This window comes from Sphingobacterium sp. JUb20 (assembly GCF_004342035.1).
Lineage (GTDB): Bacteria > Bacteroidota > Bacteroidia > Sphingobacteriales > Sphingobacteriaceae > Sphingobacterium > Sphingobacterium anhuiense.
In genome coordinates, this window is record NZ_SLYV01000012.1 from 173015 (window position 1) to 230685 (window position 57671).

Annotated in this window: 48 protein-coding genes, 1 tRNA gene and 1 riboswitch (1 of these 50 cut by a window edge); of the genes, 22 read left to right on the top strand and 27 right to left on the bottom strand. The window is 35.9% G+C overall.

All coding sequences use genetic code 11. The annotated features are described in order from the left end of the window. Positions 1–14: 14 nt before the first annotated feature. Positions 15–1016, bottom strand: a complete 1002-nt coding sequence (gene tsaD, locus EDF66_RS20050) for a tRNA (adenosine(37)-N6)-threonylcarbamoyltransferase complex transferase subunit TsaD (protein WP_132844619.1) — start codon at positions 1014–1016, stop codon at positions 15–17. Between the two features lie 20 nt (positions 1017–1036). Between tsaD and EDF66_RS20055 the strand changes: the two genes are divergently transcribed. Then, positions 1037–5419, top strand: coding sequence for a translocation/assembly module TamB domain-containing protein (locus tag EDF66_RS20055; RefSeq protein ID WP_132844621.1), 4383 nt, complete (start codon positions 1037–1039; stop codon positions 5417–5419). 220 nt (positions 5420–5639) lie between these two features. Here EDF66_RS20055 and EDF66_RS20060 read toward each other — a convergent pair whose 3' ends face one another. Both EDF66_RS20060 and EDF66_RS20065 read right to left on the bottom strand, forming a co-directional pair. Next, entirely contained in the window at positions 5640–6965 is a 1326-nt protein-coding gene (locus EDF66_RS20060) for a trigger factor (protein WP_132772126.1), read from the bottom strand. 77 nt (positions 6966–7042) lie between these two features. Beyond that, positions 7043–7124 (bottom strand) — tRNA-Leu (locus EDF66_RS20065). A gap of 158 nt (positions 7125–7282) precedes the next feature. Here EDF66_RS20065 and EDF66_RS20070 point away from each other — a divergent pair. From EDF66_RS20070 to creD, 4 genes are read left to right on the top strand one after another with little or no spacing between them, the layout of a single operon-like run. Continuing rightward, the gene (locus tag EDF66_RS20070; protein WP_132844622.1) at positions 7283–7900 is read left to right on the top strand and encodes a hypothetical protein; all 618 of its coding nucleotides are present in this window, start codon (positions 7283–7285) and stop codon (positions 7898–7900) included. Then, positions 7900–8202 (top strand): winged helix-turn-helix domain-containing protein, encoded by a 303-nt coding sequence (locus tag EDF66_RS20075; protein ID WP_021189616.1) that lies wholly within the window; start codon positions 7900–7902, stop codon positions 8200–8202. The genes EDF66_RS20070 and EDF66_RS20075 overlap by 1 nt, the downstream gene beginning before the upstream one ends. A gap of 50 nt (positions 8203–8252) precedes the next feature. Beyond that, complete coding sequence (locus EDF66_RS20080; protein WP_132844624.1) at positions 8253–8756, top strand: Coq4 family protein; 504 nt, start codon at positions 8253–8255, stop codon at positions 8754–8756. Positions 8757–8767: 11 nt separating this feature from the next. Further along, on the top strand, positions 8768–10210 hold the full coding sequence (gene creD, locus EDF66_RS20085; protein ID WP_132844626.1) for a cell envelope integrity protein CreD: 1443 nt from the start codon (positions 8768–8770) through the stop codon (positions 10208–10210). 818 nt (positions 10211–11028) lie between these two features. Here the strand turns inward: creD and EDF66_RS20090 are convergent. Both EDF66_RS20090 and EDF66_RS20095 read right to left on the bottom strand, forming a co-directional pair. Beyond that, positions 11029–11661, bottom strand: coding sequence for a DUF6266 family protein (locus EDF66_RS20090; RefSeq protein WP_132844627.1), 633 nt, complete (start codon positions 11659–11661; stop codon positions 11029–11031). Between the two features lie 382 nt (positions 11662–12043). Continuing rightward, complete coding sequence (locus EDF66_RS20095; protein WP_132844629.1) at positions 12044–12889, bottom strand: hypothetical protein; 846 nt, start codon at positions 12887–12889, stop codon at positions 12044–12046. Between the two features lie 362 nt (positions 12890–13251). Between EDF66_RS20095 and EDF66_RS20100 the strand changes: the two genes are divergently transcribed. From EDF66_RS20100 to EDF66_RS20110, 3 genes are all read left to right on the top strand, one after another. After that, on the top strand, positions 13252–13986 hold the full coding sequence (locus EDF66_RS20100; protein ID WP_132844631.1) for a class I SAM-dependent methyltransferase: 735 nt from the start codon (positions 13252–13254) through the stop codon (positions 13984–13986). A gap of 88 nt (positions 13987–14074) precedes the next feature. Next, positions 14075–14168, top strand: a riboswitch (SAM-I-IV-variant riboswitch). Positions 14169–14203: 35 nt separating this feature from the next. Continuing rightward, complete coding sequence (locus tag EDF66_RS20105) at positions 14204–14467, top strand: hypothetical protein (RefSeq protein WP_021189623.1); 264 nt, start codon at positions 14204–14206, stop codon at positions 14465–14467. Positions 14468–14786: 319 nt separating this feature from the next. Beyond that, positions 14787–16871 carry a S9 family peptidase gene (locus tag EDF66_RS20110; protein WP_132844633.1) on the top strand — a complete coding sequence of 695 codons (2085 nt, stop codon included), beginning with the start codon at positions 14787–14789 and terminating at the stop codon, positions 16869–16871. A gap of 40 nt (positions 16872–16911) precedes the next feature. On the opposite strand, the gene EDF66_RS20115 is transcribed toward EDF66_RS20110, so the two are convergent. Next, positions 16912–17865, bottom strand: coding sequence for an MlaD family protein (locus EDF66_RS20115; RefSeq protein ID WP_132844635.1), 954 nt, complete (start codon positions 17863–17865; stop codon positions 16912–16914). 69 nt (positions 17866–17934) lie between these two features. Continuing rightward, on the bottom strand, positions 17935–18765 hold the full coding sequence (locus EDF66_RS20120; RefSeq protein ID WP_243656098.1) for an N-acetylmuramoyl-L-alanine amidase: 831 nt from the start codon (positions 18763–18765) through the stop codon (positions 17935–17937). 171 nt (positions 18766–18936) lie between these two features. On the opposite strand from EDF66_RS20120, the gene EDF66_RS20125 reads away from it, so the two are divergent. The 3 genes from EDF66_RS20125 to EDF66_RS20135 all read left to right on the top strand — a co-directional run bounded on the left by EDF66_RS20125 (position 18937) and on the right by EDF66_RS20135 (position 24443). Continuing rightward, a complete protein-coding gene (locus EDF66_RS20125; RefSeq protein WP_243656099.1) occupies positions 18937–21579 on the top strand; it encodes a putative LPS assembly protein LptD in 2643 nt (880 codons plus the stop codon). Positions 21580–21681: 102 nt separating this feature from the next. Then, positions 21682–22944 carry a competence/damage-inducible protein A gene (locus EDF66_RS20130; protein WP_132844637.1) on the top strand — a complete coding sequence of 421 codons (1263 nt, stop codon included), beginning with the start codon at positions 21682–21684 and terminating at the stop codon, positions 22942–22944. Positions 22945–23051: 107 nt separating this feature from the next. Then, positions 23052–24443, top strand: a complete 1392-nt coding sequence (locus EDF66_RS20135; protein WP_132844638.1) for a dihydrolipoamide acetyltransferase family protein — start codon at positions 23052–23054, stop codon at positions 24441–24443. Positions 24444–24501: 58 nt separating this feature from the next. Here the strand turns inward: EDF66_RS20135 and EDF66_RS20140 are convergent, their stop codons facing one another. Then, positions 24502–25857, bottom strand: a complete 1356-nt coding sequence (locus EDF66_RS20140) for an MATE family efflux transporter (protein WP_132844640.1) — start codon at positions 25855–25857, stop codon at positions 24502–24504. Positions 25858–26065: 208 nt separating this feature from the next. Between EDF66_RS20140 and EDF66_RS20145 the strand changes: the two genes are divergently transcribed. The 3 genes from EDF66_RS20145 to EDF66_RS20155 all read left to right on the top strand — a co-directional run bounded on the left by EDF66_RS20145 (position 26066) and on the right by EDF66_RS20155 (position 29278). Continuing rightward, positions 26066–26581 (top strand): twin-arginine translocase TatA/TatE family subunit, encoded by a 516-nt coding sequence (locus EDF66_RS20145; protein WP_132844642.1) that lies wholly within the window; start codon positions 26066–26068, stop codon positions 26579–26581. Between the two features lie 96 nt (positions 26582–26677). Next, positions 26678–28924 (top strand): Tex family protein, encoded by a 2247-nt coding sequence (locus tag EDF66_RS20150; protein ID WP_132844644.1) that lies wholly within the window; start codon positions 26678–26680, stop codon positions 28922–28924. A gap of 63 nt (positions 28925–28987) precedes the next feature. Next, the gene (locus tag EDF66_RS20155) at positions 28988–29278 is read left to right on the top strand and encodes a hypothetical protein (protein WP_021189637.1); all 291 of its coding nucleotides are present in this window, start codon (positions 28988–28990) and stop codon (positions 29276–29278) included. A 99-nt stretch (positions 29279–29377) separates the two neighbouring features. Here the strand turns inward: EDF66_RS20155 and EDF66_RS20160 are convergent, their stop codons facing one another. The 6 genes from EDF66_RS20160 to EDF66_RS20185 all read right to left on the bottom strand — a co-directional run bounded on the left by EDF66_RS20160 (position 29378) and on the right by EDF66_RS20185 (position 38155). Then, positions 29378–31264, bottom strand: a complete 1887-nt coding sequence (locus EDF66_RS20160) for a RagB/SusD family nutrient uptake outer membrane protein (RefSeq protein ID WP_132844645.1) — start codon at positions 31262–31264, stop codon at positions 29378–29380. Positions 31265–31276: 12 nt separating this feature from the next. After that, positions 31277–34498 (bottom strand): SusC/RagA family TonB-linked outer membrane protein, encoded by a 3222-nt coding sequence (locus EDF66_RS20165; RefSeq protein ID WP_207898701.1) that lies wholly within the window; start codon positions 34496–34498, stop codon positions 31277–31279. A 749-nt stretch (positions 34499–35247) separates the two neighbouring features. Then, positions 35248–36120: a cysteine synthase CysM gene (gene cysM / locus EDF66_RS20170; protein WP_132772112.1), complete on the bottom strand. Its 873-nt coding sequence runs from the start codon at positions 36118–36120 to the stop codon at positions 35248–35250. A 1-nt stretch (position 36121) separates the two neighbouring features. Continuing rightward, on the bottom strand, positions 36122–36931 hold the full coding sequence (locus tag EDF66_RS20175) for a serine O-acetyltransferase (RefSeq protein ID WP_021189639.1): 810 nt from the start codon (positions 36929–36931) through the stop codon (positions 36122–36124). A gap of 65 nt (positions 36932–36996) precedes the next feature. Beyond that, on the bottom strand, positions 36997–37380 hold the full coding sequence (locus tag EDF66_RS20180) for a DUF3037 domain-containing protein (RefSeq protein WP_132844709.1): 384 nt from the start codon (positions 37378–37380) through the stop codon (positions 36997–36999). Next, the gene (locus EDF66_RS20185; RefSeq protein WP_132844647.1) at positions 37358–38155 is read right to left on the bottom strand and encodes a HipA family kinase; all 798 of its coding nucleotides are present in this window, start codon (positions 38153–38155) and stop codon (positions 37358–37360) included. The genes EDF66_RS20180 and EDF66_RS20185 overlap by 23 nt, the downstream gene beginning before the upstream one ends. 187 nt (positions 38156–38342) lie before the next feature. Between EDF66_RS20185 and EDF66_RS20190 the strand changes: the two genes are divergently transcribed. Genes EDF66_RS20190 through EDF66_RS20205 form a run of 4 tightly spaced genes read left to right on the top strand, consistent with a single transcriptional unit; the run spans position 38343 to position 41550 of the window. Further along, positions 38343–38888, top strand: a complete 546-nt coding sequence (locus EDF66_RS20190) for a DUF1599 domain-containing protein (protein ID WP_132844649.1) — start codon at positions 38343–38345, stop codon at positions 38886–38888. A gap of 1 nt (position 38889) precedes the next feature. Further along, positions 38890–40080, top strand: coding sequence for a BT_3928 family protein (locus EDF66_RS20195; protein WP_409049543.1), 1191 nt, complete (start codon positions 38890–38892; stop codon positions 40078–40080). A gap of 4 nt (positions 40081–40084) precedes the next feature. Further along, positions 40085–40597, top strand: coding sequence for a shikimate kinase (locus tag EDF66_RS20200; RefSeq protein WP_132772109.1), 513 nt, complete (start codon positions 40085–40087; stop codon positions 40595–40597). 11 nt (positions 40598–40608) lie between these two features. Further along, the gene (locus EDF66_RS20205) at positions 40609–41550 is read left to right on the top strand and encodes a glycerophosphodiester phosphodiesterase family protein (protein WP_132772108.1); all 942 of its coding nucleotides are present in this window, start codon (positions 40609–40611) and stop codon (positions 41548–41550) included. Between the two features lie 171 nt (positions 41551–41721). On the opposite strand, the gene EDF66_RS20210 is transcribed toward EDF66_RS20205, so the two are convergent. Then, complete coding sequence (locus EDF66_RS20210) at positions 41722–43212, bottom strand: succinate CoA transferase (protein ID WP_021187814.1); 1491 nt, start codon at positions 43210–43212, stop codon at positions 41722–41724. A gap of 397 nt (positions 43213–43609) precedes the next feature. Between EDF66_RS20210 and EDF66_RS20215 the strand changes: the two genes are divergently transcribed. Both EDF66_RS20215 and EDF66_RS20220 read left to right on the top strand, forming a co-directional pair. After that, positions 43610–44443 carry a helix-turn-helix transcriptional regulator gene (locus EDF66_RS20215; RefSeq protein WP_021187813.1) on the top strand — a complete coding sequence of 278 codons (834 nt, stop codon included), beginning with the start codon at positions 43610–43612 and terminating at the stop codon, positions 44441–44443. A gap of 43 nt (positions 44444–44486) precedes the next feature. Then, positions 44487–45329 (top strand): DUF1080 domain-containing protein, encoded by an 843-nt coding sequence (locus tag EDF66_RS20220; protein WP_132772107.1) that lies wholly within the window; start codon positions 44487–44489, stop codon positions 45327–45329. Positions 45330–45468: 139 nt separating this feature from the next. On the opposite strand, the gene rpsT is transcribed toward EDF66_RS20220, so the two are convergent. Further along, on the bottom strand, positions 45469–45723 hold the full coding sequence (rpsT, locus tag EDF66_RS20225; protein ID WP_132844653.1) for a 30S ribosomal protein S20: 255 nt from the start codon (positions 45721–45723) through the stop codon (positions 45469–45471). 111 nt (positions 45724–45834) lie between these two features. Here rpsT and EDF66_RS20230 point away from each other — a divergent pair, with 111 nt between their 5' ends. Beyond that, positions 45835–46368, top strand: coding sequence for an RNA methyltransferase (locus EDF66_RS20230; protein WP_132844655.1), 534 nt, complete (start codon positions 45835–45837; stop codon positions 46366–46368). Positions 46369–46459: 91 nt separating this feature from the next. Further along, positions 46460–47338, top strand: coding sequence for a succinate--CoA ligase subunit alpha (sucD, locus tag EDF66_RS20235; protein ID WP_132772105.1), 879 nt, complete (start codon positions 46460–46462; stop codon positions 47336–47338). A 67-nt stretch (positions 47339–47405) separates the two neighbouring features. On the opposite strand, the gene EDF66_RS20240 is transcribed toward sucD, so the two are convergent. The 11 genes from EDF66_RS20240 to EDF66_RS20290 all read right to left on the bottom strand — a co-directional run. Further along, entirely contained in the window at positions 47406–47888 is a 483-nt protein-coding gene (locus EDF66_RS20240) for a hypothetical protein (protein ID WP_132844657.1), read from the bottom strand. A gap of 2 nt (positions 47889–47890) precedes the next feature. Next, the gene (locus EDF66_RS20245) at positions 47891–48418 is read right to left on the bottom strand and encodes a DUF4252 domain-containing protein (protein WP_132844659.1); all 528 of its coding nucleotides are present in this window, start codon (positions 48416–48418) and stop codon (positions 47891–47893) included. Between the two features lie 4 nt (positions 48419–48422). Next, entirely contained in the window at positions 48423–48896 is a 474-nt protein-coding gene (locus EDF66_RS20250; RefSeq protein ID WP_021187807.1) for a DUF4252 domain-containing protein, read from the bottom strand. 5 nt (positions 48897–48901) lie between these two features. Further along, on the bottom strand, positions 48902–49552 hold the full coding sequence (locus EDF66_RS20255) for a hypothetical protein (RefSeq protein ID WP_132844661.1): 651 nt from the start codon (positions 49550–49552) through the stop codon (positions 48902–48904). Beyond that, on the bottom strand, positions 49518–50033 hold the full coding sequence (locus EDF66_RS20260) for an RNA polymerase sigma factor (protein ID WP_021187805.1): 516 nt from the start codon (positions 50031–50033) through the stop codon (positions 49518–49520). The genes EDF66_RS20255 and EDF66_RS20260 overlap by 35 nt, the downstream gene beginning before the upstream one ends. Positions 50034–50371: 338 nt before the next feature. Further along, a complete protein-coding gene (locus EDF66_RS20265; RefSeq protein WP_132844663.1) occupies positions 50372–51532 on the bottom strand; it encodes a metallophosphoesterase family protein in 1161 nt (386 codons plus the stop codon). A 206-nt stretch (positions 51533–51738) separates the two neighbouring features. Continuing rightward, on the bottom strand, positions 51739–53556 hold the full coding sequence (locus EDF66_RS20270; RefSeq protein ID WP_132844665.1) for a M60 family metallopeptidase: 1818 nt from the start codon (positions 53554–53556) through the stop codon (positions 51739–51741). 261 nt (positions 53557–53817) lie between these two features. Continuing rightward, positions 53818–54306: a DinB family protein gene (locus EDF66_RS20275; RefSeq protein WP_132844667.1), complete on the bottom strand. Its 489-nt coding sequence runs from the start codon at positions 54304–54306 to the stop codon at positions 53818–53820. A 53-nt stretch (positions 54307–54359) separates the two neighbouring features. Then, a complete protein-coding gene (locus EDF66_RS20280; RefSeq protein ID WP_132844669.1) occupies positions 54360–55307 on the bottom strand; it encodes a polysaccharide deacetylase in 948 nt (315 codons plus the stop codon). 52 nt (positions 55308–55359) lie between these two features. Next, the gene (locus EDF66_RS20285) at positions 55360–56250 is read right to left on the bottom strand and encodes a DUF4886 domain-containing protein (protein WP_132844678.1); all 891 of its coding nucleotides are present in this window, start codon (positions 56248–56250) and stop codon (positions 55360–55362) included. A 102-nt stretch (positions 56251–56352) separates the two neighbouring features. After that, on the bottom strand, positions 56353–57671 hold the 3' portion of the coding sequence (locus EDF66_RS20290; RefSeq protein WP_132844680.1) for an MFS transporter. 19 nt of this gene lie beyond the right edge of the window; the window shows 1319 of its 1338 coding nt (coding positions 20–1338); its start codon lies beyond the right edge, outside the window; it ends in the stop codon at positions 56353–56355.

Sequence of the window (57671 nt, forward strand, 5' to 3'; positions counted from 1 at the left end):
TCGGGATCCGTGTGCTACATAGGCATACGCGCCAATGGGCCGACATCTTGTCCAACAAAATCGTTAATTAAATATTTTTGATATCCTGCAATTGCAATCATAGCTGCATTATCAGTACAGTACTCAAACTTAGGTATAAACACATTCCATTTATACCGTTCACCCATTGCTAGCAACTCTCTTCTTAAACCAGAGTTTGCCGAAACGCCACCAGCAATCGCAATATCTTTCACTCCAGTTTCTTTGGCTGCCTTTTTCAGTTTATTAAGCAATATGGATACAATACGCGATTGAACTGAAGCACACACATCATCCATATGATTTTTCAGAAAATCGGGGTCAGCTTTTTCCTCCTTTTGCACCATATAAAGAATCGCAGTCTTCAGTCCCGAAAAACTAAAATCTAAACCCTGTATTTGAGGTTCAGGAAGTTGATAGGCATCTGGGTTACCGTTTTGTGCATGTTTATCGATTAGCGGTCCTCCCGGGTATGGTAAATTTAGAATTTTTGCTGTTTTGTCAAACGCCTCGCCGGCGGCATCATCTAACGTCTGCCCTAAAATCTCCATTTCGAAATAATCTTTCACCAGCACAATTTGTGTGTGTCCTCCCGATACAGTAAGGCATAAAAATGGGAAAGTAGGTTTAGGATCTTCAATAAAATGCGCTAATATATGAGCTTGCATGTGATTGACATCTATCAAGGGGATATTACGAGCAAGAGCAAAAGACTTTGCAAATGAAGTTCCAACCAACAATGCGCCTAATAATCCAGGACCACGTGTAAAAGCTACTGCATCTATTTGATTTTTATGTATTTTTGCAGTGCGAATGGCTTCTTCTACTGTAGGAATAATATTTTGTTGATGCGCACGCGATGCTAATTCGGGAACAACGCCCCCATACTTAGCATGAATCGCCTGAGTAGCAATAACATTAGAAAATATTTCACCGTCGATACAAATTGAAGCAGATGTTTCATCGCAAGATGATTCAATACCTAAAATAACAGCCATAGCTTTGGGGTAATTAATAATTGTACAAAAGTATCAAAAAAATAATTAAAATAGCACTGATTACACTGGCTAGCATACTCGTTTTGTTAGGGGTATTGCTACTATCGTTACAATTAGAGCCCGTTCAGAATTTTATTGCCAAGCGAGCTGTTTCTTATCTCTCCAAAGAATTAAATACAAAAATCGCTCTTAAAAAAATATATTTTAAACCCTTTCGTTCTTTGGTTCTAGAAGGGTTTGAATTATACAGTCCACATGGTGATACGATTTTGATTGCTGAAAAGCTAAATGCATCGGTAGATTTAAATCAATACTGGGATGACAAAAAGATTGTTATCAATAAACTTACACTAGAAAATACCACAGCTTATTATCAGGCTTATAAAGACAGCTCAAACATTCAGTTTTTATTACAGTACTTTACTCCACCAAAGAAAAAGGAAAAGAAAGTCAGTAAAAATTTAAATTTCGATTTAAAACAACTGGAATTAATAAATAATCAGTTTCGCTATCTTGATCATACCAAGAAACATTATGCGAAAGTTGTGGATTTTGGCGATCTAGACATTAAACAATTAAATGCCGACTTTCGAAATATAAAACTTACGGACAAATCCATACAAGTTGACATTAAGCAATTAAATCTTCGGGAAAAAAAAGGATTGGAGGTTAAAGGATTAGTTGCAAAAGCATTTGTGAGCAACAAGAGAATTCAATTGGATAAGCTTTTATTGATCACGAATAAATCAACGATAAAAGACTTTGTCAAATTAGAATTTAATAGTTTTGATGACTTTTCTGATTTTAACAATCGGGTTAATGTAAGCCTAAGAATCAAAAATTCTATTTTAAATTCAGAAGATATAGCCTTCTTTTCTTCATCAATGCACCGGGTCAAGTTTGATTTAAAAATAAAGCAGGCCACAGCTCAAGGTCGCGTAAATCATATTGATGCAAAGAATATACAAATTGAGACAGAAAAAGCAACTAAATTAAAGGGCAACGTTAAGATCATTGGTCTACCGGATATTGATCAGACAGATTTTAAACTAACAGACCTATCATTACAATCAACCTACGCTGACCTGCAGGTTATTCTTCCAAAACTGAGCAATAACAAGAATTTTAAACTGCCAGAAATTGTAAAAATATTAAATACAGTTTCGTACCAGGGAGATTTACATGGGCTTTATAATAATTTTCATATTGATGGAGAATTAAAAACAGAGTTAGGAGCGCTTAGTACCAAGTCATCTTTAAACTTTCAAAATGAAACACAATTTTCTGGTCTTTACGAATCGAAATCTTTTGATATAGGAAGATTTTTGAACAATAGTCTTTTAAAAACAACAGGGTTTAACCTCAATTTAAAAGGTAAAGGAAGTTCATCAAAAACACTTTCAATAGATCTAGATGGTAATTTAGAAAATTTTAATTTCAGAAATTATACCTATCAACAGATTCCAATATCGGGAATTATAGCTGAAGAAAAATTTAAAGGATCTGGTTCCATTAAAGACCCAAATGCAAGTATAGACTTTCAAACAGATGTGGACTGGTCAGATGTCCCCGTTCTATACAATCTAGTAGCAGGTATTCATGAAACCAATTTATATGCACTTCATCTTTCACAGCAAGATAGTATAATTGTTCACAACACAACGATAGAAACTAATTTAAAAGGATCAAACATCAATAATCTTGTCGGCAATCTGAAAGCAAACAACATCAATTTCAGTACAAAAAAAGGTACATTTGATATCAAAGAAGTTGTATTCCAAGCGTCCGGAGATGAAATCAACCGATTACTGACGGTATCTTCCGATGTTGTTGTCGCCTCGCTTATTGGACAGATTGATCTAAAAACAATTGTTCCTTATTTTAAAATGCTTGCCATGCGCTATGCACCTGCAATTGGTTTTGAAACAGAGCTGTACAATAATCAAAACTTTGAACTGGATCTTCAAATCAAATCATTTGAACCCATCGCGACCTTCTTTAAAAAGGAAATCAGCCTCGATAGCGGAGCAACTATGCACGCTAAATTTTCAAGCGAGGAAAACGCTGCACAATTCAATTTATATAGTCCCATTTTCAAATATAGTGGCATAAAGATTTCTAACCTTATTGTAGATCAGATCTCCAATACAGAATCCATGTCTGTATCAGCTTCAGCAGACCGTATAAATCTCACGGATAGCACCTATATTAAAAATGTAAATATTGCTAACATTCTTTCCAATGATAGTTTACGTTTCAATATAAAACTATCCGAACTAGATGCTAGTAATAACCTTGATCTTAATGGTGTTATTCGTTTTGCTCACCAGAAGCCTGCATTTATCAGTTTTGATCCATCAACTATTATTATTAATAAAAACCAATGGTCACTTACCCAGGGTTCAGAACTTAAAGTTTCCAAAGGGAAATGGTTCTTGCAAGATTTGACGTTACAGCATGACGAACAAAAAGTACTGCTCAATGGGATATTGTCTAATGCTGAAAGCGACCAATTGAATATCTTATTCAAAGATTTTAATCTAAGTTCTTTAAATGGTATTACAAAACCACTTGGCATTACTATGTCAGGCGCAATGAATGGTAATCTTGAAATCAATTCTCTTTTTAAGTCCCCATATTTTATTGCTAACCTACAGACAAATCCGATCCTTTATAATCAACTTCCGATTGGTCAGCTTAGCTTAAAGGCAAATTACGACCAAAATGCCAATATTGTCCATTTAGACAGTAAAATCGATGATGGGAACAAAAGCATTACACTTGCCGGCACCTATAATATCAAAGAGGAGGAGGATAAAATAAATCTCAAGGCTTCCCTAAAGAATACTGATCTTATCCTTTTCCAACCCTTTTTGAAATCATTAGTTTCAAATCTCCAAGGAAGAGTCCATGGTGAGCTTGATATCAAAGGAAATATCGACAAGCCAAAAATAAGTGGAAATGCTAATTTCACCGATGCATCATTTATCATCAATTATTTAAGGACTCCCTACCATCTTACTGATAAAGCCATTATAGTATCAAATGGTATTTTCCTCAACAATTTTAAAATTCTTGATCCTAAAAACAGTGAAGCCCTCGTCAATGGTATGGTCGATCTAAATAAGCTTTCCGATCCGACTATTGATATTAAGGTAAGAGCGAATAATTTTTTAACGCTCAACACTACGCTTAAGGACAACAATCTTTATTATGGAACAGCATATGCCAGTGGTGATTTCAACTTCAAAGGTCTAACTTCAGCTATCAATATCGATATCAAAGCTAAGTCGGAAGACAATACAGTTATTAACATTCCCTTCAATAGTTCGATGACAATCAGTGATAACGATTTTATCTATTTCGTTTCTCCAGATAGCGCAATTACCTCCGAACAGATAAAAAGAAAAAGTTTCAACGGTATCACGATGAATATGGATCTTTCTTTAAGTCCAAATGCAGAAATGAATTTATATACTACTTTAGGTGGTGTTTCTGGACGTGGAACAGGAAATATTACAATGAATATCAGCTCTCTAGGTGACTTTGGAATGTTCGGCGATTACATCATCAGTTCGGGTAAATTCAATTTTAAAGCACAGGATTATCTGAATAAGATCTTCGATCTTAAAGAAGGAGGAACTATTCGCTGGGCTGGTAAACCCGCTGAAGCCAACATTAATTTGACTGCGATCTACCAACAAAGAACTTCCCTGTCCCCTCTTTATAATGCGGCAGGACAAACAGACAATCCGCAACGAATTCTTGCCCAGGCGGATATGAATCTAAAAGGTTTATTGAGTCAGCCCGAAATAAATTTTGATCTCAACTTTCCTCAGGATCCATATGTCAAAGATGAACTTCAAGGTTATCTTTCAGATGTTAACAACATCAATCAGCAAGCCCTCAGTTTAATCGTTCGCAGAAGCTTTACGCCAGGATCACAGACTGACTTCGGTAAAGAAGTCAACAATACCTTATTATCTGCCGGAACTGAAATTGCATTCAATCAATTAAATAATATCATTGCAGAATCTCTAAATATCAATTTTTTCGACATCAATATTAAAAGTTTAAATGATGCTTCAGCATCCCTGAGACTTTTTAATGATCGTTTAATCTTGACGGGTGGAATCACAGATAACAGGAGCAACCAGCTGACGGATTTAAATGTATTCTCGGACCGTGTAACTACGGATGCAGAAGCCCTGTTTTATCTTCGTAAAGATGGTCGTTTACTTCTAAGAGGGTCTAACCGTCTAAATACACGGAATTTCCTGATCAATCCTAATGGTGAGGAATATGTGAGTGCCGTGGGTTTAGTATACCGTCAGGAGTTCAATTCCTTTTCAGAATTTCTATCGCGGATGTTTCCATTTGGAAAAAAGAAAAAAGCGAAATAGCAATAGCCCTTCAACATCTTAATAATTTATTCAATTAAAAACAAATAGACCATTTTGGTGCAAACAACATGAAGGTCATATAAAAGCTCGTGTAATCATACTAAAACTTTCTTGTCAAAGGCTCACTTGATAATATATCAAGCTTAGAAACCATTAATTGCAACTAAAAAAGCCTTTCCAAAATATGGAAAGGCTTTTATATGATTAGAAGTTGAATAGCTTACGCTAATTTTTCGAATGCACTATATTCGATCTCTTCTTTATTGATTTTAATTTGCTCTTTTAAGAATTCGAACACTTTAAGTGCTTTTGCTTCTTCGAACAAACGGTTTCCTTGCTCTCTATCTTGCAACATTTGAATTGCATATTGCGATAATTGCTCATCACTTGGCTCCTCATTGATGTTGTACATTTTGATCTGCGCATAAATACGCTCTTTTGCCAAATTGATTACTTCATCATATTTAACTTCAAGACCATTTTCAGTAACAACACGGTTCTCAATGATCGTCCATTTCAAGTTATTCAAGAAATCAGCAAAACCTTCGTTCAACTCTTCTTCAGAGATACTTGGGTTCGTTGCTTTTAACCATCTTTTCAAAAACTCTTCTGGAAAAGCTACATCAACTTTTTCCATACCGAAAGTATACATATCATTACGTAAACGTTGGTCAGAATTTTGTTTGAATAAGTTTTCAACTTCTTCTTTTACTTTTGTTCTGAATTCAGCTTCTTCAGTAACTTCGCCTTCAGCAAACAATTTATTGAAGAACTCCTGATTTAAATCAGACTCTTCTAAACGGTTGATATTTTTTACCGTTAACTCGAATTTAGTAACGTCCAAAGCTTCAACCTCCTCAGGAGTGATTCCTAAAATACGGGAGATATCTTCAGCATTGAATGCTTTTTTAATATCAATCTTAACCGTATCATCTTGTTTAAGACCTACTAAAGATTTTTTAATTTTTGCATCTTCGATAATATCAGTACGTACCGAAGTTGTTTTCTCAATACCATCTTCTTTATCTTGTTTCAACGTAGCGTATAAAACATCACCTTCTTCAGAAACTTCAGGGTTGGTCATTTTACCATAGCTACGGCGTAAATTTTTAATACGGGACTCTAAAGTTTCATCATCAGCCTTAATGTCATATTCTGTAAATTCAGCTTCTTTTGTGAAAGGATTTACAAATTCTGGAGCTAAACCAATTTCATACTTAAATTGGAAGTTATCTTTATAGTCCCAGTTATATGTAGCCGTTTCTTCAATAGGAAGAGGTTGACCTAAAACTTCTAATTTATTCTCGCCGATGTACGCTGTAATTTTATCATTAACAATTTTGTTTACTGTATCCAACAAAATTGATTTACCATAAGTACGTCTAATATGTGCTGCAGGCACTAAACCAGGGCGGAATCCAGGTAATTTAGCTTTTTTAGCTTGATCCTTGATTTCTTTGTCTACTTGTGGGTTATAATCTTCTGGCGCTAAATCAACTGTAATTACTGCGTTGATCGCGTCAACTTTTTCGTGTGAAATGTTCATACTCTTTCTAAACCGTTACGCATTATTTTGATAAAAAAAAATCCTCCCGATGATTTAATTTCGGGAGGACATTCAAGTGCGGAAGAAGGGACTCGAACCCCCACGTCTTGCGACGCCAGATCCTAAGTCTGGTGCGGCTACCAATTACGCCACTTCCGCATTAGGATTTCTTGTTGGCACAAAGATAGAAACGAAACGTATATGATGCAAGTCTTTTCTCAATAAATTTTCATTATTTTCTAATTTATATTTTATGGTAAAAAATAAATTTGCATAATTCATTCTTATTCATTTACTTTGAAAAACAAAGTACTTTTATGAAACAAGAAGATTTAGTAAAAGAAATAGCAAGTATTCGGAATTTAATGGAAAAATCTAGCAAATTTATTTCCATTAGCGGGATTTCAAGTGTTCTTATTGGTACATATGCACTATTAGGAGCAGCATATGCTTACTATGAAGTTTATGGCTTTGATAGTCAAATGGGTTATCGGGATCATTATGTCAATGAACCATTGATTATCATGAAACTTCTAACGACAGCTATACTCGTTTTGATAGCCTCTATCTTTACAGGAGTCTTCATGGCCATAAAAAAAGCTAAAGCTAACCGCCAAAATATATGGAATACCACAAGCCGGGCTTTGTTGTTTGCAATGGCAGTTCCGCTTTGTACTGGTGGCCTATTTGCGATCATAGCTATCTTTAAAGAAAACTATGCGGTAGTATCCTCTATCCTATTGATTTTTTACGGTCTGGCACTTACAGCCGGTAGTCATTATACATTTAGTGAAATAAAAGGTCTTGGAATTTTAGAAATTGTCCTAGGACTATTAGCTTTGCTTTTTCCAGGCAATGGTATTATTTTTTGGGCATTGGGATTTGGAGTTCTACATATCATATATGGAGTAATCGTTCATAAAAAATACGAATAGTGAATTTAGACTTAACACAGTATAATAAAGTATTTGAAAATAAAGTCCGCTTACAGATCATGAGCGTATTGATGGCTAATGACGAATACGATTTTAATTCATTAAAATCCATACTGGATGTTACTGATGGAAATCTGGCTTCTAATTTGAAAACATTGGAAAAGGAAAAGTACATCGAAGTTTTTAAAACCTTTGTCGATAGAAAGCCAAATACACGATATAGAAGAACAACCGAAGGTGAAAGGGCTTTCGAAGAACATTTAAAGGCTCTTGAAAAATTGATCAAACAACAATACAAATAATTTTTTCATCTATTTACTTTGAATTTCAAAGTACTTTTAAAATAAAAAATATGAAGATACGATTAACCATAATGCTCGCTTTGTACAACTCCAGTCAAAAGATTTACACAGAGCTATTTAAGCAAAATAAATCAGCTTGGAAAATCAGTAAAGAAGATTTCCTAAAATTCCCGAAAGACTCTTTGGGGTATCATATGGGTATATTCTATCAAGAGAAAGGTTTTGATGTTATCCCAAAACTCGAAAATCACGATGTGTTTCATGTCATCACAGAGTCTGGTACAGAAATACAGGACGAAGTTGCTATGCAGTATCTATTACTTGGCAATGGAAAGATAAGTTTATACCAATTTGCCATGATTGGAATAGGGACATGTATATATCCCGAATATCTAAAAATGTATTTCAGAGCATTAGCAAAAGGAAATTCAATGCAAAAATTCTATCACCTGGATTTTGAGGCATTATTGAAAATTCCTTTAGCTGAAATCAAAAACAGCTTATCTTTTAATCTAAAAACACACCTTAACCATCATAATTTAACAGCATTATAAATTTAAAAATCATGGAAACAAATAAAACACCCCTCTTAGAACGTATTGGTTCATCTATTTTCGCCAAACTTAGTACCATTGTTGTACTGATTCTATTACTGCTAATCCCATTATTCTGGGTGAAGGATCTTATTGAAGAAAGAAAAAATAGACAGTCAGAAGTAAGCAGTGAAATTGCATTTAAATGGGCTGGTCAACAGGTGATATCAGGCCCTATTATTGCCATCCCCTATCAGGTTGTAAAAGAAATTGTCACTACGGATAAGAACATCATCTCCACTAAGAATACCTACATAACGCAATACGTTTACCTAATGCCAAAATCATTGGACATTAATAGTATGATTTCACCAGAATCGCTTAAAAGAGGTATTTATAAAAGCGTCGTCTACAATGCTCAACTTGATTTAAAAGGTTCTTTTGATGCGATCGATTTTAACAAAATAGACTTGAGCGGTCAGGAACTAGAATGGAAAAATGCCAAAATACTGATTGGTTTAAGTGATCTTAAAGGTCTTGGAGCATCTCCAAGTCTGGTTTTCAATCAAACGAAAATTGACTTCGAACCTAATATGTCTGCTCTAAGTCCTTTTGAGAATAATATGATTGCGGCCATCGATCTTTCTCAAACAAAAACCACCTTAGGTAATTTTCAGATTAAATTTAATGTAAGAGGTTCACAATCCATTAACTTCCTTCCATTGGCAAAACAGACTAAGATCCATACCCAGGGAAATTGGGCTAATCCAAGTTTCAACGGTGCCGTTTTAGCCGATAACCGAAATATAACAGGGAACAATTTTGAGGCAACCTGGAATATTCCAAGTTTCAACCGTAAATTTTCTCAACAATGGGTCGGTGAAGCAGAGAAACTGTATGAAATTAAAAACAATTATGAAATCAGTAATGCCATCAGTGAAGGATATAGCAGTACTGCCGAACCTACCGCTACTACTGAGAGCAGTATAGCGACAGAAAAAGATATGATTCAAATCAACTTCTTAGAGGAAGTCAATAATTATCAAAAAACTACCCGTGTAGCCAAATATGGAATATTGATTATTATTCTAACATTTGCGGCACTGTTCTTCACTGAAATTATAAAAAAACAACGCATACATCTTATACAGTATATGTTGATTGGTTTTGCTATGGTACTCTTCTACTCCCTGCTTCTTTCTATTAGTGAGCATCTGGGTTTCAACCTCGCTTACCTACTAGCCGCATTAGCTACTATTATTCTTATCGCTTCATTCATTAAGTCCATTACCAATGATAGCAGGTCTGCACTTATCTTTTCTGGAATACTTTCCATTTTCTATAGTTTCATATTTATCTTAATGCAATTACGTGATTATTCACTCATAGTGGGTACAATAGGTATATTTATCATATTGGCAATTTTAATGCGCGTATCCACAAAGATCAATTGGTATCAATACGATAAACGATGAGATTGGCAACAGAAGGTATCAAGATATATTTAACATATATCTTGATACTCCTTAAAAGAAAAGCAATATAATGAAATGGATTATTGTTTCTATTTCCATCTATAGCAGTCGGATAAGCCTAATTGCTCATTTACTGTCTATAACATGTGCATAGCGAGGCCATAGGAAGGCGCATCATTGTGCACATGTAGCATGGAAGTATACTCCACCTTGTGTGATTCTAGGCTCATCCTAGTGTCGTTCTTGTGTGCATGCAGGCTATTTGTTGTGTGCCACTTGGGCGATTGTATAGTCAATGTTATTCGCTTATTGGCTCATCCTTCACTCCATAATAGGTGCTTACAAAATCTGTTTTGGCTTGCTAAGTCACAAAAATATATTGATGCTTGTTATCGAAGAGTAGGTTGCTTCATTTTTGAAATAGATCTCTCTATATATAAAGTGGTTAATGGTCTATTACCTTGACCGTTTCTATGACATAACTTATACTATAAAATGGCTTACAAGATCTAGAATGAGAAAAACCTCGTATTTGGGTAAAACACAATAATGAGCTATTGTATTTTTTGCAAATGAATTTAACCACGATACAAAAATAAAAAAAGGTGTTATGACTCCCGTGAATTGGAGACAACAATAGATGTTTATAAGACCACCATCACATTCAAAGAAAACTATTGGGCCAGATGAGGCAATACGATAGAAGCGTGTAGTAATAACTTTATTAACACTTTCTGTCCATGATATGCTATTGTAGCTAAAAAGTATTGGACAGAAAATGTTAGTTATACTTTGATCAGGCAGCATAAAAAAACTTCTTATACGCATCCTCCATATACAGAATCTGAGAATTTATCATGTAGCATATCGTAAAAACCGACATAGATGTGGACCTGATCTTCTTTAATAGAAAATTGTGTGTGTTCCCACAACATTTTTCCATCCGTAGAGATTGCTGCTCCTTCATTCCAAACGCAGGACTTTTCAATTACATAAGCGAGTACAATGACTGCAGCAGGATAACCCTTACAGGCATCTGTATTCCATTCGACATACAACTTATTGTCCCTACGTTCCACATTAATGAGCTGTGGAGGGACCATATCACCTCGAAATACCAACACTTTCTCCGGATTAACATAGGGCACATTTTCGGTGTCATAATCAATTGCATTGTGGAATAAATAAGATTGGGCCGATTGAAAAGTTCCGATACGACTGCCTTTGGGGGCAACGTTTTTATAGCCAAATGCGATCGGAGCTTTAAGGTGTCTCAGAAACTGGGATACTACCTTCATACGCATCCGATTAATAAGCGTCAATTCGCTAGGAGCCCTTTTCACAACTTGCGGAAGAGAGCGAATAATAGCCTGACCGTTTAATTCATAACCTACAATGCTTCCGACTTTACCAGAAAAGGGTCCATTTATCCCACCTTTTAAAATTGCCATAATGGTTTATTTATTTGAAAATTGGCTACAACAAAATATGCGTTTATATAAGTAACTATCTCGCAATTATAACTTGGTAAAAGAGAGGTTGTATTACCGCGGCTTAAACTCTAAAATACCTCTATAAACTCTTAAATATCATTTATACATTAATATAAGTTATTAACCTACAGAAGTTTTACTACGGTATATTTTACCTTCAGCTTCACTCCATATTAAGGTAAAGCATTTCCACTACATGCCCATATATCAAATGAAAAACTAGTACACTTTAAACTTTGATCCAAAGGACCTCACAAATGCACTGGATTAATATCAGACGCATTGTAATTATAAAAGACACATTTATTAAGGTGGCCTATGCTACATTTCATTGAGCTACTCAGTCCATTGACGACATATAAAAAGGTAATTCGACACTTTCATTAACTAAACGGCCTTCATCAAGTATATCCATAACGATTATACCTTTGTAATACGGTTTATTGTATCTTTCATCCGATACTTTTTGGATACTGGTAAATTTACCCCTCGTTTGAAAACGCTTCCAGTTTTGATCAAGGGATCCATAAGATTCCTCCAACATAAACAGTCCGGTATATTCCCAGTACTTAACACTGTATAATGGATTAGTGTCATCAAAGTCAATCTCCTGGCCTACCAATTTTGAAATATCGCTTTCCAGCTTCAAATTTATAAATTGACCAGAATTGGAGTGAGCAACATATGTATAGTAGTTGTACTGGTCCGATCTACCTGGATTAACAGTTGATTTAGTAGAAGATGAGTACATAGAGAAAAAATTAAAAGCAGGTTTCACTGTCATTACATCAAGGATCAATGCTTCGCACGGTGCATATTCAATGGCGTGCAGATCTACTTTACCAGTCAGTCCTCGTTCTTGCTCATTGTTTTTATAAACTTTTCCACTAAAAGAAAAAGATAATCGACCGCCTGCTTTTTCATATTTAAAATCCGCGATTTGAAAAGATTTCTCTGGCTGAAGATGTGGAGCAAAATAGTTACCATCAGCTGAAGAATTTTGTTTGAAATACTGAACCTTGGCTAATGCTCCATTAGAAAGTAAAGTTAATTTCAATTGTGAATAAGTACCATCAGACTCCTTTACGCTCGTAATAAGATTGATCTGTCCACAATTGTCCAAATTATAGTCGTACTTCACTTTTCCTCTGACAGGATGATTATTGTCAGAGAAGACGATACTCATGTTTGATAGGGGATCAATTTCTTCTGATTTCTTGCAACTAACAATAAGCAGTGCGCAAAAAAATAGCAATAAAAGCAGATATTTCTTCATTAAATCAATATTAGTTTCATTAAAATATTAAAACATTTATGTAAAATATATTTTACAATTTAAAAATAACCAAAAATTAATTCAATATCAAATTTAATTTTCCTAATGAAGAGATAATATATTAATAACAGTGTAACTTACTAAAGGTTTATCCACCCTTTTTGATGGTTGGATCGTCAAGTATGCTTTTATGTCTCGTTCATCCAACTAAGTTTTGATAAAAATAATATTGGCAGTAAATTTGAAATTATCTTGAAACGGCGAATAATAAAATGAAACAAAACAAATATGATGATCCTAGCTTCTTTGAAAGCTATGGAAAGATGCAACGTTCTATAGATGGTTTAAATGCTGCTGGAGAATGGCATGTTTTACAGAAAATGTTACCCGATTTCCAAAATAAGAAAGTGCTTGATCTAGGTTGCGGATATGGATTGCACTGCATTTATGCTAAGCAAAAAGGGGCTAAAAATGTAATTGGAATTGACTTATCTCAAAAAATGATTGATAAAGCAAAAGAGCATTCCAAAAACTTTGAAATTGAATATAAAAAAATGGCCATCGAGGATATTAATTTTGACCATGAAGAATTTGACGTCGTTATTAGTTCACTTGCATTCCATTACCTAAAAGATTTAAGAAGTGTTTTTATGAAAATAAATCAAATTCTTAAAAAAGGAGGAAGTTTTGTCTTTTCAATGGAGCACCCTGCTTTTACTTCAAGAGCTGAACAGGATTGGTTTAAGGATGAAAATGGAAATCGTCTGCATTGGCCGATGGACAATTATCAGGAAGAAGGTCAAAGAAACACTCGATTTCTTGGACACGAGGTAACTAAATACCATCGAAATTTAGAAACTATCATCAACACAGTTATTAAATCTAATTTTGATATTCAACAAATATCGGAACCCAAACCTTCAGAGGAAGTTTTAAAAATTTATCCGGAAATGAAAGACGAGATGAGAAGGCCAATATTTATTATAATTGCTGCCATAAAGAAATAATAATCGGATCGACATCATTCATAAAATTCTCATCATGAATTAATTATTTTAAAATAAATTTTGAAACAAAATAAAATCTACTAACTTTGTAGAGTATTCAGAATTGCACGTTGCAATACCAACCGAGTTACATAACCGCGGTGGTAAATTAATATGGGTTTCGACCAAAAATATCTGGATACAGTTTATGGTTTAATCCTTTAAATTTTTAAATTGTATGTCAACACCAAATCTTTATCAACATTTACTGGAAAAATTCAGTTATTATTCAATCAACGAACTGATACAGCTCAACAATGATACGGTATCGGAAAAAGGTTGGGGTTCTTCCAAATCTACATTCCGCACTGCGCTCATAAGTACTTTTTCTAAAAGAGGGCTAGATCTTTCCAACATCATTTCTAGAGAAGATGGTTTTACTTCCGTAAAGTATGTCGCAGTAAGATTAGAGGAAAATACGCTTATCCCGATTCTCCAATAAGAGCAAAGACAGCTTTAAAATTGCGTATTCACTCAGCGCTAAAAAGGTTAAATAGCCCTTCCTTTTTGAGCACTGAGTGAAGCTTTTTTTATCCAACTAATTCTATATAATTTTCAGTCACTAATATCAATGCTATGCTTTTTTTAATGCGTTAAGATAGTATTTTATAATTTCTCCAATTCCCTTCAATAGTTTAACACAAAGTGATATCGCGTCATTCTGAACAATTGCTTCACCTTGTTTTCTTTCTCCAATACTTTATTTAATATGTTAAATGATCTTAGATTTTGTATCTTGCCTGTTCATATTCGTATTCTTTATGAAAAAAAAATCTTTAATAACGCTTTCCATTTTATTATGCGCTTCGGCATCAATAGCTCAGGAAAACAAAGAAACCAAAATGGTTCTTAATATGGAAAACACCGCAAAAGCACCATTAGATCCGCAGACACTTTGGAAATTAGGCCGTGTTTCTGGAGAAGGAATTTCAACAGATGGAAAAACTTTAGTATATGGTGTCTCTAATTATGCTATAGAAACAAACAGTTCGGAAAAAAACCTTTACACATTATCCCTAGAAACAGGTAACACAGCTCCTCTAACAAGTGAAAAGGGCGGTGAGTCTGTCGTACAGATTACAGAAAATGGCGATATCATTTACTTGTTCAAAGGGCAACTTTGGAAAAAGAATAGATATAAAGGTGAAGCTATACAATTGACACAAAGCGAAACTGATCTAGAAAATGTAATACTATCTCCAAATGGTCAATATATTTTATTTAGCAAAGCAGTTTTAATCAAAAAATATCACAGTACCGACAAATATCCTGATTTACCAAAATCTGACGCTTATGTTTTTGACAATCTTGACTACCGTCATTGGGACACGTTCAATAATGGAAAATTCAATCATCCATTTGTAGCCAGCTATAACAACGGTAAGATTGGCGAAGCAATTGATTTATTGCAGGATGAGCCTTTCTATAGCCCTCAAATGCCATTTGGCGGTTCTGAAGATTTTGAATGGACACCAGATAGTAAAGCTGTGCTATATGTCAGTAAAAAAAGGTTTGGAACAGAGTATGCCGTGAGTACAAATACGGATATCTACCGCTATGATCTTACTTCTAAGCAAACAACAAATCTGACTGAGGGTATGAATGGCTATGATACCAACCCGACTTACAGTCCAGATGGAACTAAGTTAACTTGGCTAAGTATGAAAAAAGATGGTTACGAAGCCGATAAAAATGATATCATTATTTTCGATAAAGCATCATCTCAGCGTTTAAATCTTACTGCACATTGGGACGGCACAGTAAACTCTTTCATATGGAGCAAGGACAATCGCAAGATTTATTTTGTAGCACCATCCAGAGGTACCGTACAACTTTTCGAACTGACTGTTCCTACTAATTTAAAAAACAAATCTTTAGCATCGATTAAACAAATCTCTGAAGGAAATTTTGATATCACAGGAATTGTGGGACAGGTAGCCAATCAGTTGATCGTAACATCAACAAAATTCACAAGAGCTACAGAGATTTACAAATATGACTTAGCGAATAAAACGTTAACGGCATTGACGACTGTCAATGATAAAATGTATGCTCATATCAGTGATAATAAAATTGAATCCAGAATTACAAAAGCTTCTGATGGCCAAGATCTTTTTTCTTGGGTAATTTATCCGCCAGATTTTGACCCAACAAAAAAATACCCAACGATTTTATATTGCGAAGGTGGACCTCAGTCTGCACTGACCCAGTTTTACTCATTCCGTTGGAATCTACAGCTTATCGCTTCTCAAGGTTATATTGTGATCGCTCCAAATCGTCGCGGGATGCCTGGCTGGGGAGTCAAATGGAATGAAGCAATATCCAAAGATTGGGGCGGACAGCCTATAAGGGATTATTTATCTGCCATTGATGATATTTCTAAAGAGAAATATGTAGATACAACACGTCGTGCTGCTATCGGTGCTAGTTATGGTGGTTATTCAGTATATATGCTAGCTGGAGTACATGAAAATAGATTTAAAACATTAATTGCACATAACGGCTTATTCGATATGAGAAGTTGGTATGGTACGACAGAAGAATTGTTTTTCGCGAACCATGAACTAGGCGGTCCTTATTGGGATAAAGCAAATGTAAAATCATATACCGAATTCAACCCTTCTGAATATGTTGACAAGTGGAATACACCAATATTAATCTTTCAAGGAGGTCATGACTACCGCGTGCCGATTGGCCAGGGACTAGGTGCTTTTCAGGCTGCTCAATTGAAGAAAATCAAAAGTAGATTAGTTTATTTACCAGACGAAAATCACTGGGTGTTATCAGGGCATAATGCTCAGGTATGGCAAAGAGAATTTTTCGGATGGCTGAAAGAAACCTTATAAATTAAAAAGGCTTGAAGGTAAACTTCAAGCCTTTTTAATGTTATTTCTCCTGCTCTCCCTTTTTACCAAAGATGGAAAGCTTAATGTATTTTCCCGGCTTCTCTTTAATATCTTTCATAAGGTGATCAAGGCTTTCGGAAGCATTATTCAAATTATCATAAAGCTTATTATCATTGATCAGTAGTCCAATTGAACCCTGCCCTTTGTTGATCTTATCTACTATAGTTTGGAAGTCAGTCATAGCCATATTAGCTTTATCCATAGTTTGTTGGAAATCTAATTTAGCTGCTTTATCTGTTACAGTATTCAAATTGGACATGATAGCCGTGATCTGACCGCTATTATTTTTAAATGTATTGGTAATAACTTCAAGATTAGAGATAATCGTGGTTAATCTTTTACGTTCGGAACCAACCAGGCCTTCTACATCTTTCGTAATTAGCTCCACATTTTTTAAAGATGTTGAAATACTATGAACACTTTGCTTAAAGTCTTCTTGAAATTGATCGTCCAAAACAGAATTGACAACTGTTAGTACAGAATCTAATTTTATGGTGATGGTTTCAACTCTTTTTTGAATAGGCTCTACTTTGTCCATTATATTCGCCTGAATACCTGAAGCTAATATTTCACCATCTTTAGCCATTTCTGTACTGTTGCCCATATCAAATACAATTGCTTTTCCACCCAGGAGATCTGTACTTGCTATACGTGCAACGGTATTTTTCGGAACTTTGTATTCGGCTTTAATTTTAAATTCTGTCAGAATGCTTCCATTTGGTTGCAATGTCATCTTAGAAACACGGCCAATCTGATATCCGTTCACTAATACAGGCTTAGAGGCAGTAAGACCATCCACTGCCTGATAAGATGTATAATAGGTATTATCACTGCTAAATACATCATTGCCTTTTAAAAAGCTATATCCTATAAATAATAATGTTACTGCTATTACAGCTAAAATTCCGACTTTAGTCTCGTTTGATATTTTCAAAATAATATTTCCTTAAGGTGTTTTTATTGAACTCAATTTATCATTTAAACAAGACAATGGCAAATAAGTTTATCTTTCTACGCTTTTTTTGAATGTGCTGATTGCTGAGACTAAGTTTTGTACGATCTCACTTTGTCCTTCATCCGATAGCATATAATCTTCTTCTGCACGATTATTTACAAAACCAATTTCGGTCAAAACCGCTGGCATTCCTGCTTCTGCTAATACTGCCAATCCCTGCTCCAGAATCCCCCGGCTTACTCTTCCTGATTTGACATATTCCTGTTGCATCAGATTTGCTAATTTGACACTTTTCTCGCGGTATTGATTTTTCATCAAAGAGAAGATGATATAACTTTCTGGATCTTTTGGGTCAAATCCCTGATAATTTTCTTTATAATTCTCCTCTAATAACAGGGATGCATTTTCACGAATTGCGGCAGTTTGCTCGCCTAAGCGATGTGAGCCTGACACAATTGTTTCTGTACCTCTTGACGATCTTCCTGGTGCAGAATTACAGTGAATCGATATAAAAATATCAGCCTTCGCAGCATTAGCCATTCGAATACGCTTATATAAATCAATAAATTCATCTGTTCTACGGGTAAACATTACGCGTACTCCAGGCAACTGTCTTTCGATTTCTTTACCTAATTTCAAAGCTACCTCTAAAGCTATATTCTTTTCCAAAGAACGTGATCCTTTTGCTCCAGAATCCCTCCCACCGTGGCCGGCATCAATCACAATTGTTTTAATTTGATAATCCTGGGGAGGAGTAACATGTGCTTTAGAAATAATATTGCTTGGAGGAGTAGCACTCGTCAAAACCATAAATAGAAAAATCGCTGGAGCTAAAAAAAATATAAGTTTTCGCTTTCTAATATTCAAATCTAATTTCATGTATATTTTTTTTGATTTCTGTAATTTAATAACAAAATGTAATGAGTAATATTGTGGTACAAAAATAGGAAATGTTAATCTCGTTAAAAAACATCACTTTCTATTTGTTTTTGACTAATTTTGTCAAGCTTAGTTTAAATATTTTTACAAAAATAACATTTGTCTTTAATTTTGAAGTCGTTAACACACATTTTAACAATATTTCTTATTCTTTCGCTAAGTGTTTCTGCAACATTTTCGCAAGAAAAAACCCCCGTAAAGACAACGTCAAAGAGTCTAAAAGACTCTGTTTCGGTCAAAGGAACAACTGATTCCGTTCGTGTTAAACGAGATTCTACAATTATCGGCAAAGACAGTACCAAAAATAAGGGTGGATTGCAGGCGGAGGTCAGTATCATCGCCAGAGATTCACAACGTACGGAAGTCGATAAAAATATAAGTCACTTATATAGAGGTGCTAAAGTTAAGTATCAAGATTTTGAATTATCTGCCGATTATATTCGATTAGACCGAAATAAAAAACAAATATTTGCGTCAGGTATTATTGACCATAATGGCAAGTATATAGGGCGTCCTATTGTAATGACTGGAGCTGAAAGTCCTAAAACGGTCGACTCCCTTCTATATGATTACGAAAAACAAGAAGGTAATACCTATGGAATCATGACTGATGTAGAAGGAGGTTATATCCAGGCAAAGGTAGTTCGTAAGAATATTTACGATGAAATGTCGTTGTATCATGGGCTGTATAGCACCTGTAATCTTCCAGAACCACACACACACTTCGGGATTTTTCTTAGCAAAGGTATTGTGACTAAAAACCAAATTATTGCAGGTCCATCCTATCTCGTATTACAGAACATCCCTTTAAAATTTATCGGTTTCCCGTTTGCCTTTTTCCCTAAACCGGACAAAAGATCTTCAGGTTTTTTATTTCCATCATTTGGAGAAGATTATACCCGTGGATTTGCTATGCGTGACATCGGTTGGTATTTAGCTTTCAATGATTATTGGGATAGTGAAGTTCGAGGAAGCTTATATTCGAAAGGATCATGGGAAGCATCGATCAATACAAGATATACGGTCAACTATAAATACAATGGTGGATTCAATATCCGTTATGCCTCAACCAAAGCTGGAGTTGAAGGAACAGATAATTATGGGACTAACAAAGATTTTAATGTTACCTGGAACCATACACAGCGACAGGAAGCAAATCCGGGAACATCTTTTTCTGCGAATGTAAATTTTGGAACTGGATCATATTTTCAAAATACGGGTGTTAACGGTACCAATAATTTTAATGATATCACCAAAAACAACATGTCTTCTTCTATTAGCTATGGACGTGTATTTGCCGATGGAAAAGTCAACTTTACTTCGACTTTAAGTCATCGTCAGGACATGAATAAAGGTGATATTCAGTTGCAACTTCCAAATTTCAGTTTAAACGTTTCTTCTTTCAATCCTTTTGATTCAAAAGAACGCGTGGGAGAACAAAAATGGTTTCAACGAATCAATGTCGGCTATAGCTTACAGGGAACCAACACCCTGAACACGAACGAATCTAGAATTTTTAGAAAAGAAACATTAAAAGAGTTTACAAACGGCTTTCAACATAATATCCCGATCAGTTTATCCCTAAATGCTAGTCATTTCCAATTTAATACAAGTGTAAATTACACGGAAAGATGGTATTTACAAAGTACCCGTAAACGAATGGAAAATACCAAGGAAGGTTATGTTGAAGCCCTTGATACAGTCCAAGGTTTCAGAAGAGCTTATGATTATTCTGTATCAACTGGGGTATCAACAAAAATCTATGGTAGCTATCCAAAAATGGGTAAAATACAGGCTATAAGACATGTCATCACTCCATCTGTCAATTTAAATTATAGACCTGATTTCTCTGATGCTATGTATGGTTTTTATAAAAATTACGTGGATCAGTACGGAATAATAAACCGTTATTCCATTTTTGATAAGAATGTATACGGCTCACCTTCAGCGGGAAAATCCATGGGAATAGGTTTCTCTGTTGATAATAATATCGAAGCAAAAATAAAAAGTAAATCGGATACGACAGATGGCGGAATTAAGAAAATTCCGATCCTACAAGGTTTATCATTTAGTGGAAACTATAATTTTGTGGCCGATTCCATGAAATTATCACCCATCTCTTTCTCAGGAAGAACTGCTGTATTTGGTGAAAAAATTAACATTAACTTCAACGGAACACTAGATCCCTATGCAATTGATCAAGCAGGACAACGCTATAACAAATATATGTTCAGTGACGGTAAACTTGCACGTTTGACCAATTTCGGTCTTTCATTTGATTATAGCTTCAACCCTAAAGCGTCAAAAAACAGAAACAATAATATCGATTCTTTGCGTAATCAGATGGGAGCCAATATGACCCCGGAACAGGCACAGGCCTTATCCCGTATCAGTGCGGACCCGAATGCCTTTGTAAACTTCAATATACCATGGAATTTAGCCGGATCATTTAGTTTCCAATATTCAAAGCCAGGTCATGTTTCGACCATCACGAGTACGGTAAATATTCATGGTGATTTTAGTTTAACGCCAAAATGGAAAGTAACCTTTAACTCAGGCTACGATCTAAAAGCAAAAGAGATATCGTTGACACAGTTTAATATCTATAGAGACCTTCACTGTTGGGATATGGCAATTGGATGGACACCTTTTGGAAGATACCAAAGTTATAACATTACGATAAGAGCTAAATCTTCAATCCTGCAAGATTTAAAACTTTCGAAAAGGAATAGTTCAGGTGGCAGTTATTTTTAATAACTGCTTTTTTTTAACATTTTTAATTGACCTAAAAGATTCAACGTTGAAATTTCGTAGCTTTTGCTCCCAACACCAGTACGTTTCTTTTATTATATATCCATGAAAGCACAAATTATAACCATAGGGGATGAAATCCTGATCGGTCAAATTATTGATACCAATTCAGCCTGGATAGCGACTCAGCTTCAAAACAATAATATTTCCGTAATACAGATTCTTTCGATCTCGGACAAAGAGGAAGCTATTTTCAATGCATTATCCAATAGTCAGGATCAGGCGGATGTTGTACTCATTACAGGGGGATTAGGTCCTACGAAAGATGATATAACCAAGCAAACCGCGGCGAAGTATTTTGATACTTTCCTACAACGCGATGAAGAGGTCTTACAGCATGTAACGCAATTTTTTGAAGCTCGTGGAAAAGAGATGCTGGAAATCAACAGACAGCAAGCGGATGTGTTAAAAGGATGTACTATCCTGTTCAATCAATACGGTACTGCTCCGGGTATGCTCATAAAAAAAGGTGCTACCAGCTATATCTTTATGCCTGGTGTTCCTTTTGAAATGAAACATCTCATGAATACACAAGTATTACCCATACTATGCAAACAAGATAACACAACCTATCTGGCACAGGAAAATATTATCGTTGGAGGAATTGGTGAATCTTATCTCGCTGAAAAAATAGCGGATCTAGAATCTGAATTACCTGCACATATTAAACTCGCATACTTGCCCACCCTAGCCTTTGTTAGGTTACGGCTATCGGGAACTGGATCTCATAAAGACGACATTACAAAAGAAACAAAAGAATTCGCACGTAAGCTGATCGACAGACTTGCTGATCATGTCATTGCAAATCATGACACCTCAATAGAAAAGTTTTTAATTCAGAAATTTATTCGTCTCCAGTTAACGTTAACAACAGCAGAAAGCTGTACTGGAGGCAGTCTTGCCGCTATAATCACTGCGGTGCCTGGCTGTAGTGCGATGTATGTGGGTGGTACCGTTCCTTATTCGAATAAGCTAAAGCAACAGCTTTTGGATGTTAAAGAAGAAACACTGAGTCAATACGGAGCAGTAAGTGAACAGACTGTTATTGAAATTGCCCAAGGTGCTAAACATAAATTTGATACAAACTACGCGGTTGCAACCAGTGGAATTGCAGGGCCAACAGGAGGTACTCCCGAAAAGCCGGTAGGTACAGTTTGGATCGCAATTGCCGGTGAAAAAGAAACCATTGCCAGAAAGTTCCAATTTCAAAATGACAGAACAATAAATATCGAACGAACCAGACAATTAGCGCTTTTCATGCTTTGGCAATTACTTGTCAAAGAACATCAGATAGGCATTGATTTGTAAAATATTATTCCGCAAAAATTGATTTATCAAAAATTATATTTTACTTTGTAAAATATAAACCTTAAAATAACTAACTTAGTATTTAAAAGGATTGCAGTTGAATTATTATGGCATTATATAAATTATTACTTCCTAAAATGGGGGAAAGTGTATCTGAAGCTACTGTAACAAAATGGTTAAAACAACCAGGTGATACCATTAGTGAAGATGAAGCAATTTTAGAAATAGCAACTGATAAAGTCGATTCGGATGTACCTTCTCCAGTAAAAGGAATATTAAAAGAACAACTTTTTTCAATTGATCAAGTTGCACAAGTAGGTGATATAATTGCCATTATTGAGATCGAAGGTGACCAAGATGGAATAGAATCTCCAACAGTAGATACACAATCAACATTTGAGAAAAATCAAGACAAAATAGAAGTTACTCCGACTACGATTCAGATTGAAGATAAAAAAATAGAAATACCAGGATTAAATCAGATTCAACCTGCTATTGAAAATCATCAGTCCAGCATTCATAATGGAATTAGATTCTATTCTCCTTTAGTCAAAAATATAGCTTCTCATGAAGGCTTAAGTCAACAAGAGTTAGATCAGGTTGTTGGAACAGGTTCTGAGGGACGTGTAACCAAAGAAGATATTTTAAAATATGTAACACGCAAAAGAGAGCAGACTGGTACTCATTATACTAGCACAAGTGCACCTCAACCAGTAGCAACTGTTGTTCCCGAGAAAAAAGAACAGTATGCTGCCACTCCAGTTGAAACTGCTCATACTATAAATTCAGGAGGTGATGAAATCATCGAGATGGACCGTATGCGCAAGATCATCGCAGATCATATGGTGAAAAGTGTACAGACTTCACCACATGTATGCTCTTTTGTGGAAGCAGATGTTACTAATTTGGTAAACTGGCGCAATAAGGCGAAAGAGGTGTATAAAAAGAGAGATGGCGAAAATATCACCTTCACTCCTATTTTTATTGAAGCAATCGCTAAAGCGCTAAAAGACTTCCCTATGGTCAATATTTCTGTTGATGGGAATCATATTATCAAAAAGAAAAATATCAATATTGGAATGGCCGCCGCACTTCCAAATGGTAATCTAATTGTTCCTGTAATCAAAAATGCAGATCAATTAAGCTTAGTGGGACTTAGCAAATCTGTCAATGATCTGGCTAATCGCTCACGTGCTAACAAGTTAAAACCTGATGATACCCAAGGTGGGACATTTACCTTTACTAATATTGGTGCTTTTGGAAATATCATGGGTACCCCCATTATCAATCAGCCTCAAGCAGCTATTCTGGCCGTTGGTACCATTAAAAAGAAACCTGCTGTTATTGAAACAGAACATGGTGATCTAATTGGTATCAGACAGATGATGTATCTTTCACTATCTTATGATCATCGTGTCATAGATGGAGCATTGGGAGGAACATTTTTGAAAAGAGTGGCCGATTACTTAGAGAACTGGGATATTAATCGCGAAATCTAACGGTTTATATAATATTAAAAAAAGGCTTCTTTTAAATTAAAAGAAGCCTTTTTTTATGCTAAGCATTCAAATGTTTATGAATTACAATACGGTAACGCCAGTATAATAAAACAGACGATGTGAGCAAGCCCAAAGTCAAACCATACCAGATTCCTTCGACGCCCATTCCTAAATGAACTCCCATAAAATATCCACTTGGCAATCCGATGATCCAGTAGGCAATAAAAGTAATTAACGTCGGTATATTGACATCGCCCATACCTCTTAATATGCCCAAACCTACAACCTGAGTTCCATCAAAAAGCTGAAACAATCCAGCTATAATTAATAAGTGGGCTGCAATAGTAACTACTGCCATGTCCTGTGTGAAAATAAAAGGAAGGTAGTTATTAAAGATAGCAAAAAGTGAAGCCGTCAGTGTCATAAATACTAAAACCAATTGATAAGAGGAAACTGCAAAACGTTGTAAACGAAAGAAGTTTTTGTTACCAAAGCTATTCCCTGTTTTAATAGTTGCAGCCGCTGCAATTCCACTTGCCATCATATAAGTCATAGCAGCTAATTGAATAGCAACCTGATGTGAAGCTTGCTCAACAGCACCGATAGTTCCTGCAATCAATGAGGCTCCTGCAAATGCACCGATTTCAAAGACATATTGCATGGCTACAGGTGCTCCTATTTTTAAAATTTTTCGAATCCGGATAAGATCAACAGCCCATAGCTTAAATTTGCTGATGTAGGGCTGAAAATAAGAAGATCTCATAACATAGAACAACATGACGATCATCATCATAATACGGTCGATCAACGTACTGTATCCTACCCCGCTGACGCCCATAGGTTTGATACCAAACATACCTTTAACAAAAATAACTGCTAAAATAATGTTTAAAACATTCCCCCATATGGTGATATTCATGGCTTGTTTAGTAAAACCTAAACCTTCAGCAAATTGCTTAAATGCACTAAAAATCATCAAAGGAAAAATTGATAGACTCAGAATAAGTAAATAAGGTTTCGCCTCTTTTACCACCGCTGGATCTTGGTCAAGATGATCAATAGCCAACATAGAACCAAAATATACGAGGCAAAATAAAAGTATCCCTGCTATGGCATTCATCCAAATACTATTCGATAACAACTTGGCACATTCTTCTTTATTGCCACGTCCGTTTTCCTGAGCAATTAATGGGGTAATTCCGTAAGCAATACCCAAACCGATAACCATAACGACCATAAAGACTGCATTGACCAAGGATACCGCAGCCAAAGGAACTGTACCTGCAAAATGCCCTACAATAACACTGTCTGCCATATGTACCATGGTATGACCAAGTTGAGAGATCACGACTGGTCCCGCCAGTATAAAAGTGCTCCAATAATAAGGCTTGTAAGATTTTAATCGCTTCAACATATTTTCCCGCTACTTAATTTGAAAAGATTCCAAAAGTACGAGATTTTTCCCAATCCTACATTTCTTATCTATCAATAAATCATAATGAAAATGTCAAATTAGCACACTAAATTTTTACAATTGAAATGTTAATATTTCCTTAAACACTATTTCATTTTTAAAATATTGCTGTAACTTAGCATTTATAATTTATTAAAACGATAGTAAAATGTACAGTCAAATATTTGCATTTCTTAACATAGGAACATCAGAAATGATGTTGATTCTGGTTATCGCTCTTTTATTATTTGGGGGTAAAAAACTTCCTGAATTGGCAAGAGGTCTAGGGCGTGGGATCAGAGAGTTTAAAGATGCTTCAGAAGGTATCAAAAGAGAAATTTCCGATCAAATTAATAATTTCGAAAAAGACATTGATTTAAAAATAGAGGAAAATCCTTTGGCAGAAGCCCAAGCAGCAGAACAAAAAGTAAAAGAAGAGGCTGAAGCGGAGAACAAAGAAGAGTCCGAAAAGAAAACGCCTCAGTTTACAGCACCTGAAGGAACTATGCAGTATAGTCGTCAGCCTGAATATGGTGAAGAACCAAACCATTTTCAATATGGTTACAACGATCATTTTGCAGATAACGGACAAACAGCGGCAACTGAAGATAATCCAACTGAATCTGTTGAAAAAACAGCAGTTGATCCAGCTAAAAAAGCAGAAGAGCCTTCTAAAGAAGCATAAGTTTAAGCCTATTATTTTCAATAAGATATCGTCAAATAAAGCTGTTGGATTATTTCCAGCAGCTTTCTATTTTAATAAATATTACATTCCCTATTTATGACACACGAAATTATAGTTTCGAAGGAATTAGCGATTAGCGAAAAACAAGTACAAACAACAATCGGATTATTAGATGAAGGTGCTACAGTACCTTTCATCTCACGTTATAGAAAAGAGATGACGGGCAGTCTAGATGAAGTACAAATTACGACCATCCGTGACCGTATTCAACAATTACGTGACTTAGATAAAAGAAGGGACGCCATCTTAAAATCAATTTCAGATCAAGGAAAATTAACTCCAGAACTAGCGTTAAAAATCCAGCATGTAGAGACGATGGCAAATCTAGAAGACATTTACCTTCCCTACAAGCCTAAACGTAAAACACGTGCAAGTATGGCCAGAGAAAAGGGATTGCAACCGCTTGCTGACCTGCTATTAGCGCAGGAACGTACAGATTTCACCGATTTAGCAGTATCACTTATCGATGAAGAAAAAGGTGTCAACTCGATCGAGGAGGCACTATCGGGTGCCCGCGATATTATTGCAGAGACAATTGCTGAAAATGCTGAAGTAAGAGATAAAGCGCGTAAAATATTTGTGGACAAAGGTCAATTTGTATCTCGAGTAGTCCCAGGAAAAGAAGAAGCTGCATTAAAATATAAAGATTATTACGAATGGTCAGAATCATTAAAAAATGCACCTTCACATCGTGTTTTGGCCATGCGACGTGGTGAGAAAGAGGAACTTCTTTATTTGGATATCGAAGTTGCTGAAGAAGAAGTTATTCCTGCAATTGACCACATTTATATCAAAGCGAATAATGAAGCGGCTGCGCAAGTTCGCTTAGCCTTAACAGATAGCTTTAAAAGACTATTAAAACCTTCTATGGAAACTGAAATTCGAGTTTTGACACGTCAGAAAGCGGATGAAGAAGCAATCAAAGTATTTGCAGATAATGTACGTCAACTACTTTTGGCGGCCCCATTGGGACAGAAAAGAATTTTAGCAATCGATCCTGGATTTAGAACGGGTTGTAAAACTGTCGTGTTGGATCAGCAAGGTGCTTTACTAGAAAATACGGCTATATTTCCACATAGTGGTGCCGGAGGTCTGGCAGAAGCAACGCGTACTATACCTTACTTAGTAAAAAAATATGATATTGAAGCCATTGCTATCGGCAATGGTACAGCAGGTCGGGAAACAGAAGATTTCATTCGTAAACTGAATCTAGATGAAGTTACTATTGTGATGGTTAATGAAAGTGGCGCTTCTATTTATTCTGCATCAGAAACTGCACGAGATGAATTCCCAGATCAGGATATCACGGTGCGTGGCGCTGTCTCTATTGGTCGCAGGTTGATGGATCCGCTAGCAGAGTTGGTGAAAATCGATCCAAAATCGATCGGTGTAGGACAATATCAACATGACGTTGATCAAAACAAATTACAGAGCTCACTAGACGATACAGTTATGAGCTGTGTGAACAATGTAGGTGTTGAATTAAATACCGCATCAAAACAAATTCTAGCTTACGTATCTGGTTTAGGTCCTGCTTTGGCTCAATCAATCATCAATTACAGAAAAGAAAACGGACCTTTCAAATCACGTCGTGAATTGAAGAAAGTACCTAGGTTGGGAGATAAAGCTTTTGAACAGGCCGCCGGATTTTTACGCATCCGCAATGCTGAAAATCCTTTAGATGCATCAGCAGTACATCCTGAACGCTATAAATTAGTCGAGCAAATGGCTAAAGATCTTAAAACAAGTGTTCATGAGCTGTTGAGTAATGCCGAACTAAGGAAAACAATACCATTGAAAAATTATATCTCTGATGAAGTTGGTCTACCGACACTGAATGATATCATCGCCGAATTGGCAAAACCAGGACTGGATCCACGTGAAAAATTCGAAGCTTTCGCTTTTACTGATGGTGTAAATGCAGTATCGGATTTAAGGGTAGGAATGAAATTACCAGGTATCATAACGAATATTACTAATTTTGGTGCTTTCGTTGATATTGGCGTTCACCAAGATGGACTGGTACATTTGAGCCAACTGTCGAACCGTTTTATTTCTGATCCGCACGAAGTCGTAAAAGTACAACAACATGTAGAGGTTACAGTAACCGAAATTGATGAGAAAAGAAATCGTATCGGCCTTTCTATGAAAACAAATGAAGCAACCTCATCACCAAAACAGAAGCGTGAGCCAAAAAGTTTTCACAACAAAGAGCGAAAAGAAAAAGAACCTGAGACTGATATGGCTTCAAAATTAGCCGCATTAGCAAGCAGATTTAAATAACATAAAAGGGTGATTTTAATAAAATCACCCTTTTATGTTGACATTATTCGCTATTTTAGAAGGATGTTAACATTTGAAAAATTTTCATCTTCCACCGTATTGGCAGTTCCTCCGTCTGAACTTTCTATATGGCTCGAATCACTTTGGTGGGATAAAAAAGGTGATTGGCAAAAAGCCCATGATTTAATCGATCATCTACAAGATTCCAAATCGGCACATGTGCATGCTTACCTACACCGCAAAGAAAAAGATCTTTGGAATGCTCGCTACTGGTATAACCGTGCGAAGAAATCGGAATTTATAGGCTCACTTGATGACGAATGGGAACAATTGGTTCGCATTCATTTATTTTAAGACAGAAAAAGGTTATCTCAAATAAGCACGATGAAACTTTTATAATTAAAGTCATGACTTACTCAAGATAACCCCATTTTATTAATTAGGTAATTAAAACTAGTAACCCGGGTTTTGAATCAACTTGGTATTTCTATTCATTTCATCTCGGTGAATGGATATGAAGTACATTTTATCCAACCAATTTCTATTTTCTATCCCAGGTGCAATTGTATTCACTTTATAAGAGTAGCTATAATTGTCTGTATTATATTGGTAAAGACTCACAAGCTTACCCGCTTTTAAAGTCCCAAAAATATTAATTAAAGTAACTTGTCTCCCTATCGTTTCCTTGGCATTCATCCAACGGCGTGTATCAAAGAAGCGGTGTTCCTCATAAGCCAATTCAACACGTCTTTCATTACGGTACCGATCTTTTAATTTTTGTCCAGATTCATCGTTATCAATTGCAGGCATTCCGGATCTGAACCGAATTTTATTGAGCCATGTACGTGCTTCAGCATCCTCTCCCAATTCAAGACAAGCTTCTGCATAATTCAGTACGGCCTCCGTATAACGAAGTACTGGCCACGGCACACGTTGTCTGGTATTTTGATCAACAATCGCAGGATCCGCATCAACAAACTTACGCATATAATATCCCGTATAACTACCATTCCAATCTTCAACCGGAGAATTACGCGTATCCAACCCATACTGGATGACTTTCGTTCCCTTATCATTGATTACCTCATATTGACCTGTTTGGATTTGATTCGCAGGATCTCTCTTCTTAACATCATCTGTTCTTGGTTTCCAAGTAGCACCGTCATATAATATAGAAGCTCCAAGGCGAGGATCACGATTGGTATATATGTTTGTTGCGTGAACAGAATTATTCCAATTAAATTTTTCACCGGACAAAGTTTCATAATCATCAACCAGCAATTGCGTAGGACTATTCCCTGCCCAGTTATGATAGCCATTAGGTCCATTGTTACGCCCTACATAAGCCCCACCTTCATCTTTCAAGTCATTAAAGAATCTTCCTAAAATTAAATCCCGTTTTGCATCAGCATCGGCAATTTTTGAATTACCCCCCATCGCTAACGCGATATAATTTGCTCTCCCTTCTAAAGGGGAAACCGGTTCTGATAAGTTTAGTTTATATGCCAGTTCAGATTTATCCAGCACCGCCTTTGCTGCTGCTTTAGCTTTTTGCCATCTCTCTGTACGATTTCCAGATACATAACCTAGCAGTTCTGGGTTAGCATATGCTGATATAGTTGAAGATTTGGTCTTTGCCGTTGGTACATCATGCAAATCGGAAGCCGCATAAAGTAACACACGAGCTTTTAGAGCTAAAGCTGCAGCCTCATTGGTACGACCATCTACTTTTGCCACCCCACTCAATAAAGTAGCTGCCTGTTCGCAATCTTTAACAATGAAATTGACGCACTCTTCATACGTATTTCGAGCAGCAGTATAATCCGTATCTTCAAGCGTATAAATCTTGGTAATCAATGGAATTGCACCATAGAAACGCAAAAGTTGCTGATAGTAATAGGCTCTTAAGAAATAAGCCTCTCCCAACATCTGTTTCGCTAGCGCTTCATTATTGAATTTTGGCGTAATAAGATTTTCGATCGCAATATTAGTCGCGCGGATACGCTTATACATATTCCCATACTCATATGAATCAACAATCCAGCCCTGATCCGCTGGATTGGACCTACTCTCCGTAATGGTATTGATTCCTCTACCCGGATGGGTAAACATGGACTCGTCTGTCAACGAGGCTAACATCTGTTCGTTAAAACCTCCCTGTCCAAATCCATTATATAGATCATTTACAAATGCCTGAGCGAGTCCTGCATCTGTCCATACAAGCTCCTTTGGAACCTCTGCCAATGGTTTGGTATTGACAAAATCATCATTACAGCTGGCAAATAATCCTGTAAATAATAATGCAGAAATCGGTATATAAAATAATTTTATTGTTTTCATAATGATAGCGAATTAAAAAGATAAAAGTATCCCGGTGTTGATTAATCGAGCTTGAGGATAGTAATGTCCTAAAGTATTAGTCGATTCAGGATCATACATTTTCAATTTGGACCAAGTAACTAAGTTCATACCGCTCGCATAAACTCTAAAACTTGAAATACCTAAGCGTTCCACAAGTTTCGCACTTAGATTATATCCTATTTCCACATTTTTTAGACGCAGGTAATTGTTTGAATGCAACCAATAGGTATTGTCTTTGGAATAATACTGATCAGAACGATCGGTGATACGCGGATGTTCAGAACTAGGATTATCGATCGTCCATCTATTTTCATAAAATTCATGTAAGTAATTACCAATTGCACCAGATTCATCTGTCGCTATCCGAACTTCACCACCCATAGCCCCTTGAAATAAGATGGATAGATCAAAATTCTTATACCGTAATCCCAGATTCAAACCACCTTGAAAAGTTGGATTCGTATTCTTATTTGTCCGCACACGATCATCCGGCGTAATCTTTCCGTCTCCATCATAATCTTTATACTTCATATCACCAGGTCTTAGATTATTCGTAATTGCCGAGTAATCCAAGGTATTAGAGTTGATCTCTTCCTGACTTTTAAATACACCATCATATTGATAATACAACCCGGAATTGATCACTCTACCAGTTGTCTGCTGCCAAGATGGTGCTCCAGCAGCTTCATCCCAGAATACAATTTTATTTTTAGCATACCCGCCATTGATGGAAGCACTATATCCCCAATCGCCTTTCTGATCGCGATAACCTAAATTAAACTCCCATCCTTTGTTATCAACTTTGCCGATGTTCTCAGCAGGTAGCGTCATACCCGTACTTTGAGGAATAGATGCATTACGTCTCCATAGGATTGAGTTTCTTCTATTTTTAAAAACATCAAACTCAAAGTTAATCTTGCCCCCTAAAAGCTGCGCATCAATACCTAAATTATAATTATTAGCAACCTCCCAAGTAATGAAATTATTTGGGACACGGCTTTCGTATAGAGTTTTAATCATTTCATCGCCAAGAATATAAGATCCAAATTTATACGTTGAAAAATATTGATATTCTTGAAGAATATTATCATATTCAACATTATCATTACCCATCTGACCGTAAGAAGCACGAACTTTAAAATAATTGACAACTTTGATATTATCTTTCCAAAACTTTTCTTCTGATGCTACCCATCCCAACATTGCGCCAGGAAAAAATCCATAACGCGTTTTCTGAGGGAACATATAAGAACCATCATAACGCCATAGCAATTCAGCGATATATTTCGATTTATAATTGTAATTTACCCTTCCGAAATAATTCAATCTTGCTCGCTGCCATGCACTACCATCATTATTCTTCTCAGCATCACCACCAGCAAATAAATAATCAATATTATCTGACAAGAAATAACGTCGATAAGCTGAAAAGTTATCATTTTGGATTGTTTCTCTGTTTACCCCAGCTAGTATATTGAACGTGTGATCACCAATGACCTTATCATAAGTCAGCACACCGCCCAGCAATATATTCAACTGATCTTCATCAGATTGGTTTAACCGTGGATCTGCCGGACCTCTTTTGCCCGGTACCAATTGTGGAGTTACTCCATCAGCTTCATAAGCTCCCTGCCAAGTATACAGGTACCACGGCGTCTCCCAACGTTTAATTTTCTTAATGTATTTATCGACAGCTGCATTACCAGAAAACTTCAAACCTTCTATCCAAGGAATTGTGATATCAATCTGTCCATTGGTTTGAAAATAATATCTTTTATCGCGTTCATAACCTGTTTCGTTAGTCGTGATCACCACCGGATTTTCACCATTTTCAATGTCAGGTCCAGGCATTCCATTTGGCCAATAAGCAGGTTGTGTAGGGTTACCTCGCATCAACATTCTAAAGATGGTACCCGCTCCTTTGGTTGGGAAATTTCTATTTTCTTGACGCCCCAAAACTCCAAATTTGGTTGTGATGTATTTACTTATCTTGGCATCCAAGTTAATTCTTAAGTCATACTGCTTATATCCGGTTGCAGATTTTTTATAGTAGGCATCTTGATTCTGATATCCAATTGAAGTTAGATATTTCACCGCATCATTTCCTCCGGTAATCTGGACATTATGCTTCTCTTGAGGAGACCAATTCTTTAAGGTTTCCCCATACCAATCTGTATTAGGATGTCCCCAGGGATCGCTGCCATCTTTAAATAATTGAACATCTTCTGGTGTAAAAGGAGCTGAAACGGTTGTACTGTTTGGACGGATAAAAGTACCGGTCGTTTTGAAGGCATTTTGTGCCGCAGCCCACTCTGCTACCGGTAATTTATAAATCTCGAGTTCATTTCGCAATTCGGAGTATTCAACGGCATCTGTCAATTTTGGAATGACCGTCGGTTGTGAAAATCCCTTATTAAAATTATACGATAATTTAGGTTTTCCGTTTGTTCCCCTTTTTGTCGTTACCAAAATAACTCCATTTGCCGCTCTGGCACCATAAATGGCTGCAGAGGCATCTTTTAAAACTGAAATATTATCAATATCTGCCGGATTTAATCGTTCAAAACCACCTTGGCGCGCGGGAATTCCATCAATAACAATTAATGGACTCGAATTTCCTAACGTATTGGTTCCGCGGATACTTATAGTTGACCCATCATAGCCGGGTTCTGCAGATCCATTCGTCGCAATTACCCCCGGCACCCGGCCTGCTAAAGCATTGGAAACATTGAGAGCTGGTGATTTTGATAGTTCAGAACCTTTTACAGCGACTACAGATCCTGTAACAGTTTCCTTCTTTTGCACCCCATAACCAACCACAACCACTTCTTCTAGGTTGGCGCTGGAACTAATGAGACTCACCATAATGCTGGTTCTTCCTTTAACTTCTTCATCTGTAGAAGTCATTCCGATCATTCGAAAATTCAACTTTCCGTCACTTGGAACATTTGTCAAAACGTACTCCCCTTTTTGATTTGTCTTGGTAGCGATATTTGTCCCTACAACAGATACAGTGACACCCTCAATTGGTGAACCATCATCTGTATTAGTGACAATGCCACTAACTGAAATCTTTTCTTGAGTCGAACTCATAAAAGTTAAACTCTTTGGATTTGCAAGCACGGGTGATTGGCAGATTGTAGATAAAGAGACGATAGCTCCCATCCAAAAGGCTTTCTTCCATTGCTGTTGACCTAAATTAAGATTGCTCATAATTTTTTAGTTTGGTTTAAAATAGTTGATGTTAATTAAATTAGGTAAACAGACTGTTTCTATTGGAAGTATACCAATAGTCTATTAAACAAGACCGTTATTTAATTTAATCGGTTTAAATTGGTAATGTATACAAAACACTAAGGCTGTATTATGTACACCAACTAAGTTATATCAAATTAAAGTTGTCTAAAAAGAAAAATATATCCTTTTATAAAAAAAATAGTTAAATTTCTCATTACCAGGAAAGTAAAAGTTGAAGAGTTTTTTTACCGTGTAACAGATGTTTGGTCGCAATAAGTTATTAACAATTTAATGTTAATAACTAACATAACATGTTAATAATTGTAGTAATCTCAACTTATTAACACTTGGCTATTCACATATATTCTAGTTATTTATGGACAGTATAAATGAGTTTAAAAAGATTATCAAAAGAAGTATAAATGTTTAATACTTTTTTTTGTAAAACTTAAATTTAAAAAATACAGCATTAAATACCATTTAATCAGCCACAAAGCAATAAATCCTGCATAAATAACTTATTCACATTTTTGTTATAAAATGTGGATAATATAAAATAAAAATCATATAGTTATCAACAATATTAATTCACATTGTGGATAACTTCAAGTAGAGAATCATCAAATCTGTTTAAAAAGTAAAGATCTAGAAAATGAAATAACAAGGTAAAAAAAAGAGTCATCCGGAAGGGATGACTCTTTTTTTTAAAATTATAAAAATGCTACTTAGGCAAATAAGTCTGAGCTTAAATAACGGTCACCCCGATCACATGCAATAAATACAATAGTTCCTTCTTCAATTTCATTTGCGACCTTCAATGCGGCCGCAAATGCTCCTCCAGAACTCATACCTGCAAATATACCCTCCCTTTTCACTAACTCACGAGCCATCTCAGTAGATTCTTTCTGCGAGATATCTAGGATACGGTCGACACGAGAAGCGTCAAATATCTTCGGAAGATATTCCTCAGGCCAGCGACGAATCCCCGGAATGGATGACTCCTCAGTTGGTTGACAACCGACGATCTGTATTTCAGGATTTTTCTCCTTCAGATATATCGAGTTCCCCATTATCGTACCGGTAGTACCCATTGCACTAACAAAATGTGTAATCTTTCCTGCGGTATCACGCCAGATCTCCGGACCTGTAGTTTTAATATGTGCTTTATAATTATCGGGATTTGCGAACTGGTTTAAAATAAAATAATCTCCTGTGGCAGCTTTATCTTCCGCATAATCACGACAGATCTCCATGCTCTCTAATAATGTGACCTGTGCACCAAATGCCTGCATCGTTAATGTCCGTTCGCGCGTAGAAGTAACGGGCATTACTAGTTCTAAACTTAGGCCATAAATACCTGCAATCATAGCGAGTGCAATACCCGTATTTCCACTCGTTGCTTCAATCAACTTTGTATCCTTCGTAATTTCACCTCTTTCCATAGCCGATCGAATCATATTCAATGCAGCACGGTCTTTTACACTACCTGCAGGATTATTTCCTTCCATTTTAGCGTAAATCTTCACATTTCGATTACTATGAAATTTTGTGATTTCAACTAAAGGAGTATTGCCAATGGTATCAATGATATTTCCCATATTAAATTAAAGGTTTGGAATCTATAAATTTAGAATTTGCTTGATGATAGACAGTTGTATAAGGCTCTACAGAATTTGTCAACCACACATTTCCCCCGATAACGGAGTGATGGCCTACAACAGTATCGCCACCTAATATGGTTGCTCCCGAATAAATAATGGTATGATCTTCGATTGTAGGATGCCTTTTCACATTGCATAAAATTTTCTCAACACTCAATGCGCCTAGCGTCACCCCCTGATAAAGCTTTACATAATTTCCGATAACACAGGTTTCACCTACGACTAAACCTGTACCATGATCAATATAAAGATGATGGCCGATAGTTGCTGCCGGATGAATATCAATGCCCGTCTTCGAATGCGCGTGCTCTGTTAAAATACGGGGTATCAAAGGAACACCAAGACGGTGAAGTCTATTTGCGATCCGAAAAATACTTATTGCGAAAAAACCGGGATATGTACGAATAACTTCCCGTTGATTCTTTGCCGCCGGATCGCCTGCGATTAAAGCATCAGCGTCTGAACACATCAATTCATATAATTGTGGTAATGATTGAAAAAAATCACGTGCAACAAGCGAGTGATCACATGCTTCACAAGCCTTTGATTTACTTAACAGTTGCTCTAATTCAAGCTCAGCTTGCTGAAAAGCAAGTTGCACTTCTGCGACAGATTTTATCCCACCTGCATTTCGCTCTGGGAATAACAGATCTAAGATCCCTACTGCCCAGCCTGATATTTTTTTATTGGAAGGCATTTCAAATACCTCCAATTGTTTTTGATAAATGTGTTCGTAAAAATCATTCATGGGTGTAATCCCTTTATGTAATAGTACAAATATACTATACTTATATGGTAGATAAAATATACAATTTATAAAACCAGCTTGTTAAAAAGAAGTTGTAAAGTTTCTGCCGGATCTTCACATAATCCGGGGTGTACCGGAGAACACTGGATAATTGTGCTTCGATTGGCGGTCAACCATCTGAAACGTTCTGTCTGATCCAACGCAGCTAATTTGCCACCATCTTTTGCTCCAGTACATATTTTCACAAAAGATTCAAGATGAGCCTTTATCATTTCTATATCCATATCCGGAAATAAAGATCTGGCGCGCACTTCATCGATATCAAACAGAACATTTGCAAATCGGTATTTCTGGCAATATAACGCCACACCAACATTAATAAACTCTTCACGCTCCACACGTGGTACTAAGCGTACCACCGCATACTCATATAATGTTTTTTCGGGCATCTTCAATTTGATTTAAAAAATGATCAGCATGTGCTAAGCGCTTCATCAAAAAGGACACGTAAACTTCTCGCGCCTCAGCTGCAGATAGATCTCTCGATTCATCAACTAACCATTCACTTGGTATGATATCCATTATATTACGGATCACTTCTTCGGTTAATAAAGAACGGTATTGTCGGTCCACCGATTCAACTTGGCTGGCGTTCTTTAATAACACATGATCTTTTATCTGCACAAAGGGTTTTATAGCTTGCTCTTCCCAATTGTCCCAACTATGGTGGAAATATAAGGAAGCTCCATGATCAATCAACCATAATTCTTTATGCCAGATCAGCATGTTTGTATTACGGACCGTACGATCAACATTCATCAACAACGAATCGAGCCAGACAATTCGAGATGCTTCTTCAGGACTTATCTGATCAACATTGGCATCATAAGTAATGGCCCCATTTAAAAAATGAACACCTAGATTTTTGCCAACACTAAATTTTAATAAGTCTTGGATTTCCTCATCTGGTTCGGTCCTGGCAAAAGATTCATCCAAATCTGCAAAAACCATTTCAGGCATTCTGAGATTAAGAACACGGGCAATCTCTCCGCCTATCAACTCTGCAATTAAAGCTTTCTTTCCCTGTCCGGCACCTCTGAACTTAATCACGTAACTAAAGCCATCATCTGCATCGGCCAATGCCGGCAAAGAACCTCCTTCACGAAAAGGCTGTATGTAGCGGGTAATTCTAACTTCTCTTATTTCAGGTTTTTTAATTATCATCTGTCATCCTTTTATAATTTACCGATACTCAAGCGATAAATCCTTAAATCAAATATCAACATTTTTATTTTTTATTAGCGATATTCAGCTAAATTGGACATAATTGTGACGCATAAAAATGGTTAATTCTAATTATATTTGTAACAATAGTTCACTCACTTTCTCGTGAAATACGCAAATAATAGTTATGAATACTACTCAGGAATACAATACAGTTATCGAGCACTGCCAAGATTTATTTATCAAGAAAACGAAAGATTATGGAACAGCCTGGCGTATTATGCGACTTCCTTCTATAACCGATCAAATTTATATTAAAGCACAACGCATTCGTACTTTAGAGATCAAAAAAGTATCTAAAGTTGGGGAAGGTATTTTGGAAGAATATGTGGGTATCATCAATTATTGTATTATGGGTATGATTCAGCTCGAATTAGGTGAAGATGGTGAAGAAAATTTAAGCCCAGAATTTGTAAATGAAAAATACACTGAAAAAGTAAATGAAACACGTGACCTTATGCTTGCTAAAAATCACGATTATGGCGAAGCATGGCGCGATATGCGGATTTCTTCGTTAACAGATCTGATACTCATGAAAATTCACCGTGTGAAACAAATTGAAGACAATAACGGCGCCACCATCGCCTCCGAAGGAATACATGCCAATTATCAAGATATGTTAAATTATGCCGTTTTTGCACTTATAAAAATGGGGTTAGCTCAATCAAACTAAAATTATGTCAGCAGTCATCAATAATAAATCGCAAAAAACAAACTATCTACTTTGCTTTGCGCGCATCTTTACAGGTCTTCTTTTTATTTTCTCCGGTTTTATAAAGGCTAATGACCCTACTGGCTTTGGTTATAAACTCGAAGAATATTTTCATGTTTTTCATACCGACTTTTTAAATGACTATGCTACAGCGATTGCTATCGTTGTCTGTGCACTAGAAATAATATTGGGTATATGGCTTTTGTTAGGTTTTTACAAAAAGCTTGTAGCGTGGGGTTTATTACTGCTGATCATTTTCTTCACTTTCCTTACTTTTTACTCTGCTTTTTTTGAAGTTGTTACTTCATGTGGTTGTTTTGGCGACGCTATTCCGCTGACACCCTGGCAGTCCTTTGGCAAGGATCTCGTATTGCTTGCTTTGATCTTAATCATTTTTGTTTACCGCAATCAAATTACACCACTCATTAAAGATCCGACCAATCGTGGCCTCGTAGCAACATTTACAGCAGTCCTATCTTTTGGCATTGGAATCTATACGTTCATGTATTTACCGTTTATAGATTTTTTACCTTATAAAATCGGTAATAATATCCCATCCCTAATGGTTCTACCTGAAGGAAAAGAAGGCGATGTTTATGAACAGATCTACAGCATGAAAAATGTTAAAACGGGGGAAACAAAAACCATTACCGATAAAATTTACATGTCTGAAAAAGTCTGGGAAGACACAAACTGGGAAATCGTTGGCGAACCGCAAAGTAAATTGGTGAAGAAAGGCTATCAGATTCCGATTACAGATCTTCTGATTACAGATGCTGAAGGAAATGACCATACCCAAGAAATAATCAATAATCCTTATTATAATTTAATTATTGTTGCTAAAGACCTGTCCAAAGCTAATGTAGAGGCTTTAGATAAAATCAATAAAATAGCGACAAAACTAACGGAAGATTACAATCTACGAATAGTGTTATTGACGGCCAGTTCTTCTGAAGATTCAGACTACCTAAGTGATAAATTACACTTAATTTCAGAAATATTCTATGCTGATCTTATTCCGTTGAAAAGCATGATCCGTGCAAATCCTGGGGTACTTTTATTAAAATCAGGAACCGTAATCGACAAATGGCATTACAATGCTATACCCGATGCAAAAGATATAGAAGAGCGATACTTAAGTTTAGATAAATAATAATATGCCAAAACCTATTTTTTTAATTGGCTATATGGGAAGTGGAAAAACCACTTTAGCCAAAAAGTTAGCAAGTAAATTAGAGTTACCTTTTATCGATACTGATGATGAAATTGTCAAAGAGATAGGCATGTCCATCACAGAATATTTTCAGTTGCACGGGGAAGAAAAATTTAGAGAATTAGAACGCAAGCAGTTACTAAAAACTGCGCAACAAAATGCAATCGTTTCTACCGGAGGTGGCTCTCCATGTTTTTTTGATAACATGCAGTGGATGAATGAAAATGGTATTTCGGTGTATTTACAGATGTCACCAAAATCGCTATTTGATAGATTGTCTCAGTCAAAACCGAATAAAAGACCTATTTTAATCGGTAAAACTGAAGAGGAACTATTTAATTTTATTACTGAAAAATTAACTGAAAGAGAACCGTTTTATCAACAAGCTCATCTAATTATTGATCATATCAATACGCCAATAGATGATCTCATCATTTTATTAAAGAAAAACCAATAACAAATCACTGTATGTTTAGAAGAATAAATCTCTTCCCTTTTTTAATTTTTACAACCGCACTTTTAGCATCCTGCTTTCGGACCGGCACATCTTCGGATGTTCTGGCGGGTAGTAAAACACTCAATTTAAAAACAGCAGAGGAGCTTTATCAATTTTTAACATACGATGAAAACCGATATCCGCTCATCAGCTTACATCGAGGAGGCCCTACAACCGGTTATCCTGAAAATGCAGTAGAAACTTTTGCATTTAACGCGAGCTACAGACCAGTCATTGTGGAATGTGATGTTAGGTTAACTAAGGACTCTGCTTTAATATTGATGCATGACAGCAACTTAAACAGAACAACTAATGGCTCGGGATCAGTAGATTCTAAAACTAAAAATGAATTAAAAGGTTTAAGATTAAAAGATCCTAATGGAAAGCTAACCCCTTATCGAATTCCGAGCTTGGAAGAAGCCTTAGCATGGGGCAAAGGTAGAGTCATCTTCACCTTAGATATTAAACAAGGGGTTCCCTATGATTTGGTGATCCGTGCTATTCGCAGTCAAAAAGCTGAAAGTAATGCCATAATCATTACGTATTCCGCAAATCAGGCTGCTGTTGTGCATAATTTAGCCCCTGACCTCATGCTGTCTGCACCTATAAAAAATGAAGCAGATTTAGTGCGGCTCAATGATCGAGATATTCCAGATAATCGCATTATTGCCTTTCTCGGCACCAGAGAAGCGGATAAAAACTTAATAGAGCTACTTCATGAACATGGTATCATGTGTATATTAGGTACACTAGGAAATTTAGATCGCCAGGCCAAACAAAAAGGAGATCAACTATATGCCCGCTTTATTGAAAATGGCGCAGATATTTTGAGCACCGATAGACCCCTAGAAGCGGGACGCGTTTTAGACTTTTACATAAAAAAGAGAAATATTACTTCCAAATTTATTCAATAACGATGTTAAGACAAGAAGCAAGTAAAACTAAAACATGGTTAAAAAATAGCATATTTTAGAGTAAGCGCGCTTTTATCATTGTCTATTACCAATCATTGAATTGGGGACAAAAAAGTAAAGCAGCTATTCTTAAGAATAGCTGCTTTACTTTTTTATTGTATCACTCTTTTTTTATTTCTTCATACTTCCTTGATCGCGCAAATTCACATGCCAGCTAAATGCTTCTTCCAAGATATGTGGTGTATGGCCCCCGCGCTCACAGGCACGGTCATAGTAGTCTTGTAACTGCTCTTTATAATCTGGATGAACACAGTTATCAATGATAACTTGAGCGCGTTCACGAGGAGCTAATCCTCTTAAATCGGCTAGACCGATATCAGTTACTAATATGTCAACATCATGTTCTGTATGATCAACATGTGATACCATGGGTAACACATGCGAAATACGATCTTCTTTTGATGCTGCCTGTGTAACGAATATACTTAAGTAAGCATTTCTTGCAAAATCACCTGAACCACCTATACCATTCATAATATTGGTACCTGAAATATGTGTGGAATTTACATTGCCATAAATATCAAATTCAATAGCCGTATTAATAGCGATAACACCCAAACGACGAATTAATCCTGGAGTATTTGAGATATTTTGCGGTCTCAAGACCATCTTATCACGATACTTATCCAAGTTTCCAAATACACGATCATAGCAGGGCTTTGAAACCGTAATGGAAGAAGCCGATGCAAAATCCATTACTCCCGCATCAATTAAATCAAAGGTACTATCTTGTAAAACTTCTGAGAACATCGTTAAATTGCGGAAATTACTGTCTTTAAAACCCATTAAAACAGCGTTCGCAACTTTACCTATCCCCGCCTGAAGCGGCAATAAACTGGAAGACAGATGTCCCATTTCTACTTCTTTCTCAAAGAAATTTAAGATATGACTGGCAATAGCCGTTGTCTTAGTATCTGGTTCTGCAATATCTGCCGGACTATCTTCGATATCAGTAAATACAATTCCAACGACTTTTGAAGGGTCTAAGGCAATTGTTTTTCGCCCAATTTTATTCTCAGGAGCTACTATAGGTATAACGTTTCTTCTTGGATAATCTTCGGCTTGATAGATATCATGGATGCCACGAATCTCCATCGGAACAGCTGTATTTATTTCTAAGATCACATGCTTGGCTAAAGCAGCAAAAGTTGCTGAGTTACCCACTGAAGTGGTCGGAATAATACTACCATCGGCTTCAATCGCTGCTACTTCAAGTACGGCAATATCAACAGAGGCTAAATTCTTATTGTGCAACAACTCTGCTGTTTCACTCAAATGCTGGTCAATAAATAGGACTTCCCCGCTATTGATCTTTCCTCTGAGTGTTCGGTCCACCTGGAACGGCATACGCTTAGCAAGAACACCAGCTTCAGCCAGCTTACCATCTGTGCCATGACCTAAAGAAGCACCTGTGATCAATGTTATCTTTAAAGGATCTGTTTTCGCCCGGTCTGCCAAAGCTGGCAATACGACTTTGCTGTCTCCGGCTTTCGTAAATCCACTTGAGCCAACGATCATACCATTTTCAAATAGTTGTGCAGCCTGCTCTGCTGTAATTACTTTATCAAGTAAACTTTTAAGTTTAATTCTATCGTATGACATATTCCTTTACTTATTTCCCAATTTACTAATATTTACAAACATATTCTTAGTAATTGTTTGAATATTAGAACAAACAATATTAAGTTATTTTTTCTATGTCAATTTATTGCAATTAGTCACAAAATTATCCAATAAAGACGATATATTTGTAATTATTTATAAATCAGCATTTAATATTTTTTATCAGAAGAAATCGTTTTAATATTAAATATTTGAAAACACATAAAATACTATCAATCAACCTATTAATTATTTAAAAAATTTCAAAAAATTAGTACACACTTACTTACATACCCAAATTAACAATCAATAATGGTGAGTATTAACTTACATTCATAAAGTAATACAAAGCTTTTGTATAAAAACTTTAACTTTGCAACGGAAACGGAAGGAAATCATGAATATAAAAAGCGATATAAAAGATCCCAAATATGTTAATCGTTATTACGTAACAGAAGTGGATTCTTTTGAGGATAGCATCTATTGTCACCATGCTATCATTGGCGAAAATTTTATTACCGAGCATGTGCACAATAAAGATCAATTTCTTTACACAGAAGGTGGTGTTGTTTTTTTAAAAACAGCTGAAAAGTCCTATTTTCTTCCTGCAAGACATTACATCTGGATACCGGCTGGCATACGCCACAGTATCCATCCGAGCACCCCTGATGTGGTTATGCGTAATCTTTATTTTCCAAAGTATGATACTGACCAGGAGTTCTACAAGAAGATAAGCATCTACCCTGTCGACGATCTTCTTAATGAGTTGATCATGTTCACAAACAGATGGAACGGTAATATTTTCCCTGTTGAAGAGCCTAAATATTCGCTTGCAAAAGCATTTAAATTATTATTACCTGAAGTCTCCCAGCACGAGCTACCATTGGCACTCCCCTATCCGAACAATCAAAAGCTAAAAGATATCGTCACCTTTTTAGAAAGCCGCATTGAGGAAAATGTAAGCTTTAAAACACTTTCTCAAAAATTCAACATCAGCGAACGTACATTAGCGCGTCTTTTCCAGAAAGAACTCAACATGTCTTTTATACAGTATTATACAATATTAAGAATGTTAACGGCTCTTAAACTTCTTTTAGATGAAAAACTGAGTGTAAATGAAGTTGCTCTGAAGGTAGGTTATAGTAGTTTGCCGACGTTCAGTAATACCTTTAATAAAGTGATCGGTGTAAGACCAAGCGAATATGTAAAGCAAAAACAATTGTTAATTTAATATTTTTAAGTATTTTAGTTCTCTAATACCTAAAATCTTAATAATGAATTATAAAAAACTATTTTTTAGTTTAGCAGGACTTGCCCTGTGTGTTTCAGTTGGCGCCAGCTCACTGAACAAGAAACCAAAACCATTACAATTGTTCAATGGCAAGGATATAAAAAATTGGACGCCAAAAATTAGCAAGCACGAGGTTGGAGAAAACTATGCGAATACGTTTCGTGTTGAAGATGGTTTATTAAAAGTAAGATATGATGGGTATGATCAATTTGATCAACAATATGGCCATTTATTCTACAACAAAGAATTTTCTGCTTACATCCTACGTGTTCAATATCGTTTCGTTGGCGATCAAGCTAATGGAGGTGAAGGCTGGGCGTGGCGCAACAGTGGTGCTATGTTACATGGTCAAGATCCTAAAACAATGGCAAAAGATCAAGATTTTCCAGTTTCAATTGAAGGCCAGTTATTAGGTGGCGACGGAACAAATGAACGGACAACAAGTAATCTATGTACACCGGGTACAAATGTTGTCATGAACAATAAATTATTTACACCACATTGTGTAAGCTCTACATCGAAAACTTATCATGGAGATCAATGGGTAACAGCAGATTTTCTTGTCTTAGGAGATTCAATTATCCAACACTTCGTAAATGGAGAAAAAGTTCTCGAATATCAGAAGCCGCAATATGGTGGTGGAAATGTATCGCACTCTGACCTTCCAAAAACAAAAGCGGGGCAACTACTCAGTAAAGGAACAATCTCTCTTCAAAGCGAGAGTCATCCTATAGACTTTAAAAAGGTTGAGATTTACGATTTAGAACCTTATATGAAAAACCCAGCGGCTCTGAAAAAGGCAATTGCAGCGGTAATGGAAAAATAAGAAAAATAAAAAAGTGTCGAGAATCTCGACACTTTTATTTACATTCATTCGCTTGGAAAAGAGAAAATCCAGGGTAAAGTAAAAACATAAAGAAAAGGGATACAGAGAACTGTATCCCTTTATATATTATACTGAAAGCTTAAACTAAACCGTTAACAAATTTAGTTAACTTAGATTTGTTGTTAGAAGCTTTTTTCTTGTGGATTACATTTTTCTTAGCCAAACGATCAAGCATAGAAATTACACGAGGCAATAAAGTTTTAGCTTCTTCTGCTGAAGTAGAAGTGCGTAATTTTTTAATTGCGTTACGAGTAGTTTTTGCTTGGTAACGGTTTCTTAAACGCTTTGTAGCGTTTGCTCTAATTCTTTTGATCGCTGATTTATGATTTGCCATTTTTTAGCTAATTTTTATTCGTTCTTTACTTAAAATTCGGAATGCAAAAATAACATCTTATTTCTAATATTCAAAATCTATTTTAAAGTTTTCTATACTTATCTTTGCAACATGCAAAAATTATCCATGGATCAGCTGCAACGTGCTGATGTTGAAACATTCAAAAACCAAGAGAAAACAGCTATCACACTCGTTCTAGACAATGTGAGAAGTATGCATAATGTCGGATCAGCTTTTAGAACGGCTGACGGATTTGCAATAGAAAAAATATTCTTATGTGGTATCACGGCTACACCTCCACATCGCGAAATTGAAAAAACAGCTTTAGGTGCGACACAAACGATTCCATGGGAACATGTCGAGGAAACTACGGAAGCAATTAAAACTTTAAAAGAATTGGGGTATACCATTATTGCGATCGAACAAGCCGAAAACAGTGTACTATTACAAAACTTTATACCTGCAAAAGATGCTAAGTATGCTTTAATATTTGGCAATGAAGTGAATGGTGTCGATGAAGAAGTCATGTCATTAGTGGATTATTGTATCGAAATTCCGCAATTTGGCACAAAACATTCCTTCAATGTATCTGTCACAATTGGTATCGTAACTTGGGATTTTATTCAAAAAAGTAAGTTCTCTTAATTTTTTATCAATTAAGGGGATATAAGTATTTATATTACTTCCTATTTCCAATGCAAAATAGTAGATTTGTGATGCAAAATTTTAAGAAGAAATGAGTGTATTAGTTAATAAAGATTCAAAAGTAGTTGTTCAAGGTTTCACTGGAACAGAAGGTACTTATCATGCTAGTCAAATGATCGAGTACGGAACAAACGTAGTTGGTGGTGTTACACCAGGAAAAGGTGGTCAAACACATTTAGACCGTCCCGTATTCAATACTGTTAAAGATGCTGTAGAAAAAGCTGGTGCTAACGTTTCTATTATTTTCGTACCTCCTGCATTTGCAGCAGATGCGATTATGGAAGCTGCTGAAGCAGGTATCGAAGTAATCGTATGTATCACTGAAGGTATTCCTACTAAAGATATGATTCAAGTAAAATCTTACTTGAGTGACAAAAATTCTCGTTTAATCGGACCAAACTGTCCAGGTATCATCACTGCTGATGAAGCTAAAATTGGTATCATGCCAGGTTTCATCTTTAAAAAAGGTAATGTTGGTATTGTTTCTAAATCAGGAACATTAACTTACGAAGCTGTTGATCAAACTGTAAAAGCTGGTCTAGGTATTACAACTGCTATCGGTATCGGTGGTGACCCAATCATTGGTACTACAACTAAAGAAGCAGTAGAATTATTAATGAATGATCCAGAAACTGAAGCAATCATCATGATCGGTGAAATCGGTGGTGGTATGGAAGCTGAAGCTGCTCTTTGGATTAAAGAAAATGGTACTAAACCAGTAGTAGGTTTCATCGCGGGTCAAACAGCGCCTCCAGGACGTCGTATGGGTCACGCTGGTGCTATTGTTGGTGGTGCTGACGATACTGCAGCTGCTAAGATGAAAATCATGGCTGAGTGTGGCATCCGTGTAGTACAATCTCCTGCTGAAATCGGAAAAGCAATCGCTGAAGAATTAGCTAAGAAAAACTAAGCGTAAGCTTTATATATAAAAAAAGCCTTGCAAAAAATTGCAAGGCTTTTTTTATATATACCCCCTTCTACTTACTGTTACCAGTCAACTCCATTGGAATCTTTCCTTTTAGCATGACAGTTATTCTGGAATCATCTTCCGATTTCACATCAATTAGTAAATCCTGCGCATTATTCTGATCAAAATCTGTTGTCAACATCTGCACTGCCACACCATCTGTTTCTACAGCATACAGCGTTTTTAAATCTGCTTTTTTTATAGCATTTTCAAGAGCTTTAGATTCTTTAGCTTGCTCAGCCCCAATTTGGCAGATGACCAAATCTTGAATATCCTTCAATAAAGAATCGGGAACAAATTGTTTAATATCCATAAACAAATCTCCATCGCTAAGTTTGTTTACATCTTTTATATTAGCACCACTAAATCTAAAGATGTCTATCCCTTTTTGTTTTTTCGGCAATGAATTTACAAATTCATTAACTTTAGAAAGCTGTGCCTGAGCGGTAAACACGCTAAAAACAAGTGCAATTGCGGTTATTAACTTTTCCATAACTAGTTTATTATTTTAGCTTTATTATTTTTCTTTTCGTAATACTCGATCATTTTAGATAACTCATTTAAATCCAGATCAGCCTTAATATCAACAAAAACATAGTCCTCCTCATCTGCGATCCCCAATAGCACACGCTTCACATGATCTTTCTTCATCTCTGTATTAATCGTAATTTTTGATCCTTCACTATACAAACTCATCATTTCTTCAAAATTATTTTTAGCTAGATAAGCATTAAACTTACTCATGAGATTATCTTTTTTATTTCCAGAAATTGTCATGATCTTTAACTTCTTGATTTTCCGCAAGGCCAATGCCGCAATCGCATCCTCTTCATCTAATTCTTTTATTTTACCTTTAATAAATGCTTTTGTTAAAAACATCGGTACCCTTATTGATGCAACTTCCGTATCACTTGAGAGGTCTCTCTTACTCACAAACGACATGTTTGGACTTGTTTTAACAAAACAACTTTGCAAGGTCAGACAAAAGAGTAAAAGGGCTCCTATAATTATTGAATGCTTCATAATCCTATTGTTTAGTATTGACCAATTTATTTACATCATCGTAGCTCACCTTACCATCCAGGATCATAAAAATCGTACTTCCTTCAGATTGAATGCTGAGCAATAGATTTTTAATAACATCAGTTGCTGTATCTTCTGCTAAAAATTTAATTTTATTACCTTCCGAATTAATGGTGATCAATTCTTCGTATTTCAATTTGCCAATAGCTTTTGACACATCAGATTGTACTCCTAGATCTGCCTCTTCTAAGATCAGCATCTTAATACTGTTTATTTTAGAAAGCAATGGTTTTATACTATTCACTTCATTATCGGATAATTTCATCTTATTCAGCATGCTGAACATAGGCTTACCAATTTTAATAGAAGTCACCCCTTTTCCTTCTTTATATTGCTCGAAGATCTCATCTAATTTCGATAGTTGAGCATGTGCCAAACTTGAACACAATAGCGCTAATACTAATAATATCGTTTTCATAATTTTTATAATTCAATACTTAAACATTTTATATTTTCAACTTCCTTCATTCCTTTTTTTAAGTTCGAAGAGGCAAATAGCAGTGCATTTTCAGTAATCTTTAATGCTTCCGCTTCATCTGTAATTTTTACCCCATTGACCTCTACATAAAATTCTTCTGACGCAAGTGGCTCACTTGCCAGATCTAATTCTGGCTTTAAAACTGATCGGTCACTATTGTAAGTATCGATCCTTACAACCGTTGAATTCCGTGATAGCTTTTTTTCACTTTCTTTATTCTCAACCAATGGTTTCGTTTCAATGATATCCTTTTCATGATGCTCCTTCGAGGGAATCTTAAGAGTGGCCACCTCTTCTTCTTCCACTGCTTTTTGATTAGGCAAATACCATATACCTAAACAGATGACCAAAACAGCTGCTGCGATGGACGAAAACAATGTCCATATTTTTCTCTTTTGTGGCAGATGGACAGATTGCACCTTTTCTGTTGTTGTTAAAAAAGATTCAAAATCCAACGGCATCTCCGCTTTATCCTGCTCTGATAAGACCGAAAAATACCCCTCTTCGCTTTGCTCCTTTAGTAACCTTTCTTCGGCAAGAGTCGTTTCTCCTGCTAAATATTTAGCTTCTAATTTCTTTAATTCTTCTTTCTTCATAATCAAATACTTTTGTCAAATTGACTTTTACCACATTTCGAGCTCGCGATAAATTTACGCGCACTGCATTTTCATCTATTCCGACCAAGGCAACAATGTCTGCAATTTCATATTCCTCAATATCTCTGAGATACATCACCAGTCTTTGCTTTTCAGGGAGCTGATCTATGAATTTTAAGATAAGTTCTCTAGTTAAGGAAGGATACTTTTCTTTTTGAATATCTTGATCAAGTTGTGCCATATATTTTGTTTTGACCCCCTCTCTATTTAATCTATTCAAGGCAAAGTTTTTTGTCATTCGCATCGCATAAGCTTCGATATTCGTAATTTTTAAAAGTTCATTCCTCGATTCCCATAACTTCAATAATACTTCCTGAACCAAATCAAACGCATCATCCTGATCTAGCAAAAACCTATTTGCAAAACGAAATAACCGATCCTTATGGATGAAGACTGTCGTTTTAAAGGTTTCTTGGTTCATAAATTTTAATCGCTTTTATATAGAAGACATGCAAGGGTATCGAAATATTACATACTTTTTTAAAAAAAAATAATTGGTGCTGTTATATTCTAGGAATTGTCTTCCTTATACGAAGGAACATAAAAAAACCGAAGCTTTTTAGCTTCGGTTTAAAAAGATAGATTATCCATGAAATGAATAATCATGTTTGTGTATAAATTATGAAGTAGCCTGAAATAAAGTACCCCTAGAAATTCAGTACATCAGTATAAAAGGATATCATTGAATTTACAAAATAATCCTTTATTACCTTACCAAAAAGGAATAAACTTTAATTACCGTAACGGTTGCATGCATTATTAACCTTTTTGCAATGCGTTGACAAGTTCACCATTCTCTCGTCTTAAATTAACAACTAATTTCTGATCTATAGCAGCTACTTCAATCATCGTACGGTTATCCTTTTCAGGCCCACCTCCAATGATAACATGATAATTATGATTGGCATCAGGGGGATAAAAACCAAATTCATGTGAGTGTCCACCGATCACTGCATCAACTTTGTACTTTTCTAAAATATCATGAAAACTTGTCCTGTTATGTACGGTTCCGTGATATTCATCGGAATGAAAAAATGGAAAATGATTGACAACAATGATATGTTTAGCTTTTTTACGCATTTTTGATTGCATGATCCCCGTTAACCAAGCACGTTGCTCTAATCTGTAATTATCAAATTCGTATTCACCTCTTAAAGCTTCATGTTCATCTTCCTTATCCTCACCCCCGTCTAAAATAATCCAAAGAACAGGGCCTACGGTAAAAGCCTGATAAAACTTATTGTTAGGTAAATCATAATAATTTTTCAAATGACGTATAAATGATCCTCTATTATCGTGATTTCCTTTCACCATAACAAAAGGAACCTGCGAAGCAAAAGCTTTAGCTATAGGATCTAGCATTTTATCCGTTACATCGCTCTGTTTCATAATATAATGAAACGAATCACCATTAATAATGACCAAATCTTTATGATTCAGAGCAGTCTTATTGTATAAATACGAGTAACTGCTTCTGTCTTCATGAATATCATTTAAAATTAAAACATCGCAGGTTGACTTGTTATCTATAGGTAGCTTTGTATTTATCACTTCAGAACTGATTTCAAGACCACCCGGTACTTTGGCCCCCACCCGGTACTTAAAATCTGCTCCTTGATGTGGTACCTTAAATTTAAAAACTTCAGCACGGGCGTTACGTATACCATCTACTACTTCATAGATTTTATGGGACAATGTATCATCGTCCTTTAGTATGTCAACCCAGGCTATACCTGGACTACTCAAAACGCAACAGATAGTTATATGCTGTTCTGTTAGATTTTGGAGATAAGGAAGTGCGGCAAATTTAAAAGCAGTTTCTGCTAGTTCTAATTCATTAGCATTTACGTTCTGTACGAAAGATGCACCCCCAAGCAAGCCTAAGCTTTTTATAAAAAAACGTCTATCTAAATTCATCATAGATATATGAGTAAAAATTGACAGCTGATTATCAAAAAAATCAGCTTCATATTAGTTAAGTTAATCTTGAAATACCAGTAGAGTCACAGCAAGTCCCTTTAAGATGTTGCTCGACTTTATAAAGAAATATCTGTGACACGTTATGTTAAAAAATCTGGACCATGGTGAGATCTTGATCTTGGGCAAAAAAATTTAAATACCTTATTTTAGATCACTTCAATACGTTGTCCATCCCATCCTACTGCAACCACTCTGGTATAGCCTTCGGGTGTCTGAACCACTGTAGTTTTAATATCATCAACAGAACCTGCACCACGAAATGCGACTTTCAGCAATTTTTCACCTGCGTACGTTTCAAATGCTACAGCATTTTCCCACTTTGTATTATCAATTACAATCTTTCCTATCTGTTTTTCGATCCCACTATTTTTAGTTCCACGAACAGGTTGCTTTCCCTTAAAAATATCAATGGAATTCGCTGTTAAGTAATGCATAACAGGAGTGGTCGGTTTATTATATTGAGATGCATAAGATTTAACCTCACGAACATCCATTTCAGTAATCGTCATACGTCCGGGCGTATAATCATCTACCATCATATCCATTGTTGTCAACATACCAGAATGTTCAAAGAAATCTGTCAGATCCAATTTAGCAGCATCACATGCATTTTTAATAAAGCTTAGCTGATAGTAACTGTTCTCCTTTGCATTAATTATGGGATCATTGATTGCCTTCATAAAGATATCTGCGTAAAAATCTTTATTACCCCACTTTTCACCTTCTCCTACAACAGCCATGTAAAGTTGTAACTGCCAAAGCGGGACTAAAGTGCCAAAATGATCGCCGGCAAACCCTCTGTCATTCTCCCGTTTCATACGATCATGCCCAGCTTGTGTCATCCAAGGTTGTTTGTGCACAAATGCAGATTCCATATAAGTCGTGATACGCCCCCCAACTTTATGTTCATCATAATCCTTTAAAGCTTCGCGTTCTAATTTAACATCCTTTCTATTAAAAAGATAACGTGTCCAAACGGAATAGATATTATTTGTCGTTTCCGTTGTACCCGGCCAAGTCATATTGGGCCGTACCTGATTAACATGTCCAAACTCATGAGCAACTCCCCAACAATCCTTCTGTAAGGTTGGAATATGAGCCACCCAGGGCATCGTTTCATCGTGAAATGCGGCCCCAAATTCATCTGCGTGCATAAATCCATCCCATATTACACGACCGAACATATGATTACGGGGAACTTTATTATACTTAACAAGACCCATTAATTCATGTTGGATAGTGATAATAGAATCATACAACTGAATAAGTTGTGTCCCCTGTGATGGAGCATACTTTTTTAAAGAAGCGACAGAATAAGCTAACTGTGTTTTTTTTCCAACGATATCTAAAATAGGTCCGTAAGCGTTTGCTAACAATTGGTCCCATTTTTTATTATCATCGTTAGCAACCTGAAAAACACCATTGATGTGCCCTGAAAGAATATGTACCTCAATTTTATTAGCAAGCTTTGCTTCTTTCGTATAATAATTGATGTAACTATTACCTTTTGAATGAGATTTGAGAATATTAAGTCCAGGTTTTAATTTGTAAGTCTCTTTACTGAAATCTTTATCATCCCAGTTCACAATATCCAAAGAAATAGAATTACCGTTAACATCTCCGACCCAGGCAATTATTTCGTCATTCTGATCAAAGTAAATACCCGTCGGATTTTCAAACTGCGAATATGCACCTGTTTTCAGTCGATTGGCTAAAATATGGGGATCTTGGTAGCTTTCATATTTTCGAATACGCTCATGCAAAGGATATGTCTTACTTTTCAGCTGTTTGGCAACAGCTCGAATTACCTCTGAAGATATGGCATTTATTTCTTTGTCACTTACTCCTTTTTTCAGAGTTGTAAATTTCTTATGATTAAAGACTTTAAAATCACTTTTATCTTGCCCCAACGATAGCAAAACAGTGCTGATTAAAAAACATGTGGTTATAATGTACTTTTTCATATCATGAATAAAAACGTGTTAAGGTAAAGCCAACAGGGCACTTAACAATAATTGGAGTTTTATATTATAATAATATAGGTATTAAAACCACTAATTTAGGTTTTTCAATTAGACATGTGGATAGATAAAACAAGCATAATAATGTATTATTATACGCAAATTTGATATAACTTCTCATCCGTTCAAAATTAATTTGGTAGATAAGCTAAGAAGTAAAACCATAAAAAAAACCGAAGCTTTTGGCATCGATTCTGTTCAGGTTTATTCATCAGCAGAAGGACCATAAAGTCCTGGTACTGGAATATTCAATAATCTCAAGTAAACAGTCAACTGACCTCTGTGATGGATCAAGTGATTGGTAATGATATAGCGCACGGCTCCAGCCTTGGGCAATCGTGCCATTTCCCAGTCACCAGCTTTTAACACCCATTCTTTTAACCAGTCCTCTTCAGGCAATTGTTCAATAGTTTCCTTATTTGCAATTAAACCTTTGATTAGAATATCTTTTAATTCGTCAATGGAATTAATTTTTAAAGGTTGATAATCAGTTTTAAAATCGAAGACATCCTTCGGAATAGCTTTAGAAACCCAATTATGCAATTCCACAACATGTGCTGCCAATGCGCCTAAACTCATCGATTTTTCGTGTGGACGCCAATCCAGATGTTCATCTGTAATGCGATCCAAAACACGACCTGTATTACTTGTCTCTCTTTCTAATTCAATCAGAAAACTCTTTTTAATACTCATAACCTTATTTTAAATACAAAAATGATTTGCATAATCTATTTTAAAAATAAATGTTAATACAGGAAACCTTCATGCAGGTCATGTAAAATCCAGTGTTTACTCTTAATATTACTTTGTTCACTCTTCAATAATTGAATAAAATCTTGTACACCTATCTCTTCATTTCCATTGGCATGAATTAAAACGATACTGCCGTCTTTTGCATGCTGTCCCTTCGCAAGCCACGCATCTGATCCTACTGGTATCAAACCAAAACTTAATACCTGTTCAATAATTTTATTACTCGAAACAAGACCTGGAAATCTAAAAAAGACGGACGGAACTATTCCTTTAGAAAGCATCAACTTCTCATTGGCTATAACTTCATAATTTACATCAGTGCCTGTGGCTAATAAAAAATTATGATTTAAAGGATCCTTATTCACTTTATGATTATAAGTATGATTGATCCATGTTATCGTTAACAACCCTTTATTTTGTAAATTAATGAGCCATTGTAGGTCCGTTTCATGATTCAAAATCCATTTCCCCGAAAGAGAAATAGCAACTGGAAGCGAATTTTCAACACCTTTAAAAGCAACAAATAGAGTCTCAAAAACAATTTTATCCAATGGCTTATGCGATGGGCATAAATCAATAGTCAGATTAATGCCCCGCTCCTTTGGAAAGGGAAAATCAATTCCAGCATCTTGAAGCACCTGTTCATTACTTCGAACATGTTTAAAGCTCTTCATATACAAAGATGAATCAAAATATGGTACCTTCTCAATGGAAGTAACGGCTACAATTTTACAAGCATTACGATTCAACACGTATGTCTCCAATGTTATTGGATCTACTGACAACACGTAGTTCTGACCTTGGTCCTGAAAACTTCGAATACCAACATACTGCTTTCCTTTGTAAGAAACATTGGCAAAATTTACCTGATAGTCCACAATATGTTCAAAACGTTGTGCATAAATCACATCGGATGCAAGAATCACGAATAATATGACCAAATAGATGTGTCTAAATAAAAATCTTTGCCTTTTCTGTTTCATCGATAAGATATCAATAAGTCCAAAAAGTATAATCCTTGAGAAGCGTTATATTATATGGATGTATAATAGCATGATGAGCGGCTTGCTTTGCTATTTTACTTTCAACATAACTTATTGAAAGCGGTACAAACGCATTATTCCGAACATCTTCCTTAAATAGGGCTTCATACCAAACACAGGCTGCAATAAATCTACCATAATTTAAATTAAGATGATAGCCATCCCGTGTAAAATGGTCTCCGACATAAGTCGTTCTAGCATTTTGTATTGCAGTTCCACAAGGAATCAAAATTGAAAAATTCCCCCATTTATATACCTTTTCAGATGTCGATACAATAGCTTTATACATTTGCTCTTGATTGCGTTCATATAAACTAAATCCACTATGATCACTATCATGTTGATAAGCCCATGTTTGATGTAGAATATACTTAGTTTCCGGATACTTGACATGCTCCTTTACATAAGCATATAGCAAAGGTAAATCCTTTGCATAAGTGTCATATTTTCCCGATAGAGGGCTTGCCTGTTGAAAACTGATATAATCCCATGGTTCATCTAAAAGCGCAGCCGATATTTTCATATGCTCATGTACGCTCTTCGCTCCGGATTCATCTACTTTTCGATAGCTATAGGCACTACTATCTCCCAAAGCATTTTTAACATGTAGCTCCAAGGGTGCTCCTCCTATATATAAATTACCGATCACAATTTTTTTCCCCCGAGCATTTGCCAGTTCAAACAAATTGTTTTCAATAGCATCTTCTGAAAAACTATTACCAATAGCCAGTATACGAATCACCCCATCATCTAATGTCCGGTCATCAGTTTGGGCCTTTAATTTTGATAGAAAAATAAAAGAAAAAAGAAAAAGAATATAAGTAATTCGAGTGCTAAACATATGAATGCATTTATACAGATAAGCTCTAAATTAAAAAATATCTTTCAATTTGAACAAAAAAAGCTTCTCAATAGAGAAGCTTTTTTTTATCCATATTATATCTTAAATTTTATCTTTAATGCGCAATACAGATAATGAACCAAGTAGCATAAAGACACCTGCTAATAATATTCCGTAAACAGAATTACTATCAAAGAATATCTTGATCATATAACCTCCAAAAAAACCACAGACAATCTGAGGAAATGTGATGAAGAAATTAAAAATTCCCATATAAACCCCCATTTTTTTTGCCGGCAAACTGTCACTCAAAATAGCATATGGCATTGCTAATATACTTCCCCAAGCCAGTCCTACCCCAATCATAGGAATAATTAAGAGATTGGGATCTTTAATTATAAATATGGACATCAATCCTAGACCTCCCATAGCAAGTGAAAAAGCATGTGTCTGCTTGCGCCCAAATTTAGTTGCTATCTTAGCTAAAAACAAAGCATAGATTGCCGAAACGGCATTATAAATACCAAAAAGCACTCCTACCCAATTGGCTGCATCCATGTAAAGCTTCGATTTATCCCCCCCCTTTAAATAAAAGATATGTTCTGCGATTGCGGGAGTAGTATACACCCACATCATAAAAAGTGCGAACCATGAAAAAAACTGTACGACACCCAATTGTTTCATCGTCTTTGGCATGGATCTAAAATCTGCAGCAATAGCAAATAAGCCAGAACGATGCTCAACTTCAACTTCTTGAGATGCATCTTCAAAAGAAGCTAATTCCGTCGGATTATACTCCTTTGTCGATAAAACTGTCCATAAAATGGATAACAGCAATATACCTGCCCCAAAATAAAAGGAATATATTACATTGAGAGGAATTACCCCTTCTGCAGCTGTTCCTTCCACTCCAAAATAATGAGTTAACACATACGGTAACCAAGATCCTATTACTGCCCCAAATCCGATAATAAAGGTTTGAACAGAAAATCCTAAACTCCGTTGTGAACTCGGTAAATTATCTGCAACCAACGCCCTAAATGGTTCCATCGTAACATTAATTGATGCATCCATAATGGTCAACATTCCCGCCCCTACTAATAACGGAGGTAAAATAGCCGTAAACAATGCAGCATTAGGCATTAATATCAGTGCGATTGCAGTTAAAATAGCACCGATCAAAAAATAAGGTTTGCGACGTCCAATTTTATTCCATGTCCGATCACTATAATAGCCTATTATGGGCTGAACGATCATTCCGGTGATCGGAGCTGCCAACCAAAAAAGTGATAAATGCTCAACATCAGCTCCAAATGTCTGGAGAATGCGCGAGGCATTACCATTTTGAAGAGCAAACCCTGTTTGGATACCCAAAAAGCCTATGCTCATATTGATAATCTGAACAGTTGACAGTTTTGGTT

Coding starts and splice junctions, on each gene's coding strand:
- tsaD (WP_132844619.1), bottom strand. CDS start 1,016: ATGGCTGTTATTTTAGGTATTGAATCATCTTGCGATGAAACATCTGCT.
- EDF66_RS20060 (WP_132772126.1), bottom strand. CDS start 6,965: ATGAACATTTCACACGAAAAAGTTGACGCGATCAACGCAGTAATTACA.
- EDF66_RS20070 (WP_132844622.1), top strand. CDS start 7,283: ATGAAACAAGAAGATTTAGTAAAAGAAATAGCAAGTATTCGGAATTTA.
- EDF66_RS20080 (WP_132844624.1), top strand. CDS start 8,253: ATGAAGATACGATTAACCATAATGCTCGCTTTGTACAACTCCAGTCAA.
- creD (WP_132844626.1), top strand. CDS start 8,768: ATGGAAACAAATAAAACACCCCTCTTAGAACGTATTGGTTCATCTATT.
- EDF66_RS20090 (WP_132844627.1), bottom strand. CDS start 11,661: ATGGCAATTTTAAAAGGTGGGATAAATGGACCCTTTTCTGGTAAAGTC.
- EDF66_RS20095 (WP_132844629.1), bottom strand. CDS start 12,889: ATGAGTATCGTCTTCTCTGACAATAATCATCCTGTCAGAGGAAAAGTG.
- EDF66_RS20100 (WP_132844631.1), top strand. CDS start 13,252: ATGAAACAAAACAAATATGATGATCCTAGCTTCTTTGAAAGCTATGGA.
- EDF66_RS20105 (WP_021189623.1), top strand. CDS start 14,204: ATGTCAACACCAAATCTTTATCAACATTTACTGGAAAAATTCAGTTAT.
- EDF66_RS20110 (WP_132844633.1), top strand. CDS start 14,787: ATGAAAAAAAAATCTTTAATAACGCTTTCCATTTTATTATGCGCTTCG.
- EDF66_RS20120 (WP_243656098.1), bottom strand. CDS start 18,765: ATGAAATTAGATTTGAATATTAGAAAGCGAAAACTTATATTTTTTTTA.
- EDF66_RS20130 (WP_132844637.1), top strand. CDS start 21,682: ATGAAAGCACAAATTATAACCATAGGGGATGAAATCCTGATCGGTCAA.
- EDF66_RS20135 (WP_132844638.1), top strand. CDS start 23,052: ATGGCATTATATAAATTATTACTTCCTAAAATGGGGGAAAGTGTATCT.
- EDF66_RS20140 (WP_132844640.1), bottom strand. CDS start 25,857: ATGTTGAAGCGATTAAAATCTTACAAGCCTTATTATTGGAGCACTTTT.
- EDF66_RS20145 (WP_132844642.1), top strand. CDS start 26,066: ATGTACAGTCAAATATTTGCATTTCTTAACATAGGAACATCAGAAATG.
- EDF66_RS20150 (WP_132844644.1), top strand. CDS start 26,678: ATGACACACGAAATTATAGTTTCGAAGGAATTAGCGATTAGCGAAAAA.
- EDF66_RS20155 (WP_021189637.1), top strand. CDS start 28,988: ATGTTAACATTTGAAAAATTTTCATCTTCCACCGTATTGGCAGTTCCT.
- EDF66_RS20160 (WP_132844645.1), bottom strand. CDS start 31,264: ATGAAAACAATAAAATTATTTTATATACCGATTTCTGCATTATTATTT.
- EDF66_RS20165 (WP_207898701.1), bottom strand. CDS start 34,498: ATGAGCAATCTTAATTTAGGTCAACAGCAATGGAAGAAAGCCTTTTGG.
- cysM (WP_132772112.1), bottom strand. CDS start 36,120: ATGGGAAATATCATTGATACCATTGGCAATACTCCTTTAGTTGAAATC.
- EDF66_RS20175 (WP_021189639.1), bottom strand. CDS start 36,931: ATGAATGATTTTTACGAACACATTTATCAAAAACAATTGGAGGTATTT.
- EDF66_RS20180 (WP_132844709.1), bottom strand. CDS start 37,380: ATGCCCGAAAAAACATTATATGAGTATGCGGTGGTACGCTTAGTACCA.
- EDF66_RS20185 (WP_132844647.1), bottom strand. CDS start 38,155: ATGATAATTAAAAAACCTGAAATAAGAGAAGTTAGAATTACCCGCTAC.
- EDF66_RS20190 (WP_132844649.1), top strand. CDS start 38,343: ATGAATACTACTCAGGAATACAATACAGTTATCGAGCACTGCCAAGAT.
- EDF66_RS20200 (WP_132772109.1), top strand. CDS start 40,085: ATGCCAAAACCTATTTTTTTAATTGGCTATATGGGAAGTGGAAAAACC.
- EDF66_RS20205 (WP_132772108.1), top strand. CDS start 40,609: ATGTTTAGAAGAATAAATCTCTTCCCTTTTTTAATTTTTACAACCGCA.
- EDF66_RS20210 (WP_021187814.1), bottom strand. CDS start 43,212: ATGTCATACGATAGAATTAAACTTAAAAGTTTACTTGATAAAGTAATT.
- EDF66_RS20215 (WP_021187813.1), top strand. CDS start 43,610: ATGAATATAAAAAGCGATATAAAAGATCCCAAATATGTTAATCGTTAT.
- EDF66_RS20220 (WP_132772107.1), top strand. CDS start 44,487: ATGAATTATAAAAAACTATTTTTTAGTTTAGCAGGACTTGCCCTGTGT.
- rpsT (WP_132844653.1), bottom strand. CDS start 45,723: ATGGCAAATCATAAATCAGCGATCAAAAGAATTAGAGCAAACGCTACA.
- EDF66_RS20230 (WP_132844655.1), top strand. CDS start 45,835: ATGCAAAAATTATCCATGGATCAGCTGCAACGTGCTGATGTTGAAACA.
- sucD (WP_132772105.1), top strand. CDS start 46,460: ATGAGTGTATTAGTTAATAAAGATTCAAAAGTAGTTGTTCAAGGTTTC.
- EDF66_RS20240 (WP_132844657.1), bottom strand. CDS start 47,888: ATGGAAAAGTTAATAACCGCAATTGCACTTGTTTTTAGCGTGTTTACC.
- EDF66_RS20245 (WP_132844659.1), bottom strand. CDS start 48,418: ATGAAGCATTCAATAATTATAGGAGCCCTTTTACTCTTTTGTCTGACC.
- EDF66_RS20250 (WP_021187807.1), bottom strand. CDS start 48,896: ATGAAAACGATATTATTAGTATTAGCGCTATTGTGTTCAAGTTTGGCA.
- EDF66_RS20255 (WP_132844661.1), bottom strand. CDS start 49,552: ATGAAGAAAGAAGAATTAAAGAAATTAGAAGCTAAATATTTAGCAGGA.
- EDF66_RS20260 (WP_021187805.1), bottom strand. CDS start 50,033: ATGAACCAAGAAACCTTTAAAACGACAGTCTTCATCCATAAGGATCGG.
- EDF66_RS20265 (WP_132844663.1), bottom strand. CDS start 51,532: ATGATGAATTTAGATAGACGTTTTTTTATAAAAAGCTTAGGCTTGCTT.
- EDF66_RS20270 (WP_132844665.1), bottom strand. CDS start 53,556: ATGAAAAAGTACATTATAACCACATGTTTTTTAATCAGCACTGTTTTG.
- EDF66_RS20275 (WP_132844667.1), bottom strand. CDS start 54,306: ATGAGTATTAAAAAGAGTTTTCTGATTGAATTAGAAAGAGAGACAAGT.
- EDF66_RS20285 (WP_132844678.1), bottom strand. CDS start 56,250: ATGTTTAGCACTCGAATTACTTATATTCTTTTTCTTTTTTCTTTTATT.